The sequence below is a fragment of the Haloarcula sp. Atlit-47R genome (genome assembly GCF_003665985.1).
In the GTDB taxonomy this organism is placed as follows: Archaea; Halobacteriota; Halobacteria; order Halobacteriales; family Haloarculaceae; genus Haloarcula; species Haloarcula taiwanensis.
Map to the genome: position 1 here is coordinate 1 of NZ_QPLQ01000008.1, position 56,514 is coordinate 56,514.

Sequence of the window (56,514 nt, forward strand, 5' to 3'; positions counted from 1 at the left end):
CAACCCCGAGGAAGACGGAGACGGAGACGTAGCAATGCAGTCGGGAATTGCTGGGGAAATCGTGAAGGAGGTTGTCGAGAGAGTGGTTGGAGAACTCTCGTCGGCAATTACAGCTGGTATCAGTGGCTTCCTTGATCAACTCAGAACAGACATAATTGGGTATTTTGAGGGGTTCTTTGAGTGGCTTATTGACCCGATGGTAGGCACACCTTCTCCTGAAGGACCGAATTCAGCAGCCCCTGTCGACATTGCATTTGAGTCTGCGAGTAATGCTCCGTGGGACGCGTTAATCTCCAATATATATTTCGATGGGATTGTTGGGTTAGCGCTCGGCATCCAGTTTTCTGTTCTGGCGATGATCGGGCTTAGATACGGGTCGACGAACCCGGTTATCCGGAAGAAGCTTCTACGCCGACTCGGTGTTGCCTTCCTTTCGCTGTTCTTCTGGCTCCCGGTAGCCTCGCTGGGGACGCAGTTCTTCGATGCGATTGGCCGAACACTGTACAAAGGATCACACACCCCCAAGGAGGCAGCCGCACTAATCAGCTCAGCCCAGCAGATTGCGGATCTCAGCCTTGGGATCTTCGTCGTCCTCATCATTGTCGGACTGTACGTCTACCTCAAGGCGGCGTTCATCTTCATCACTCGGTGGCTGCTGGTCTTCCTGTTGACGCTGTCGATGCCGCTGGTTGCGACGTTCTGGGCAGTGGAAGTCTGGCCGCTGAACCGCTTCTCGGGACTGGCGAAACAGGTCGCCGGCGCGTATCCCGGAGTCCTCGCTGCGGGTATCCCGCCTGCAATCTTGATCCGCATGAGCTTCGAGGCGACAAACTGGGGACTGGCTTCTGAGCTGTCGCTGTTCATCAGCCTCGTGACGCTGTACTTGGCAGCGAAGTCCCAGAAGGTCCTCATCCAGCGCAGTAGCCGCGTTGCGATTCAAGTCAGCGAGCAGGCGCTCGCCGGTGGGAAAAAGCCACTCAAGATCGGTGCGGCGGCTGGTGGTGCAGCGGCGACAGCCGGCGCTGGCGCGGTCGGTGGCCCCGGCGCAGCAATGGCGACGGGTGGCACGATTCGAGCTGCCTCAGGCGCTGCAAAAGGGCGTGTCGGCAGTGCTGCCACGGGAGCCCAGATGGTCCACCGCCAGATGGCAGCCAACCCCGCTGGCATGAAGAAGGGTTCTAGCGGCGGCCCCACCGGTTCCGGTGGCGGCAGTAGTCCCACTGGCTCTGGAGGTGGCGGCAACAGTGGCTCCGGCGGCGGTGGGTCAGGCGGCTCCGCTCCACCCTCTGGTGGCGGCAGTGGCGGTGGCTCACCGCCCTCCAGCGGCGGGAGCGGGTCCAGTGGAAGTCCCCTCAACAGCAGGTTCACCAACGGTGGTTCGTCCGGCTCGTCCGGCGACTCTGAGAGTGACGACACCCCGATTAGTGAACGCCAGACGAAGATGGAGCAGCAAACCAAGATGGAGCGCCAGACGCAGATCAACTCTGGCGATACCAGAGTCTACGAGTCTGACTCAGACCCGCCGTTCTCGGATGGGAAACCCAACGAAAACGGGACCGATACCGACTCTGGTGGGTCCGAGTCGTACGACTCGCTCAAGGATGTGTTTGCGACTGATGACGATGTATTAGGGCCGGATGTGTACCGCGACGGCCTGCCGCACAAGGAGGATGACGACTAATGGCTGACTCAGAAGAAGAGTACAATACGAACATCATCCACGAATCCCTCGGAGATTCGACCAACTTCTGGGGCGACTACACACTCGGGGAACTTATCCTGTTCCTCATCCCGCCGTTTGGCTTCCTCGTTGCGATGGGGATGCCGTTCGTGCCGGCGGCGCTGTTCTTCCCCACGTTGGCTCTCACAGCGGTCGTGGAAGTGTTCCTGTATATCCTGCACAAAGTCCGGCCAGATCACTATCGCCTGACTGAGTGGCTGCGGGTCAAACTGTTCTGGCTCGTCAAAAAGAAGCAGTACACTCACGGCCAGGGGAATCAGGATACTCGGCAGGTCACGCGATTAGAGCGGGTCATGCCCCACGGCATTGAGCGCATCGACGGAGCGTACGTCGGCGCGGTCGAGGTCGAGCCCGCCAATATGTCGCTGCAGGACGACGAGAAATGGGAGAAAGCCGTCAAGTCACTCACACGCCTGTCTGAATCCCTGACTGGGCGGGCGAAACTCCACGTCACGACGGCCGAAGTCGACAACGAGTCCCACATTCAGGCACACGTCGACCGACTCGACGACCCCGATGCGAAGAGCCATTCGATCTTCCGGGGCGTCCTCATGGAGTTTGTCAACCGCTACATCGACGACAGCGGCAACGTTGAGACTGAGACTGAGCTTCAGCGCAAGTACTACGTCGTCGTCTGGGTCACTGACGACGACATTCACGACCTCCAGATGAACAGCGACTCCATCGCGGATTACCTGACTGGGATACCGGTCATTGGGCGGCTGTTCACTCGATTCGACAGTGACACGCTCACTGACGCCGAGCGAGAGGAATTCAAGGCCAAGAAGCTCCACGACCGGCTCGAAACCGTCGACAGAGCAGTCAACAATATGTTTCGGTGCCGTAGCCGGTCGGTCAGCCCGCATGAGCTGGCGCACTTGACTGAGGACTACTGGGCCTGTGAAACGCGGTCCGAGCGGGAGTATGAAGAGGCGGCCTCCGTCTCTCCGGTGACGTACTCGGCACGGGAACTCATCAAGCACGGCGAGGGTGCCGCAGCCCATGACGCTGCGGAGGGGATGGACACCGACGACGTCGGTGGGACCGACTACGAGGTCGACGAGACTGACTTCGTCTCCCAACTCTACCGGCCCGGTGAGAACCATCGATCACTGGTCGCGCCGACGGATATCGAATGGGAAGCCGACCACGCCCTCATCGATCAGGAGACGTACACCCGGTGCTTCTGGATCGAGACGTATCCCGAGCATCCGACGAGTGGGATGCTGGAGCAACTGCTATTGGATACGGACCTCGCTGTGGATGTCTCAATCCATATCGACCCATACGACGCTGACACAGCAGTGTCAGTCATGAAAGAGTGGATTTCCTCGCTGAAGATGCTGCAAAACGACAAAGGAGAGCTGGAAGCGGAGGATATCGAACAGGAGGTCAACCAGGCAAAGTACATCCGGCAGATGGTCCGGCGCAACCATACGTCGCTGTTCCGTGTCGGGGCGTTCATCCGGCTGACGGCTGAGACCGAAGAAGACCTCCGGAAGCAAACGAACCGGCTCGAAACGCTCCTGCGAGACTCGCCATCGAACTGCGGGGTCAAGCGAACGACCCGCCGGCAGGAAGCAGGACTGGTGACCGTCTCGCCGATCGGGGCCAACGAACTCGGCCAGAATCGGCTCTCCTCAATGACCGGGGAAGCACTCGGGTCGCTGTTCCCGTTCTCGTCGAACTACCTGCGGATGGAGGACGGCATCGAGTACGGACTGCACGGCCACAACGACTCCTCGCTGCTGATCGACCCGTGGGAACTGGAAACCGGCCACTCGGAGCTTGTAACCGGGATGCCCGGCGGCGGGAAGACCCACGGCACGCAGGCTCGGGCGATGCGAATGCTGAAAAAGCGGTCGGACGTCAAGCAGATCTACATCGACCCGGTCGGGGATATGCACGGCAGCGCGAAGATGCTGGATGCAAAGACGATCACAATCAGCGGCGAGACGCCGCTGAACCCGTGCGAGATGCATCCGACGCCTCAGCATGTCCTCGAACAATCGCCGGATATGCAGCCCGTCTCAGCGAAGAAAGACGAAGTGTACGGGGTCATCGAGAACTTCCTCCAATCTCGGGATGTCGATCTGGAGATGCACAGCGGCCTCATCACGTTCCTGATCGACACGATATTCACTGAATCGGATATCGACCCAGCGGACCCGTCGACGCACACGCCGGAGAACTCGCCGGACCTGAGTGACTTCCTCGAAGTCGTTGACCGCCTCCAAGAAGAACCGGAAATGTTCCCCGGAGCGACAACGGAATCGTCCCAGCAGAAAATCCAGCAGTACGCAAACGAACTCTCGATTGCACTGCATCCGTTCCGACCGGGGAGTACGTTCGGCAACCTCTCGAAAGAGTCGGACTTGCGGCTGATCGACGACAGCAGCAAGGCCGTCTATCTGGACCTCCAACAGGTCGAAGGCTCGGGTAGTGGCCTCGGCAAGCAGTCGTTCATCATGCAACTGCTGTTGTCGACGCTGTACCAGCAGGCGAAAAATATGCAGCAGAAGGTCGAGATCATCATCGACGAAGCTCACTACCTGTTCAACGACGACGCAAATCTGGAGTCGCTGAACCAGATTGCGCGGCACCAGCGCCACGCTGGACTGCGACTGGTGATGCTGTCCCAGACGCTCTCGGAGTTCGAGGACAAGGGCGCAGCCGAGGAAATCGCGGGAATGTGCCCGATCAAGGTGCATCACCGCGAGCCAGAGCTAGGCGACGAGACAGCAACAAGCGCTGGACTGACGGATGAACAGCAGTCCTACATCCAGCACGCCGAAGCCGGCAAGGAGTCGCTGGGTGATGGTCAGGGCTACTCACAAGCGCTGGTTCGCGTCGATGAACACGGTGACTACCCGCTGACAATCAAGACGTCGTGGGAAGAGAAGCAGATCATTGACCTCGACGCTGATGCGGAAGATACGCTCGACGTTGTTGCTCACGAGGCTGACTCCCACGCTGCTGACTTCGAAGAGTTCGTGCGCTCGAAGGCAGTCGAGCAAGAGCTAGCGAATCGTGGATTGTCCCCGGAGAAGGCTGAACACGTCCTCAACGGACTCAGCGAAGACGAGTTGGTGGATGTGGTGTTTGTAGCCCTTGACCAGACACAGCCAGAAGCAGTTGTCGCTGACGGTGGTATCGAGGCAGAGACTGATGCGGAGTTCGGCACTACGGAGTGATTCACATGGATGAAAGTATCACATTCTCGATGAGCGCAGAGAAAAAGAAACAGATTGTAACGCAAGCTGAGAAGAACGACGAAACGGTAACTCAGTTCCTGCTTAAAGCGGCAGAACAGCGTATATCTCGTGAACTGCAGGAGCAACGTGCTAACGAACTAGGGGTTGCAGATGAACTGCAAGACCTTGCTGATAGCGTCACTGGCGAAGTGAGCGCTGCAACGGATATCGACACAGATCAAGAACTGTGCCATACTGTAGCACTGTGGGAGTTGATTTCGAGTAAGTATGATGCTGATACTCGGGCTGCCGCAATGGAGGAAGCGCCAGAGAAACTGCAGGAGCAGGTAGCGAAAGTTGGCGGAGGTGATGACTGATGACAGAGCGAGATGAAGTTCTTCAGATATACACGACCAGTGAAAACAAGGAATGGATCAAAGAGCGGGCTGAAATAGAAGGCAAGACGATCTCGGATATCGGCCACAGTCTCGTTGAAGAGTATATCGACCGCGAAACTGGTGAAACCCAGTTTGAGCGGTACGGGACTGATACGCAACTCGAACTCGTCATGGAGAATATTCGGAGTGATATCACGGCTGAGCTGGACGAGTTCAAATCCGAGACGCTGGAGGAACTGAAGACGGTCCAGAAAGTCCGGACAGCATACACCATCGCTATCTGGAAACTACTGCAGGAGGACCACGATGATGCACACCTCAGATTAGCGATGAAGTTTGCGACCGACCGCATTGGACGGGAGCCAGCTACAGAGGCAACAAACGGGAGTGATACCGACTCAGGAGAGCAGGGTCGTGAGTCCTCGGTGGCGACGAATGCTGGGGGTGACGGTGCATGATACTGCCAACGGATTATCAGCGGAATGGAGCAGGGAATCTCGTTGATTACATCCGGCGCGACCGGGACCAGGACGCCGGCGCGACAGTTGACCTACGGAATCCGGCCGGGCGAGAACTGTCCGACCCAGAGGTGAATCGGTTCGTCGACAAGAGCCGAGAATTCGGATTTCAGCGGCATCTGATCGTCTCGCCAGACCCCACTGGAGAATACTCACCAGAAGGGGTGAATGCCAACACTCGGGAACTTATGAACCGCGAGTTCGCCCGGCAGCCGACAACTGACTACGTATACGGTGTCCACCAGAATACGGAGTTCCCACACGCACACGTCGCGGCAACTGGGGAACCAGCAGAGTTGGAGATGGATCGGGAAGATATCCGGCAGATGCGCGAACAGGCAGCGACCGTATTTGCAGAACCCGCTCGAACACGCGACCCAACGGCTGCCCCTCGCGATGCCCCGGAGAATCCCGGTCGGGTCGTGGATCAAGAAGCACGGGAGCAGTACCACGAAGCAGAGTTGTCGCTAAACCCCGAAGCAGAAAAAGCGCTCAAGCGCGCGACTGAGAAGAGTCAGCAGAAAGACGTCGAACAACCCACGGCTGAGAAGGCGCGCGATGAGCGGCAAACTGAGCCACTCTCAGAACGTGCTGCGGAGAGAGCCGAAGAACAAGCGGCAACTGAGAGCGAGCCCGAAGCTGCGCTTGAACGCGAGCAGGAACCCGAACGCAAAGTTGGGTGGTGGCAGTGAGTTCTAGTTCCTCTGCACCACCAGGACAACGCTCCGGCGAAGTCCCGAATAGCCTCAAGTACGACAACGTCGTCGGGTTCGTCTGGGCCGGGTTCATGCTGTTGTTCCCGCCGATGATCGTCGACAGCGACAAGGTTCTCCCAAAGCGGTTCTGGGCGTGGCGCTACATTTACCTCGGCTTTGGACTCATCAGCGCGGCGTTCTTCTACGACGTGCTTGTCCAGACACCCAGCGCAGCGCTGTTGTTCCCGTTCGCACACGTTCTGGCTGCCATCTCAGTCGGAACACTATTCGCTGACTTCACCGTGCCGGGGCTATCGCTGCCGATGGTCTCGTACTCGACCACGGTGCTCCTGTATGCCATCTCAATCGGTATCGTGTTCTCCGGGGAACTGCTCCGCCGGACCTCGCCGGAAATGCTCGCGATGAACCAGTGGGACCACGACGACGGAGAGTCCGTCGTCCCACTCGAAGAGGTCTCTCACGAACACGAAGAGGCTGAGATGCCGTTCACGCTCGATCAGGATGTCTCTACAGCCGTCGTAGGGGAAACCGGGAGTGGGAAGACGTCGATGATGAAGCTGCTGGCCTACCAGTTCCCGTACTACAGTAACACGGCAGTCATCGCCCACGACACCGGCGAGGACTTTCAAGCGTTCTACGAGGAGCTGGGCTTTGAGGTTCAGCGCATCCGCCACGAAGACAGCGACGTAGTCTGGAATCTGTTCAAGGACGCCGATTCAGAGTCGGACTTCCGAGAGGTCGCCGGCGCGATCTTCGGCGAAGCCGACGGCCACGACCCGTTCCATCGGCCCGCAAAACAGACTTTCGCGGAGATGCTGATGTACCTCCATCTCAGCGCGAAAAAGAACAATCGCCGTCACGCGCTCTGTCATGCCGATATCGTCTCACTACTCAACGAGGGCCACATCGCGCTCAAGAAAGCCCTTGACGAGTTCGACCGGCTGGACTCAGGTCATATCGACCCTGACAAGGGCAAAGGCGCACAGAACGTCTACCAGACTATCAAGGAGAACGTCGATCCCGTCTTCACCGGTGACTTCGGGGACTACGGGGAGTTCTCCCTGCAAGAGTACATCGAGAACCCGGAAGGCCGAGTCCTCATCATTGACTCGAACCCGACAGAACTGGAAACGCTCGGGCCGATGTACCAACTGCTCGCGGACTGGTCGATCCGTTACGCAATGAACGCCTCGAACCCGACGGTCCACATCCTCGACGAGATTGACGCGCTGCCGGCGCTTACTCAGGTGACGAACCTTACCGCCCGAGGCCGGAAACACAAGGCTCGGGCACTGGTCGGCGTCCAGACAATCGGCCAGCTCAAGGACACGTACAGTACAGTCTCTGGGATTGTCGGCAACTGTCCACAGGGAGTTTACTTCGGGCCGGGTGACACTGAATCGACGGACTTCATCCTCGACGAACTCGGCGAGAGTCGACAGTATGATCGCTCCGAGATGGTATCGATGAGTCACCAGGGGCGCGGCGAGAACCCCCGGACGCAGGCTCGGGACACGTACAAAGAGAAGGACAAGACGCCGGTCACGTCTGGCTTGCTTCGAGACTTCCAGCCCGGTGAGTGCGTTGCCGTCTCTCGGACGACGTGGGTTCATGGACAGTCCTACGAACTGGCTGATGTTCGCGATAGCCTCCCGGCACAGGGTGCGGAGTCGCCGGGCAGTTCGGAACCGGAACCCACCGAGGATGATACCGACATCGAGAGTGACAGCTGGTTCTCGTTCACTCGGGCCCGACTTGATGATGTGCTCTATGGGTCACTTGGTGAGGACGACGACGATGAGTCCAGAGAGAGTGGCCCGGATCGTGACGCCGAAGTCGAGCCGACTGCCGACGCGACAGACGGGTTGGGCGACGACGAGTCGACCGACCCACTCGACCAGACAACAGCAAACACTGCCGTCACGTCTCCGGACACAGACTACCCAGATGTATCAGATGAAGAAGGTGAGTACGACGGTGGCAATCACGACCAGCAGTCCGACGACAACAGCGGTGACTTCTCCTCTGACGAGTCACCGAACCCCACCACTGATGAGACGGAAGCCGCTGAGAAAGGAGATGCTGAATCGGCCTCAGAATCAGACGCTACTGAGACTGATGAGCAAGACAAAACAGAGTCAGAAGAGAAGGGGCACGACCCGGCTGGGTTCATGTGACTGCCTCTCTACAGAGTAACGATAGCATCTAAGAAAATCTATACTTTTGCAGATAATCTCTTGATCTCCCTTTGGTTGTTGACTGATAGAGTCCTCTGGCTGTAGCCCCTCAATAGAGCCATTATCAGATATCCAGTAAAGTCTCCCCATCTAACTGATTCTGGGTGAAATCGCCAGACGGAACCGGTTTTGCTCCTATCTGAATCTATTAGCCAAGTGACTAATTCGTACAAAATCGCAATACGTGGCGGGTGTGATTCACCGAATAATTGGTCCTTTAACTTGCCGTGCTTTGCGGGGCGTTCTGAGAGCGATTTTTGCGAGAAATGTATAGCCAATCTAGCAGTGGGGGAGCGGGTCGATAGACCCGACACAAACAGGGGTACGAATCCGTTCAGGCCACCTGCACTCACACCTATTGGAGAACAGATATATCTCACCTCATTCCCCAGAGTCCGACCGGGACTGCACATGGCGGGCCAGCCCCACCGAGCATCATGCGAGTCCACTGTGCCACGCACGTCGCCGGCCACCGACGTCCAGGGCCACGCCGATCACGACCACACTCGAGTTGAGCCAGTGCTGGCAGACCCACGCTCGGCCATCGCTCGCTTCGGCCCCCTCGTAGCGCACAACCCGGCAGCCACTGGCCGGCGACCACACCACTTTGTCCGGAGCTTTGTATACGATTCCCAACAGTTACAGCGTACCTTGTTTTCGCATCTTCGTGATATCGTAATTTAGTGTGGCATTCAGCCGGGGAACTGTCCGATTTCCGGCGGGGATCGCGCCCGCTACTGCAGGCACGATTGGACCGGCGTGAGGCGCGCGACCGCGCCGAGCGCAGCGCCCCGTCGTCCGAGTGAGCGAGAGTGAACGAGGACAGGACAGACGAGCATCGCGAGTCTGTCAGTGGCGTCGCGCGCTGGGACGGGCCACTGGTTCAGGTTTGATCCTCACGGACAGTTCGGTGGTTCATCAACCCTTCAGAAGGGTTCAACAGACAGAACTGAACTGCGTTTGGCAACGCATTTGATAGTTGCAATGTACTATTCATATAATTCGGGATGGCTATACTGGATGATCTCTCGGGATTCGAGTTCGAAGACCTGATGGAAGACGTGTTCCGCAACCTCGGCTACGAGAACGTCCGCCAAGCCAAGCGCACAGCCGATGAGGGACGGGACGTCATCATGGAGGAAGTGATCGACGAGACGCGGCGTGCGATTATCGTCGAATGCAAGCATACGGGAACGGTCGGTCGCCCGGTCGTCCAGAAGTTGCACTCGGCCATCGCGACGTTTGACTTCGACGGCCCCAAGCGGGGGATAGTCGTCACCACTGGCCGATTCACGAGCCCTGCTCAGGAGTACGCAGATCGGCTCCAGCAAAACGACGACCCGTACCCCATCGAGTTGCTCGACGGCGAGGACCTCCGAGAGATCGCTGACGAGATCGGCCTCGACCTCTACAACGGTCGTATCGAGATTCTCTGCGACGAGACCCTGCGCCCGTACGATCCGGCGGCCAACGTCGACGCGCCGGTCCAGGAAGCGTTCCGCGATATCGAGAATATCAAGACCGCTGACCTCCCAGAACCACACTCGCGGGTGACGTTCCGCCCGGTGGTCGAGGTCACCGCGGACACGAACGCAGTCTTCGAGACGTCGGTGGGCGTCATCCACCGGATCAACGACCGCACACAGTTTGTTGTCCACGCCGCACGCGGCCATCCGAAGGTGGCCGACGACGATATCGCGACGCTGGTCGCCGAGAATTTCCACGCGACGATCGACCTCGATACCGAGCAGTTTACCGAGGTATTCGACGACGTCGAGGAGCGCCGATTCGGGCAGACCCAAACGGAGTACAAGGAGTGGGCCGTCGAGCGGCTTCAGAACTACCACACGACGACAGTGACGTACACCGGCGACAACAACGTCACATACAACAAGACGTGTGAGCCGAACCGCTCAGACATCTCCGTCCAGTTGATCGAGCCAGTGTACCTTCCTAAAGTCCGGCACAAAACCGATCTGCAGGAGTACACCTACCCCTACGAGTACTACGCGGCGGGCCCGTCAAGAGTGACCGCCGAGGACGGCATCCATCAGTGCGTCCATTGTGACACGACTGGCGGTGACGAGACGTACACCTACTGCCCGAACTGCGGAGCCATTGCCTGCTCCAGTCACATCAAAACGGAGCGGCTGGAAGGTAAGCCGATCTGTACGGGCTGTGCGGTGACGGAGCGGTTCGCGCTGAAGACGAAGTACTTCTACGACGACCAGAACCTTGAGGCGTTCCGCGAGGAGTACGCCGACATGCCGCTTCACGAGAAGGCGATGGAGAACAAATGGCTGGCCGGGGGTAGCGTGGTCGCGACGCTGCTACTCGTCGTTGGACTACTCGTCATCAGCGGCATTATCTGAGTGGCCACGGTGTTTACCGTGGCAGTCTTCGCAGAACTGGTCAAAAACTGCTGGTTCTCATCGGTACAGTCACCTGCCCGTAGCAAACGCTCATGATTTCTAGTTTCGTAACACTATACAAGATGGGATACGATACAGAACACGTTCGAAACACGGGAGATGCCCCGGGGATGATCACCGGGATTCCGACGTTCACAGAATTGTTCGAGAACCCATCCCTTGCTGCCCTCTATACATCGATTAAACGCTCAGAGAGCACAACAGGCCCCGAACTCGTCGAAGCAATGAATGTCTCGAAAAAGACGGTGTACGACTACCTACATAAACTGGAACAGGCAGGTCTCGTCAGCAAGGTCGCAGAGGATGCTGGTACCGCTGTGTACACTGCTGAAGAATTCGAACTGACCTTAACAGTCCGCGAGGCTGATGTCTCTATCACCCCAGAACTTATCGAAGTGATCGCACACAAAGACGAATACCCAGAAATCGAGCGAGTTCTTGAAGACCACGGTATTGTCACATTCGCGCTAGCACACGATCTTGTGAAGGAGCACAGTGAGGGGGATGTCACAATCCGTCAAATCGCAAGTCTCACCGATCTTTCGCCTGGAATTGCGTATGACCTTGTTGAAGCGCTCTATTTGATTCTTGACCTCGGTGACAGCGAATCGGCTCCGACGACGTGCACACCGGGAGATTTCGATGAGGATGACGACGATCTCCTTGAGGAACTGACAGACAAGTAGACTGAATGACGAGGATATACACGGCGAACATCCTGCTTGATGTCGAACTCCTCACTGAGTTGGACGACTAACTCGGTCCCCTGATAGTGGTAACTCTTAACAACTGCTGTAGCATCAGGAGGGGCATTCCCAAACGGCAGTGACTCAGCACAGCCCGCTACAGACCCGAATACAGCGGTACTGAGCGAGGCGAGGACCCGGCGACGATTCATATCAGATGCTGCAGAACTGTAGTTAAATACTTTCTCCAACTCAAACTTGGAGACATGCCTTCTGTATCCATCACGAATCGCGTAGACGTAGATACACGCCATTGAAGAGGCAGACCGTTGCCACTAGCAATAGACCACCGCTTAATACGCCTCTAAGGCTTCCAGAAACACCGGGATCTGCCACAATTTCAAAGGTGCTTTCAAACACTATCGACTGAACCACCAGAGCTAAGCCGCCTATCGGTATCAGTAGCCGTCGAGGGTGTCTATTTTCGTCAAACCTCATATCGTTGAAATACATGACCGTGGTATGAATACGTTAGTGAAGTTCTATGATTGGTGTATTCACCGTATTGAGCGAACACAACGTCTGCCAATTGTATTTCTCCCTGTAAGAGATGTACGCACTGTATCTCGCACGTCCGATTCAACATTTCCAGAAGCTGTCAGAATCAGCGTATAAGACCCAGAGGTTGTCTGCAGTCCTGAACGACAACTCGCCCTTATCCAGACTCTTGCTATCCAGTCTGCCATCCGATGAACTTCTCAAACCCAGAAGTAAAGGCGAGAAAAACGACAGCGAACACGAACCAACGGAACACATCGAAGGTACCAGTGAACGCAAGCACATTGAAAATGTACGACAATGACGCCCCAACGAATGCAGCGACGTAGAGGTTCCTGCGGATGTTCATGCAGATACTTCTAATGACAGTGTGTTAATTCTTCACCAGCGAGTAGCACGACTCTGTAATTTGGCTGTTGAGTACATCACGAACTCCCTCGGTACTGAATAAGCGCTCTATATTTTGCACGCAAGTCTTGACAAAACTTGGATAGCTAGATTATAAGAAGCGTTCTATGAGACGCTTCTTGATGATCCCTCTAGAATCTGTACTCCAGTAAGGGCCACACGCTGCAGACGGACTAGCGAAAGAGCGGTTCCCGTCCACTTCCCGGCGGCGGGCCGGGATTGCGCCCGCTACCGCAGGCACGATGGACCGCCGCGAGGCGCGCGATAGCGCCGAGCGGAGCGTTCCGTCGGCGTCGCGCGCTGTCGCGACCCACCAGCCACTCAGCCCGGTTTCTCCCGGGCCGGCTGGCCCACGTCCACGCACACACCAGAACATCGGCTCTCTCACAGCCGCCACCAGACTGACCCACGTTGACGCGCTGGTGCGGTGGCGTGCCAGTCCGTGCGCGCGGTTGTCTCGCCGCCGTCCGCTGTGCCGGAGGCGGTGGCGAGGCCGCGTGCGCGAGCACCGTCACACCGCCCGAGGAAGCCCCCGCTCAGTGGGGCCGCCCCCGGTGTCGGGCGTCAGTCTGCGGAGTGGACGATACCGCGATGAGTGGCGGCCCCATGCTCAGTGTCGAACAGGTCCGAACACCCGGACTCGGGACAGCGGGCCTTCCCGAGGGTCACGGCGACCGCGCGGTCAGAATCCCGCTCGTTGGCCCACTGATGGGTGTCTGACTCGGCCTCCCACGACGCCACCGCCGGGCTATTTCCCGAGGAGCCGAACATACTACTCCCGTGTCCAGTGGGCGCGGGACCGTCGCCGCGCTCGATGACGCACATGAGCGTGTCGCTCGTGACAGCCACCGTCTTGATACCGTTGTACTCGTCGGGCTTGCCCCCGGAAATCCGAACTCTGTCGCCCTCGTGGAGCGTGCGGACCATCTCGCCGCCGTGCATGGACTTGCCCCAGACCGTGACCTTCGCGCTCGTACCGTCGTCGTCCTCGATGTAGAGGACTTGGTACTGGTTCCGCGCGTCTGGCTCCGCGATGATGTGCGTTACTTCGCCTTCAACCGTACACTCGTAGCCGTAGGGCGAGACATCCGCGATAGGCGTGGGTACTTGCAGGTCGTTCTGGGCCTCGTCCAAGACGGTAAAGGAAGCCTCATACAGGCTGTTACAGTCGCCCATCTGCCCGGACACAAGGGCCGCGAGTCGGCGGCCTGCTGCCGCTCGTGACAGACTGGTTTTGTCTGCCAGCGTCGCGGCCTGCTGGTTGACTCGCGCCAGCGTGTCGCGGTCCATCCACTGCCGAGGGTCAGCCGGGGAGCGGAACCCGTCAGCCCGTTCGGTTTCCGCGTCGGTGAGCTGGCGAGCTGAGGCTTCGCGGTCGGTACCGTCGACGTGGGCGCGTGCGACCTCGGAGTGTCGGGCCTGCTCGGCTTCGCGGCCGTGGCGTTCCTCCTGCTGTTCCAGCGTTTCGCCAAACCGTCGGTCCGGGCCGACCTCGGTCGAGCGCGTCCAGTCGTATGCCTCCTCCTGCCGGGCGTAGAAGTTGCCACGGCTATCGCTACCTCGATTCATCCTGAAATCGAGTTCGTCGCCGTTCTCCGTCTCTGCGACCGCCTCTAGAAGTTGCTCGGGACCACCCTCGACGTGGGCCGAAAGGGAAACCGTCTGGTTGCTTGCCGATGCTTTCTTACCGCTGGAATTGCTAGCGTACATTGTCTTTCTGACACCACGGAAAGACACTTGTCGGGTGCTCTAACACCCGATTTCTGCGGCGTGAAACTGCCCTGCCAGCGCCGCGTGCGTCGTGTCTTTCCGTACGTAATGGCATGGGTGCCGGCTACTTAAAGGTGACGGACCATTTGAATTGTTTCAAGTGCAATATTCGGGTGTCTGAGTGGTTTCTAAGCGGCGTATTGTATTTCGAGTTTCGGGGGAGAATAGTATATAAAGACCATAGGTGATTGACACCCCAGCGGGCGGCCCCCATCGTGTGCGGTTGCGGTGAGCCAGCATCCCGCGCGGCCAAGCGAGTGCCGGATGGGTGAAAGCCCGGCAGCGCAACGAAGTGAGCAGCCCGGAACACAGGGCACGCAGTGCCCGTCCTCGTTCCGGCGAGGGAGCGCCGGCCGCGAGGGTTCCTCACCTGGATCGCGCGCGACTCCGACGCGTGCGTTCGATTACTGCTGTGTTGTGCCGTAGCAGTCGGGTGGGACTGAAAGGGGCACGCCGCTGGCGCTTGCCGTGGTCGCGTCAGCGGCCCCTATCCGCGTGCGGTTTGCGCGGATATGTCGCTGAGCGACCGCCAGCGGCGTGGGGCTTTCAAGGTGTGCTGGTCCGACACCGAGTTCGTCGTCGCGATGTTGTTTGGAGTAGTGCTGCAGGTCCCAGCAGTCCCGTCGCAGTCAGTAGTGCCGCCGACGTCAGTGTCAGTAGTCCCGTCACCAGCAGTCTCACGGGTACTGCCAGCCGAACCGTCGGCTCCCTCGACACCGTCACGAGTGCCACCCAACTCGCCTCCAGTCCCAGTAATACCAGAACCTCCTGCCCGCCACACACGAGACACACACCACTCGTACACCCTCCGCCGGCCCACAGCCCACGTACCGGCTCTGCCAAGAGCGAGCGTGCCGCCCAGCGGCGGCTGCCCGGCGGTCAGACGACACACCAGCCAACCACCTGTATCTGCTCGGCCGTCAGTCCCACGCCGATACACGCTCGTCTCTCGCGCTCTCAGCCCGCCTGCCAGCCCCACGTTGCTATCCACCAGGTATCCGTCTGCCCCACGCTGCGAGGGGCCGACTGCCAGCGTCAGTGCCAGTCATGTCCCTCTCGCCTTCAATCGCTCACCCCCGACATGGGCATCGATAGTTTCCAAATTGCCCAGGCTGAAGCTGGCTTTTATACCAATACATTCCTAATAGGAATAGTATGCCTACTACGAAAGGAACGACCACAATTGCTCTGGAGTATCCGTTCCCTCAGGACCGGGTCTTTCGATATCAGGCGATGCAGGATGTGCTCGCTCGCTTGATTGAGGAGCCATATGAAGAGTTCACCATCGGCCAACTCGCGGAAATGATTGACGGGAATCAGGCAACGGTCTCAAAGGCAGTCAAACTGCTCAAAGAACTCGGCACAGTTCAGACCCGTAAAGAAGGCCGGAAGCAATACGTGCGTATCCATCGTGACCGACTCACAAAATCTGATCCAGTCCTGTCGATCCCCCAGTCGGAATTTCACAAGCCTGTCCGGGCCTTCGTCGATACTGTTCAGGAAGAGATTGACCATCTCGTCGGCGTCCTGCTTTTCGGTAGCGTGGCACGGGGGACAGCCGACCGCGCAAGTGATATCGATCTTCTTGTCTTCGTCGAAGACGATAGGACACAGGCTCGCCGAACTGTTCAGTCAATCGTAAGCACTCTCCAAGAGACGAAATTTGAGGGGAACCGCTACACCTTCGAAACGTTGGTCGAATCGACCGAAAGCGCGAAACGGATTGGTGACCGGCTCCAACAGCAGTTCGATGAGGGACTGATATTAGTCGGGACAGATCAGTTATCCAATATCCGGGCGGAGGTGTACGCGAATGGAGAATGAATCAGTGCTTAACGCACTGGCAGCCGCTGAGCGTAGTTTCGAGCAGACACCACAGAATGTTGAGGACGGGCTCGATGTCGACGAAGCCGAATTGGTCCAACTTCGCCGAGCATGTCGGCTTCTGGCAGCTGCGTCCCGCCTGCTTGATGGTGGCTACTACACAGTTGTCATCGAGTCGTCGTTCGTTGCGATAGAGCGGACGATCCAGTTCCGACTCATCCACGACGGCGCAATGGACGCTTCTGAAGTCATCAGTAGTCATCGGCGACTGTACCAGCGAGGTGCAGAGATCGGACTCTATGATGACGCGTTTGGGGAACGATTAGCTGAACTATGGAACCAGAACCGAACAAAAACCTACTACCGGCTCGGAATTGCCACTGAATCGCAAGCAAAGGCGATGCACGAACTTGCCACCGATGTTCATCAAGATTTGATCAACGCGAGCCAAGTGCGCCACGAGTGTCTCTGTTAATCGACAGCCAAACGATACACCAGCCGGCCACCCGTCTCTGCCCGGCCGTCAGTCCCACGCTGCAAGGAACCGACTGCCAGCGCGAGTGCAGTCGTGTCCCTCTCGTCGCCAACTGCGCGCGACTCTGACGTGCGCGTCATCTCAACCAGCAATTAACGCTTATTGATTAGTGCAGATACGCATACAACGAATGCCAACAAGAGAGCTACTGACTGGGCTTCTGATCCTCGGTGGAAATATCGGGCCGCTTGAATCGATATTTGAGATCTATCCACCACTTGTGTTGCTGGGAACGTATCTCGCAGCAACGGGTGCGTATCTGATAGCCGCCGATGATCTGGCCAATTTTGCTGGACTCTGGGTCGTGATGACTGTCGTCTATCCGCCAGTTCTCATCTGGCAAATAAATTCTATGGATATAACACGCGAGATTATCTTCGGGTATTCATTTGCAGATAGCGTCGCCGGACTCCCACTAATCTTGATGCTTTTGGTCACGTACATCCTCGTTCAATCGTTACAGGACCGCTTTCGGGAGGTTGCATGATGGTCGTTTCGTGGATTTTGGATTACTTTCCGCCGTGGTTGGCAATAGTTCTGGTAACTACTGGATCTGTACTTATCACATGGGGCCTGCCGTTCGTTGATCCGAAGAGCGACTTCGCTGTCGAGGCTCCGAAGGGTGTTTTTGGGACGCTCATACTCGGTATCGGAACGGGTTTCACGATCTGGGGCGCACGAAAGACAGCCTCATTCGACACCGTCGTTGTTGGGATCATCCTACTCGGTTCGTTTATGCAGGGGGCAGTCGCGGTCAATTTCTATCGAAAAGTCTATGACTTCGTTTCGAATGGCTCGCTCCCATCAAGTGGTGGATTCAGACGAAAGATCATTGCTCACCTGTTGATGCTGTTTCTGTTACTGATCGCACTGTGGACCATCATTTACTTCATAATCTGGGGCAATCTAGACCTGGGAATACAGGATACTGTCCGACTGTACTGGACGATCGCCACGGTTATCATCAGTGTCTTGGGGCTATCCACACGGTTCTGGTTTATGCAGCGTGGATTCCCTCCGCAAATAATGTTTGGTGGGATTTTCCTAATTACTGGAGCAGAAATCTTCAATTTGCAGTTTGAGGTTGAGTTGACTACCTTTGTCTTATCACATATTGTGTATACGCTCGGATTCTGGATAGCAGCGTTTCTTTTCGTCAGTTCAGTCCGCAACTCAAACCGCACCCACAGACGCTAAGTTGTCAGAAGAGGCCAAGCAACCTTTTGAAGCGGCCTGTGATACTGGACGTCGCGTTGATCTCGACAAGACACGAACACAGTAGCAGCTGCTCGCCACACGCGGGGCACTCCTCGTAGTCACACATCTGGTGGTGGAGCTCGCCTTGCTCGACGCCACAGGCAGGACACGACTGGTCGCGCCACCGTTCGAGGTCGACGGTAACGGTCCGTTCGTTTGTCTGGAGGACTTGTAGCTTGTACGTGAGATACTGGCTCCCCCCGCCCCACGGAATCGGGTCGAAAGCCTGCCCGTCGATATGGTAGCGTTTCTGTACACATCCCGACGCCGACTGTGGCCGACGGCAGTCGGGACAACACATCTACCTGTCACCCCGGGGACGGCCCTGAAAGACCTCGCCGCGTTCCTGTGCCTGTCGATGCTGGGCAAGGGCGTCTTGTTGGTCGCCGGCTTCGGTGTCTGGAGACTGTTCGTCGGCGGACTGCTGTTCGGTGCTCATGTTCGGGAAACCCCTCACCCATTGGGGGGGACACAAAATTGCTTCCAGTACCGCCATTAGACCGGCATCACTACAGCGGTTCGACTCACGTAGGAGCAGCGTCGTGTATGCCGCGGAAACCCAAGTTGTCGGCAGCCTCGACAAACACGACCACGTCGCCGACGCAACACGAGCATAGACCACGAAACTCAGATGGGCGCGACGATTGTGCTGTGCTGTCGTATTGGAAGCAACCGCTAGCGGCGTGGAGAGTTCAAGATGGGTTGATCCTTCTACGAGAGGGCAAAGGCGTTCACAAAAGGCGACCGAGCAGCCACTAGTCGCGAACGACGCTGGACACGAAAACGCAGAACGTGGGGCTTCTCACTCGTTTTCGAGCGCTGCGTAGATATCTGCGTGGCGACGTCCATCGAGCTTCCCCATTTCAAGCGCAATCTCGCGGCGTTCGGCGTCGCTTTCGGCCGCCTGATATCGCTCGTACAACTGGCGGACTTCCTCGTCAATCGCCGTCGAGGAATCGGTGCTAGACGCCATTTCTCTATCTATCATTATCCAGTGTATCGGTTTATCAGTTGCGGCGAGCACATGCCCGGAAGTAGATGACTGCAGTGTCTACGTCGACTGTGGTTTCGCCGGTCGCAAACCGGTGTAAGAGCGCTCGAATTTCATCACCGTACTCAAACGTGTATCCGTTCAGCATATAGAAAACGACCACTGTTCGGAGTGCCGTTCGCTTGTTTCCGTCGACGAACGGATGCTCCGAAACGAGTAGTCGCATCAGATGGACCGCCTTTTGATGGATCGTCTCAGGCACCTCCCCGAAGAATCCCTCCGAAACGTACTGTAGTGCGGATGCAATCGCGTCCTCTGACCGGACCCCCGGTTCCGTGATGTCACCTTCTGTCACGACCTGGTCGTGGAGCTCAAGGATGAGCTCGACAGAGGGATACGCGAGATCGTCAGTCACAAGCCCGACTTTTGCATGCTCCTCGTTAACCGTTTCTCAACTGTCGAGGTTGAGTCTCTCTTGTGGGGCCTACCGGCAGTCGGGGCAGCACATCTACCTCTCACCCCGTGGACGCCCCTGAAACACCTCGCCACTCGTCTGTGCCTGTCGGTGTTGGGCACGAATGTCTGGTCGGTCGTCGGCTTCGGTGCTTGGAGACTGTTCGTCGACGGACTGCTGTTCGGTGCTCATGTTCGGGAAACCCCTCACCCTCTCGGGGGACACAAAATACGGGCGAGTACGCGGCCGACGGGGACTCAGGCCTCAGCGACGTCCCAGACAGAGAGATGACCGCTGGAACAGACGCCGGCGTGACGCCCGACAGCCATGCAGGGCCCGTACGCTCCGTCGACACACGCGATGCGCTCGGCGTCGAAGATCGGCGCGTCGCACTCGTCGGTTCTGCAGGTCATATACTGAGACGAGTCACTGGACATCACGCATCGCCCTCCATCGCTTGGTGACGGAGCTCACTTTCGTCTGGTAGATCCCAGCCGTGGTACTCGCGAGCGATGTGGCGGGCTCGCCTAACGTTGCCCACGACGCTGGCTGCTGGAGACTGATGCGCCTCAACGCGCTCTTTCAGATATGCAGGATGGTTGCGTGTGTACGTGCCAAAGCCGAGGCCGTCTGGCCCGCTCTGAGCTCTATGAACACTGAGTCGATATATACAAGAGTCTGTATTTGATATTAAAATGTAACATTTCATGCAGTGATTCATTTATGTCGAAACCTAATGTCAAATCTGTAGCTAAAGACGTCGCGATACTCGCAGTAGGCACATTCATCACCGGCGTTATTCTGGAGTTTCGAAATATCTCAACCCTTGACCTTGGAGTATATACTGTGGGGTGTCTAGTGATTCTTGCGTCCTCTTGGTTGATCTATCCCGGATCCGGTGAGGACCACACACTATACGATGGGCAACGGTTAAAATCGTATATTTTGACTGTTGGTGGAGTGTTTTTACTCACTCTTGCGATCCCTAAAGGGTGACAGCGCGGACACCGACCAGTATCAATAGTGGCTGCAACAGGCCGGTTGGAACCCCCGGAGATGCGCGGAACTACTATGAAATCAGTATCAAAATATATGCCTCGGTTTTAGATATAGCGGCAACATAGGCTGGTACATACCCTGAATTAGTTCAGACATCCTGTTAAGCGCCGTGTTGATAGCGGTCTCTGAACCGTGGTGAAGCTATGCTGGTCTTGAATCCACCACTGTCAGCAGCTCACAAGACGAATCAAATTGCGACCGAACACGAAGATCCCGCTATTCAACACAGCAGATTTCCTCGGCTTCGTCCTTCTAACCCGTGATAACCACCGATTAGATCGCTATTCAACGCAGCAGGTTAATCGGTGATGGGGTCGATTATAATACCGTATACATATGCGAATATCGCTACCCCACCGATGAGATACTGGTGAGCGAATGGATATGCCACTGGCGCTTGATATGTGGGCCACATAGCCCAGATGATGACACCGACTCCAGCGCCAGTAAGTGCGCTCCAGACAGTATATGGAATCTGTTGTTTAGATGGGATTTTGTGCCAGCCGACATCCCATCCCATGAATAGTACTTCGACAATTGCTGCGAAGAGGAAGTGCCAGCTCAGTGCTAAGATAGTTAGTAGGATACCACGGGGTCTGATCCCGTTTGAGACGGCATAGTAACCTCCCTCAGACAGTAGATAGCCAGGCATGATAGGCTCGAACCATGGGAAGTGAACGACTAGACCGATAACCATCATCGAGACTAACGTAGTTCCTGTTGGGACCTCTCTGCCCCCTATGAGTCTTGTGTATGTGTAGGCCAGAGCGAGAGATGGACCAATCAAGACGAAATAGAATTTGAATGATCCATAGTATAGTAGATGGAAGGACTGGGAAGCCATGTAAACCGGCGTGTGCAGTGCTAGTAGAAAGAAGACACCGCCGGGGAGCCACGTCAGGGTCGGTGAGATATTCAGCCATTCGTCAACAGTTGGGATATCTTGGTCCTTATTTGGATATCGACTCACTGCAAGAACACTCATCAGCCCCCCTGACCCAGCGGCTGCAACTAGAGTGGCTGTTGGTACTGAAAGGTCTGTCACTACACTTTGGACAGTAATCGGTGCTGCGACTCCTCCTAGAATAGATAAAAAGACTCGGGGGAGACGGAGAAATCGCCAGAGGACTTTTATTTTCCGAAACGTTCCTGTGATAGCTAGTACCGATGGGATAGTGAACGACAAACGTAGCGATATGTCCGGTTCAATGACTCTTGATGCAGCAGTTGAATCACTCAGCGCGTTGTACTGCCCCCTACTGAGAAACGCAGTAGCGATACAGCCAACTATAACTGCAAAGAGATGGAAAATCCTTGACCGACTAGGAGGTCGTTTTGGAAACGCTTTGACGCCAAGGTAGCCCCCTCCCCTGAAGCCATAAAATGGCTCCCAGCTTGTGAACTCTTCCCAAGCCTGTTGATGTATCTTTGTCCTGTCGTCAACAGTCTTCTCACCAGATTCTGTTTCCGCTTTCGTCTCAGAGCTGGTTTGCTTTCGTTGATGCTGTTCTTTGTCACTCGCAGACTCTTGGTTACCCGTTGAGCTACCTGCTCTGTTAGTACGCCAGTCGTTACTGACTTCCCGATTACGTGTCTGGCCGTGGGTTTCGTTTTGCCAGCTTGACTGGGTGGCTTGCGATTTACTCTCCGTCCTTGACTCCGATCGAGAGTTTGGTGACGAGTTGTGAGCGTCCGTAGCGTTACCGGTGGGGCTGGTTGACTGGGTATTGCCACCCTGAGTTGTGGATGAGTTGGATTGTGATGATTTGGATGTTTCAGCGGCGAGAAGAACCTTGCGTGCTTTTTTCACTTCCAGAAACTTCTTGCGAGCGTTTGGCAGATCTGACGTATCCGGGTGGTATTCTTTTGATTTCTCCCTGAATGCCTTTTGGATATCGTCGTCATCGAGATACCTATTCTGCGGGAGGTCAAGTACGTTACGCGCTGTATTACTGTCCATCGATAGCTATCGGTGAAGAGCGGGAAGGTCAGGATTCGTGCCCCCGAGCGTCTCTTCTTCTCTATTAAATCGAGTTTCGATTTCGGTCGTGTCCGATACATCTGCATCAAGTGAAACGGCAGTGAAAGTGATAATTCCGTCAGAATCGATCTCCATAGTGGCACGCTGGCTGTACTCGTCTAATTCTTTCGGCGGGTACGGGCCAAGAACGAGTTCGCCGATTTCGTCGTTTCCTTCGAGTGTCCCTTCGTCCCCCTGGTAGATTGTGAACCTCGTTTTAGTTTGGTGTGCTCGAACAGGGGTGACGTTGATTTCAGCACGTGCTGGGATTGACTCCCCGCTTTGTATGAGCGGTTGGAAGTAGGTATCGTTCGTTTTTGGCTCCTGAAGCTCAACGCCAAGTGTCCGGGGCAGTGCATCAATAAGGATTGGGTTTGAACCCTCGTTGATAGCGGCTTCCCCTTGGGATACTTCGGTAGATGGAACAATATTTGTGGTAGAAACTGCTGGAACTTCGATGTCATTCAAGATGGCTGCCTGTGTAGCGGCCCCTAACGCAACGATCTGGTCTGGGTTGAGGTCTGTCCGAGGCTCCTGCCCGAAGAACTGCTCGACGGCAGACCTGATGGCGGGTATCCGAGTAGCTCCGCCAACCAAGAGGACGTCGTCGAATTGACTGGGGGTGAGTCCAAGGTCGTTGAGGAATCCGTTCATGATGTCGATTGTTTCTTGAGTTGGGCCGGCAGTGATCTCAGCAAATTCTCCCCGGGTTATGTTCAACTCATAATCAATGGTGTCCCCATTCTGAAGTTCAAGGAAGGGGAGTTGATGAATTGCCGATGTTCGGCTCGATAACTCGTGTTTGACTTCTTTCGCTGCTCCGAATAGTCGCTGATTAACCTTCGGATTATTAAGAGCAGGAGGACTCCCGTATTCGTCTGCAATGGTATCAGCAACCCAATTAACTATGAGACTATCGTAGTCGTCGCCCCCAAGATCAGTCGCTCCGTCGACGCCTAAAGTTTCAATGACACCGTCATCGATCTTCACGGCCGAGCAGTCGAAGGTGCCACCGCCAAGGTCGTAAACGAGGACCCGCTTTCCGGCTGTAGATTGGAGTCCATAGGCGAGACAGGCGGCTGTCGGCTCTGGAAGCACGCGGTCGACATCGATCCCAGCAATTTCCCCGGCTCGTTTGGTAGCGCGGCGCTGTGCATCTGAAAAATATGCTGGGACGGTAATGACGGCGTTAGAGAGGGGTCGATTCAGTTCATTTCCGGCGTCTTCAATGAGTTTCTTGAGGATGAGGCCACTGATTTCTTCGGGATGATATTGATCTGGTCCAAGTGAGAACGTTTCGTCTGTCCCCATGTGGCGCTTGACTGATTTGACCGTCTTCTCAGGATGGTGAATGGCTCGATTATCGGCCTGCCTGCCGGCAAACACACTCTGGGAGTCTTGATCGTAGCTGACGACTGAGGGCGTTTTCTTGTCTCCACGCGCATTTGGGACAACCTCAAATCCGCCGTCGGAGACGGTTGCGACGACACTGTTGGTAGTGCCGAGGTCAATCCCGATTGGAAGATTGGATAGTGTCATTATAACAAGGATGCTACATTAACACTGCATTATCTTGAGTGGTTTTCATGTATATGTCGTATTATCATTTTATACGAAAAATATTTTGCTCTACTTCTTACGTCTGCTATCAATTATAAGATCTAGATTGTAGATCCGGATTTATTACGAGTAGTGTCCGCTATGTCTTATTTTAACGTTTCCATCTTATTTCAGTTAGAAAAACTGGTAGCTGCGATCTATAAATTTATCACTTAGAAATAGTGAGTGTAGTGTTAATAATGGCCGCGCCAAGATTATCATATTAGATATTATCTCGGAACATGGCAAACATTTATTGTAACTACAGTTCTATAAATAGCAAGTATAAAAATGAGTGAGCAAGTCGATCCCGTCTCATTCAGCTATCAAAAGAACACGTTGGAAGCGAAGCCCCAATTCTCTAAAGTTCTTAATTACATAACCGAAGGTGAGCAGTTCAGTCAGACAATAATCCAACTGGGTATACTTACCGAACAGCTGTATACTTTAGAGAAATATATGGTTCTTGAAACAAATAATCGCACGACTACAAACGATGATTTCAGGCTTGAAACGAAGCGGGATGATGAGCTAATAAAAAGAGAAGCAACAAAGATAGAAAGAACAGTATTGGGGGAAGCTCGTCATGTTGAGATCAATATGAGTGAGTATTCTGAGCGCACGTTGCACGCGGTACAGTGGCTCCTATCGAAACTAAGCCAGGATTTTGATGATAGGAGAAAAGAGGCAATTGGAACGTTTTGTGCGGAGACCGGTCTCAACGGAATCTTTGAAGAGCCTGAGCGGAACGAACAATCGCGATCTACAAACAGTGAGCCCCTCCAATCGCATCTCTACAATAATCAAAAGATGCCACACGTAGGGCAGCTATAGATGGCGATGAGGAAGATAGATATCGTCTCACGAGTTCCACAGATCGACTCAATCATATGTTTTTGCGAACCCCACAGTACCGAGTACGGTAATAAAGTCTATGTCACCTGCCCATACAGAGCTAAAGGCGCACTCAAAGATTTGGACTGGAGTGAGACTCACAGACAATGGGATTCCGAAGATGAAATGTGGCAGATTGATCTGAGCGGACTTGCATATGCAGCCGAAACCCTCGCAAAAAAGGGGTACAACTTGGCTGTTACAGAGGATGTAGCAGCAGAAGTCTTGGATGAGCCAGACCCGGAGATTGAATTCGGATAGGTGCTAAGATAAGAGAACGATCGCGGAGTAGCGCCTATTTTCCCACACCACACCTTTTATCGACGGAATTTGCTGAAATCCAGTAGAGTAGCGACTGGCCCACGATATAAACCGGCTCCGGCAAGAGATCCACTTGCATTGATTTGAACTCAACCAGATCTAACCGCTGATTCTCGGATCAATTCACCAGTCAAGAAGGATACTGAGTTTGTGAAGCATTTCACAGCCTGTTAGTCGCTTGGAGGTAATCAAGCGTAACTCACCACACTACCAGTGCTCTCCTGTACTCACTGTAGTCATATCTAGTCTTACTGAAATTCGTACGGTAATGAAATAGCATTTTTTATACGTTTCATGGCAACTTTTTACCGTGTATATATAGACGTATTACTGTGGATTTCATACCGACCGAAGTCGATACAGGGCAGAGAGGTAGTGAGGCTGAGTTGCCGGTCTGGGATGCAATCAAAAGCGCGTTCGGAGCGGACGATCTGGGTATAGCCTACTACAAGTATCCAGTCATCGACAAGAGCGGTGAGGACTATGATCGAGAACCTGATTTTGTGGTTCTGCATCAAGAGCTGGGGCTCATTGTTATCGAGTGTAAAGGCTACCAGATTGACCACATTGATACAATCCAAGGACAGGTATGGAATCTCCAGGGACTAACCCAGTCGAAGGCGAAACCTCATCCACAAGCCCGGGATCAGGCGTTTAAGATTCGGTCGTATTTCGCTCGGGAAAGCGAACTCACTGACAAGATGGGCCGGTGTAAGATTCCAGTGAACGTGTTCATTGCGCTCCCCAACATCTCGCGTGAGGAGTGGACCGAATGCGGGTATGATGAACTCCCGTCGACACCTCGGGTACTCACCTCAGACGACCTTTCGCCCCAGTCACTTCGTGACCAGTTAAACAAGACACCGAAGATGGAGGCACTCTCCAGTGAGGAATTCCGTGCTGCTCGGTCAGTCCTCGGTGGTGGAACCGTCATCGGCAACGAGGGAACTGCTGCACCACCAGATCCAACCACCAAAGGAGAGCTCTATGATACAGTCGAACAGCGCCTCCCGAAGCTTGATCAAAAACAAGAGGAAATCGGGATTCAGATTCCCCCCGGCCCTCAGCGAATCCGGGGTATTGCAGGCTCTGGCAAAACCATTCTGATGGCGATGAAGGCAGCCCGGATGCACGCAAAACATCCAGAGTGGGATATTGCGGTCACGTTTATGACCAAGAGTCTCTATCCCCAGATCCAGAGTCTTATTTCTCGCTTCTACTGGCATTTCGCAGAGGAAGAGCCAAACTGGAACAAATTGCGACTGCTCCACGGCTGGGGTGGCCACACAGTGCTTGATGGGATGTACTATGTTCTTTCACAGAACACGCAAACACACGAATTCCTCAACGTCGGCGACGCTCGTGCTCGGTTTGGCCGATTCGAAAAAACACCAGACTTGCTTGATTCCTGCTGTGGCTCTCTTATCGAATCGGGAGAAGTCCCCACGATGTTCGATGCGGTCTTGATTGACGAGGCACAGGATTTCCTCCCGAATTTCTTCAAAATGTGTCGCGAAGCACTTCGCGAGCCCAAACGACTTGTCTGGGCGTATGATGAGGCCCAGAGCCTGAACTCACTCACGGCACCTCGATCCGAGAATATCTTCGGGACTAACGATGATGGCGAGTTGCTTGTTGATCTGAGCGGGTCATATGAGGGTGGTATCCAGAAGTCCCAGATAATGCGGAAAGCGTACCGCTCACCGCGAGAGGTTCTCATGGCGGCCCACTACTTTGGAATGGGGCTGAAACGAGAGCAGGGTGCCGTGCAAGCGATCACAACAAAGCCCGGCTGGGAAAATCTCGGATACGAGGTCGTTGATGGTGACTTCCGCCGCACAGGCGAAGATATCCGAATTCGTCGCCCTGAAGAGAATTCGCCACATCCGCTGAGCGAACACGAAGAGGCTCGTCCATTCGTCCGCTTCTCCGCTGCTGAGACGAAACGCGAGGAAATAGAACTGATTGCTGAAAGTATCTCACAGGATATTACGGCTCACGGGCTTGACCCAGAGCAGATCATGGTCATTCTCTTGGATCGAGAAACACAGGAGAATGCGGATGAGCCGACGGATCGTCTCGATGAAGCCACGGCTGATGATATCGTCTTCAACCGAGTGTGGGACGGTGAATCGAGCGTGTTCGCGGTCGACGATGAAGTAACCGTTACTCGGATCAACCGTGCGAAAGGGAACGAAGCGGCAATGGTCTATATTTCTGGGTTAGAGCATGTTGACAATGTCTCTAGTGGGCAATCACTGGTCCGGCGACGCAATCAGGCCTTTGTCGCGATGACTCGGACTCGTGGGTGGTGTCACGTTACTGGGACTGGTTCGTGCGACGCGTTCGATGAGATGCGATCAGTGCTTGATGGGGTCACGGCAGATGAGCCTGAAATGGTTTTCCCCGCTCCTGATCCACAGTCACTTGAAAACGAAATGGAAGCAGAGCCCGAACCAACGACACTCACTGATTTCATCCCGGAAGAGGAATAGTCCGTCTTGGTCATTTTGGGTTGAGCTCAATTGATGGGAAACTGAGACTGTAGAGGCGGTGCCAAGGAGTGGCGAGGTAGAGTGCCATCACCTGTATGGGTTCTTTGCAATATCCCAGCGTCGCTCAGACATATCTGCTCGCGGGTTCGGATAGCTGCGATACGTTTCGAGATTATCTGGTAGCGCTCCAAGAGTGTCTGGCGCCCTGTGTTGGACGCTGATTGCGTGACCAACCTCAAGTGGGTCCGGACTTTGCCAGTTGTGGCGGCGTGGATATTCCTCGAACAGTGTCTCTACGAGTTAGATGATATCATCTAAAGCATCCACAAGACCCGTCATCTGTGTGTCTTTGACGTGGACTTCGTGTCGAACACCGTATTCAGACTGGCCACCATACTCGCCCTGATAAACCTGCTTCAGGACTTCTCGATACGACGCTTTTGAAGCCCTACCAGTTAGGTTATCTTCAAGACAATACAGCATAAACTCGCTGTACTCCCACTGAAGTGACCCTTGCTCGTATTCTCGGAGGTCTAACAGACACATGAACACAATCTTCGTAATGTAGGCTTTGAACTGTAGCGGAATCTCGGACGTTGACAGAATTTTCTCATGGCACGAGAACAGGATAATCACTGTCATCTCCGGAATATTCCTCTGACCCCTACCTGTACTCATTCGCCCTAATCGAACGTGGTCACCGTACTCCTCTTGCTTGTCTTCGTCATCGGATTCATCGGAATCGTCCTCTCCACCAGCGGCATCATCAACATGCGATTCGCTATTGGAAGGTGTTCCATCCACATCTTCCGGAACAACATCTAGGTGGTAGGGAGGTCCACTGACGTCACTGTCAACGTCCGGTTTGAGGTATTCATCCATCATCTTAATCCAGTCCCGCATGTTACTGATCATCTCATACAAGAGCCGGGAGTAGTCATTCGGCCACTCTGCATCTGGGTCACTATATTCGTTTATTTCGTAATTCCGACATATTTCACGAGTGAACGACTCATAATATGAGAGCCACACATGCCAGTCGATCTTCTGATGAAATGCTTCCGTCACCAACACGTCAAAATATTGAACGCCGAGAAAAACTGGATCACTGAAAATATACTCGTCCGAAATATCTGTGTTCGTTAGGCGCTGATCGTTATACCTATCAATCTCCTCTCTCCGCTGATCTCGAATAATTTCTTTAGTTTTATCGCCGACTGGCTTGTAAACGTCTAATTCGACTGCCCTATTGAAATCAGAGAATAATGCATATAATAGACGATTTTGCTCCTCCAAATCGTACCGATACAACCCGTCTTGATTGGTGTTCTGTTCAAGATCGCGGTACAGCAAACTGTTCTCGACTTTCAGCAATTCCCTTAAATAACGATGTACAACTTTTTTCCTCGGACGCCCGTTCAGCGAGTCGTCACGCAATATTCTTAATCCTAGTTCGGTGGCAACACTTGGGTATTGCTTGGAAAAATCTGAATCAAGCAAGAGAGCATTCGTGTACTCCGATGACCTCTCTGCTGTCTCTTTCAATCTATATCCGATCCGTCCAAGGTAATAATTAACTAAACGCTTCTTCTCACGAGCTAGTTTCCTCCATCCTTCAACCGGTTCGTAGTCTTCTCTATGTGCCCGTTTGAACGACGCTGCCAGATTCTCTGGGTTTTCTGGAGCAGGAGGATGATTTACTAATGGCCGATATTTGTCTTCTATGAGGTTTGTAAGTGTAGAGTAGTTTTCTTGGCTTTGCAAATTACGGAGTATCTCTAACAGATTCTCTTCGTTCTGAATACGGACATTGGACTTGAGGAAAACAACCGAAAAAAGAGCGACAATTCCGACGACTGCACCCAGCTGAGTGTATTCAACGAGTAGCGGAGTAATTGTGATACTCCCCATCAAATATGACACCTCAATAGACTTTTGTTCAATACTCTGGAGATACACTGAGACTGCATAGGAGAGGAGAATCAGGAGAATCAAACTCGCAATAAACAGCAGACGCCCTTTGGTCCATAGATTATAGCGAACTCTCAGCTGTTTGTACCGTGGAAGTACAGGATAAACAGCGGCAACAGCGGCGAGGAGCGTGAAAACTAATATTTCAGCCATTATTCGTATGAGGACTATCTGGTGTTTAAACGTAACCCACGCCTCCCGACTGGATCCACGAACTCGCCGACCACGCTGTCTGAGGACTGCTAGAAACCGCTTATCTCAGCAACACGCTCCTACCCCGGAAGTCCAAGGGGGGTTTAGATACCAGTCGCTCGTCAGCTATGAATACACACTCGCGCCGTCGTGGGACCTGCCTCTAACAGGCCCGGCGCGGGGTCGCGGTCAGTCAGCGGCTAAGTCCAGAAACCACCGCAACCCATGCAAAGTACGCACGCAACTCAGCAAAAAGGTAGAGGTATAGCTACCCAGCTTAGGCCGTCGCCACGACGTGCTGGTGCTCGTTCTGGGCGGGCGTCGGTTGGAGCGTCAGCCCGGCCAGCGCGAGCTCCCGGAGAACTTCCGGCGGGACGCCCTCGGCCTCACGAAGTACGGCGTCGAGCGTCCAAGCATCGTACTCGGAGCGCACCGGTGGCGTCGTCCCGACCACGGCGGTCGGGGCCGTCTCTCGTAGCGCTCGGGCGGCCCGCCGAACGCGCTGGCGGTTCTCGACCGTACAGCGAACGCTCTTGCTCATGCGTTCAGCCCCCGAGCGAGATCGTCGACGATGGAGCCGCCGACGTACGGGCCGACGGCCCAGCCGCGTTCGTCCTGCGTGTACTCGCACCAGCCTGCGAGTGTTTCATACGGCGTCTCGGCAAGTGCGACTTTCTCGGCGTGGTCTTCGCTGACGACGACGGCCACAGCGAACTCATAGCTATCCCAGTAGTGTGCCGCGCCTTCGCCGTCGACGCCCAAGAAGAGCGGGCGGCCTTGCGTGAGCAGTTCGCGAGCGATACGTTCCTGTGGATGTGCGTCAGTCGTGCCGACAGATTTACTAGTCGGCGAGGCAGACTTACTCATGCTTTTGGTGGGAACCGACGCGCCTGCCGTGTTGTGACCACGGTGGGCAACTCGTGTTCTCGAAGGCACGAAATCGCCCAGCGGCGCGTCTGTTCCTACTCAATAGTCACGGCTTCCGGCCACTTAGTGATTTCGTCTATAAGTGAGAAAAGTATGTCGTTAGCTATCGTTGACTTCTCTACGGCCGTCCATCGTAATCATGTAATAAGCCCTCCTACCGGCCTCATCCTTGGGTATTGGTTCTATATCTCCATCATCGAGCGCGGCCTTATTGACGCGCGCGACCAAGCCCTTCTCTTCGAGTTCAGAGAGAATCGTCTGCACAGTTCGGTAGCTGAAGTGAATCCCCATCTCAGTCTTCATACCACGGAAGATTGCCTTCGGTGGCAGCGCTATTCCGTGATCTGCCATAAATTCAAGAACAGCCTCACGGCGCTCTTCCGGTGGCATACATCCACTATCGGCCGACATTCTCTTATTTACGCCGATAGGGACTTCTTTTCCCTCAGTAGTGTTCTTGATCATTTGTTGGTGCTTATTCGCACTAATAGACGCAAAGCACTAAGTGTTTCTGGTGATACATCACTGGATATGCACGACTTACCGGGGAGTGATAGATTCCTAAAGTCGAGCCACCGGGGTTAGGGCCCCGCTGACCCGGTGTCGTGTGGAACGACAATGAATACGAACAGACCCAGCGCACAAAACGATACCGCACAGGACGGCCACAAGCGTCGCCTCCAAGCCGCGAAACACCTGCTGACGAACGCCGACACTAACGCCGCCGTCATCGAGTACTGCCAGAGCGTCCTCGATCCGCCGGGCTACGAGCGCAGTCACACCCAAGCACGCCTCGACGCCTGCGCAGCGCGACTTGCACTGGCCCAGACCGGACACACCACTAGACGAACACGCGAAGCCAGACAGGTGCTCCTCGCCGTCAGCGGAGGCCCACAATGAGTACGCACCACTTGCGCCGCCCGGCCTATCTCCATGGCCACCCGCAGCCGGTCGCCCAGCCACTCGAAGCCTCCACGGCCTCGGCCACGACTGTACCACTGCCACCAGCGGAGCGCGACCGGTGAACCCAGTGCCACGCCGGTCCGGGCGACGGCAGCACACACGCACTGCTAGTCGCCGGCGCGGTGCCACGACACAAATCCACTAGACGGAGCGGGGTTGCCACGAGCCAACCGCCGCGTCTAGAGAGCGCCAGCTACGTCACCGGTAGCCCGTGCTGTGGTCAGCACTGCTCGGTTCGATTCCGAGCACGGGTCCTGTGGTCACAATGCCACGACAAACAAACTCCAGCGACGACGACGACACAGCCACCGACCAAGCCCTCGCCGACCACCTCGACATGGATATCGAACAGGATGAGACGGATACCGACGAACTCCAAGCGCTCGTCAACGACCTCGACGGCGACGTGTCACCCCTCGTTTCGAGTGTTCTTGAGACGCTGGTCGCGACTATCGGTGACCTCCACGAACGCGTCACCGAACTAGAGGCCGACCTCGAACAGACCCACGAGGTTGCCACCACGGCAGTCGGTGACGCCGCCACGAACGACCAGCGCCTCGACGACCTCGAAGCTCAGCAGGAGACCACCCGCGAGGTTGCCAAGAGTGCCATCGCCAAAGCCCAGCAACTCGAAGCCAACACCGACCAGCAGGAAGACGCCGAGCAGCTCCCCGAAGGAATCGAACCCAGTAGCTCCCCGCTGGATTTCTTCGCGAACTGCCGCCAATCGAAGGTCAAGACGATGTTTGTCGAGCGCTCGAACCGCCAGAACACCTACCGGGCTATCAGCATCGCCAAGCGCTGGCCGGAATTTGCCACGAAGCGAACCGACGGCAGCGGCGTCTTCATGACGAAAGCTGACCTGCAGACAGCCCTGACCGCGGAACTCGGGAAGGAACCCCATCGCCAGACAATCAAGCGCGTCTGGGAGACACTGGTCGACATCGGCGGCGACGACGTCGTCGAGAAAACCCGACAGGTCGGCCGGGACCAGACCCAAACCGACATTCTCGCGATGGATATGAAGACTGCCGAAGGGTTACTCGAAAAACGCTACATCGGCCTCGATCTCCTAGAGAATAGCGACCACAAAGCTGCCACAGGTGGCGTCACACCCGTTGTGGTGGAATCATCGCCCTAACCCTGTGACACACACCGGATAGGACACGAACCGACACTGAACCAACGCTGCTGGACGCGGTGGTACGTGCCCTGCCGCCGTCGACGCCGCTGTTTGCTAGCTGCAGGAACCGGGAGCGACCCCCTGTTGTCAGGAGTGTAGTGAGTGATCGTAACACGAACAGAGCGACCACAGCGATTCCAGTGGTCACAACGGGTGTGACAGATCCATCTTGGTACTGGTCTGGATCGCCTGCCTGTTCGGATATGGCTGATAGGCCTTCTCTGGACCGCCTCTCACCCGGCGGGGGCTCACAAAATACGGGCGAGTTCTCTTGCTGTCAGACTAGGCTTGCTCTATTGTCTCGACCCACTCGGGAGCGCAATCGTGTGTGCCGCCGTAGATCGAGTTGTCGGGATACTGGTCGTCGTCAGCCTCGACAGAGACGATCACGTTGCCGCCGGAACGCGAAATTTCTGTAACGGTTCCGACGACTGCATCGAGTGGGCCGTCTCCGTCGGTCCAGTCGGTTCGGACGTGGTCGCCGCGGTCGAAGTCATACTCCTCGAAGGAAGGCGCTGTGGTACTCATGATCTCCTCCGGCTCCGAGGGAGACACAAAATGGCTCGGATACCAGCCAGAGTGCTGATACTGCTTGCCGAGAGAAGAAGAGCTGATGACCGAATTGCGGGTCCGGAAACCCGATGGCTGGACGACCGTCTCGTTTCCCGACGAAGTTGCGACGATCTCGGTTGTCGGTGGGAAGGTCGACGGCCAGCTGTGCCTGACCCTCACCGGCGAACGGGAGGACAGTCCTCGCATCGTCGAAACCGGCATTCTCGACGTCGACAAAAGTGACGAGAACTTGTTGGAGAATACAGTGCCCCGGACCGAGGACGGGACGAGTATCGCTTTGGACTGGCTACTGCCGGAGTAGCAGCCGTTGTGCATACGGTTTCTTTATTCATCAGAGGGTGTGAAACGGCTGTTTGGTAAGCGTGCAGACGGACTGCCAGCGGTCCTACCAATTTTACTCGATTTTCTGAGCGCCGTGCGAGATGTAGGGTGCAGAATATTTTTTTCGAAGCTGGCAGTAGATTGTCACTCAGTCTCAAACCCTGGATTCTTTCAAAATCTTATGAGGGTGTAAGTTCATCTGCGTTGAAGACGTTAACCAACTGGTCGATGATGGTTGGATCGATGTCGGTCAGGTTGGCCACTTGGCCCTCAATGTAGGGTGGACTGCTGAGATCGTTCAGGGTGTCGAACAGGACTAATATATCGAGGTAGTCGTCGATGTCGTCGTATTCGAGGCCGGTTTCTCCCCGGATTACTATTGGTTCGGCGTCAGGATCTTCGGGGATGGCAAGTCCGAGGCGGCCTAAAATATAGTTCTGGAATGTGTCTTTGTCGACTTTGGAGTCTTCGTTTTTGATCACGAGCATTGTGAGGTCGCCAGTGTCCTCTTTCACTGGTTGTATCTGGCTCTCTACCTTGTTGAGAATCTGCTTTTGTAGATGGGATTTCTTGGGCCAATAGTCGGTGTCTTGGGGGTTCGTCCTCAGACTGTATCGTCGTGCGACTTGGTAGGAGGTCTGTGGGCGAGGTATTGTGATTTCACCCCAGATAGTCTTTGAAGACGTGTTGATGTGTACATCTGGTTGTTTGCCGTTGGGGGCCTGTTTCTCGATGTCAACGTTGGGGGTTCTAAACTCTCTGCGGAGTGCGCTGATGACTTCTATTTCGGCTATCGTGCTCTCGTATTCTGGTCTTCCTAGGACTTTCTTTCTTAAAGTGCCTAAGGGGTCGTTGCTTTGGCCGTTTGCGGCTATTAGTTCGAGACAGTGATTGTAGTAGGTGAGTTTCTGTACTGTTTTCGGGTTCTCATTTGGGTCCTGTTCTTGCCTGAGCAGGTTTGTTAGTGGGTGCTGATTGTGGTCTCGGAGGGTAGGGATGCCTGGCTTGTTGTGGGTGAGTAGATGTTCGAGGTTCGGATAGCGGGAGAGGTTCTGCTTGACCTCGTTGTAATTAATAGTGTTCTTGCTGTCCCATTCGAGGTCGTCGAGTAGTAGAGATATTTTGAGCAGGCGATCGTGTTTGTGACGGCCCTGGTATGCGTCGGTGGAATCTAGGTCTTCGTTTTTTGCTATGTCTTCGAGTTCAGTTTGGACGACCTGTAGCTCTGTGTCAAAGTCGCCCTTAGAAGCCCGGTCTTCGAGGTAGTATTCGATTGTCCGTTTGAGGGATCGGATGAAAAAGTAGCTGTAGGTGTTGTACCAGTCCGGCATCTGACTGGCCATTTCGTTTTCCTGTCCTCTGTAGAGGTGTGGGATGAGAGGGGCTAGGTAGTGTGCTTTCTTGAGGTCTTGGCCCTGTATTTTCTGTCTGGTGAACTGGTTGACTGCGTTGATATCGTGGGTTCCGATAGCCTCAAGTCCCCGTCCAAGATCGGAGCTGGCCAGTATATTAGTCTCTTCTGAGATCAGGTAGGCGGTTTCCAGGGATTTTGCGTGTTCCTGCTGGACGCAGTCCTCAAAGATGTCGGATACATGATGGAGGCCTCCAGGTGGTAAATATCCGATGTTTTGGATTAAATTCTGTATCTTGTCCAGCTTTTGGCTACAACTGAGGCTGTTGTCCTGCTGGATTTGAAGGATATCGCAAGCCATTGATTATCCTGATGATTATTACTAATCTGTGAAAGTGTTTAGCGAGTGGTTCCCTGATTTACTTCTGTTCCGTCCTAATCGTCATAGCCTTCTAAGCGAACGTCCGGTAATCTAGTGCCGCTTCAGTCGTAAATCGCTAGATTCCCACGATACAGCGTCTCTCGATTAATTCTAGCAGTTCAGACTTGACGCGGCACTAGATTTGCGGCTATGGTTTCTAGAGTTCTGCGATGGATCGACCCCAGCCGCTGTTAATTTGGGGGAGAACGTGTCCGGCAATTCGTCTTTAGATAATACTCATAGTAATACTGTTAGACCGTGATTTTCGGTCGAATTTTGCCTTCAAACCACAATAGAACGTCGAAAAACACCGATTTTAGCGTTGGTCATCGTAGGATTTGACAAGGAACAGCGCTTCGACCGACGGAATTGCTCTTCCTAATCTCTGTAGTTATAATTATAATTCTGAAAATTACTACTGGTGTTAGCTAAAGACGAATGCGTGTCCGGCTCTCCCCCACAGAAACGGACGGGGAGCCAGTCTATTCAGTTGAGATGGACTTGCCCAGTAGCAGGTATTATCCTAGCAAAACCAGTAGAACAATCGCTACTAGAGAAGAAAGTAGAAAAGCAGTTCCCCAGCCAAATCGACGCGCTTCTTTATGTAGAAGATCCATATTATCATCGGACCACTTGAAATAAACTGCTGACATTATTCGTTTATATTCAGTTGAATCATAACCACTCTCTAAAGCAGAGTGTAAATTGGCAGATGAGGGGCCAGCAACTTGACCGCTAAGTTCATAGTATCCAAGAATGTAGCTTGTGACAGCTATTGAAAGGAATATGAACGGAAGAGCTGCGAAATAGGGATTAGACTCTACCCCGATATTATCACCTCCGAAGCGATACAGCGCAAGGTACAACGAGCCTAATAGAAGAGCAACTTTTACCATTTCAATTGCCTGTTGCCGCCGGGTACTGGCTTCATCATATCCTCTAGAGAAAGTGTCCTCACCTTGTTTTAAGCTAATTTCCCAAAACTCATCGTCAACACTTTCTGCATCACCAATCGCCTCACCGATCTGGTCAAGGCTGACAGATTTCTTCTGCTCTGGATGCTCTTTTGGGTCCATATGGTAGTTAGTTTAGTAGTAAAAATAAATCCGGCTGAATATATTTGAATATATATTATTTTGAGTCGCAACACTCTCAAGCTCACCGAATCACTACCACACTCTGTGAGTCAATGATCGCTCAGAAGACCAGATAAATTACATCTGGCCGAACAATGAGGACGGCGCCAGCTATGTAAAACACAATTGATTTTAATTCTAAATGATTCCATCCAGTGGTTTCATTCACAGCAACCATCCCCAGCAGCAGTAATCCGCCGACGATTTGCGCAGGATGAAGTTGAGGAAGTATTGATACCCAGATGCTCTTGATTTGTGGGGTAAATAGAGAGACACCAATCAGGCTTCCAAGAAGTATTATAACTGCCTCATGCTTTCCCCGGAAGCTGCCCCCAGATAGGAAGTAGCCATCCCCTGCTTCGTAGACGCTTAGACCGATTATCGCCATAGTCAATCCAGTGAAAATGCTGGGCAACTGGTTTGAGATGTATTCGAATAGTCCCAATTGCATTAGAGCCACCTTCCGTAGGCGATTACCATAATAAGCAGAGCGAAAGCACCTATAACCCCAAAAACGTTCATCGTTCGGATGGTATTTCCGAATATTACGTATCCTGAAGCTAGCATCCCCTTCTGAAGGGCCATTGCACCACCTATTGCAACGCACAACAAGAGAATGTAACTGGGAAGTCCACTTGGATCAACTGACATTCAAATACATCTGACTCATTGTTTGCATATAAATCGTACACCCGGGTTAATTCGTCTGCTTCTGGTATGTGCTCAATATAGAGGGAAATCTCCGACTTTCACCCGAGAACCGGACACATCCTTTCGGCTGCTCAGCTATACTGACCGTCGATCAAGAACCGAATAGTGACTGTGAACAGTTCTATGACACGCTGTGTCTTCACAGCACCCGTTACGCTTTGCCGACACGACAGCTACCGCTCCCACGGGAAGAAGCCATTCCGCTCGCGATAGGCACTGACCTGGTCCTGAAACTCTTGTTCTTGGAAGTCTGGCTCGTCGCCGTGGATATCCTCCGGTGAGACGCCGTCGGGAAGATGCTCATAGCCCGTGACGTCCGCCGTGTTATCTTCCTGTTCGGGCTCGTGTCGGTGGTGCCCACACTCCCTGCAGGTCCAGATCAGCCGGTCAAGATGTGGGTGGCACTCGAAGCCGTCCAGCCCGTGTGATTCGTGTCCCGTCACGGCGCCACACTGCCGACAGTGGAACCCGATACCGATTATCTCCGGTTCGGCTCTTGCCTGATGGCGCTGCACGACACCGGGAACAAGCCAGTACGTGCCGTCGTCCTCCCGGAACTCATCCGTGAGCTGCTGGAACTCCGAGCGGTCGGTGACCGGCGACCCGTCCTCGAGATAGATCCGTGGCTGGACGTCGTCTCCATCCCAGTTGGTCTGCTCGTCGGCTGTCTCCAAGAGTGCCTGTCCGGGTTCCTCGTCGACCGTGGTTTCGGTCGGCAGGTCGGGCCAGCCCTTCGTGAGAGTGGCGGCTGGCTCGGTCCCGAACGCTGCTCGACACTTCACGGTTCCATGGGAGACATCCTCGCCGCTCGCGATGCTGTCGGAAACGGAGAAGGCCGCAGCGCCGAGGGCTCGTGCATGGAAGTCAGTGTTCGCTTCGACGAGCGCGAGTACTACCCGCCCGAACGTCCACTCCCCAAGTGGGCTGCTATCCTGATCGTCGGACGAAGTCTCTGAGATACCGGTTTGAGCGCAGAACGGACACTGGCGTTCACCACGAGGAATGTCCTGTCCGCAGGTCGAACAGGTGCGAGCATCATCCTCTGTACGGTCGGGATACTTGGTGGAGTCGAGGACTCGTTCCCGTCCGTTCCCCCTCGTTTCAGGGTCGGAACTCGTTGCGCCGAGGATATCAGCGGGATCGTACTCAGGATTTCGGTCAGTCACACGCTTGGTTGCGTTCGTCATCGTATTTAAACTCCGGCCCCGAGGGAAGCACAAACCGACAGAGAGCGAGAGTCTTGCCTGATACAGTGAAACAGTTGTCGACCTGATGATGTTGTCACTAGTTGCCGTGCAAGATGTAGAGTATGAAGACAGCAACGACACATTTGCACTGGTGGTTCCGACGATGAAACCGTGGCCCGATTGTTTTAAGAATCGGGTCCCTTCCTGACACATAATGTCCCTGACTGACTCTCTGCTGGGCACCAGCCCCGTCCGCCGTGCCGCCTACGCTGTGGGGCTGATTGCGCTGTTCGGTATCGTGTTCGGTTTCACTTGGTCGCAGGCCATCATCGTCGCAGCTGTCGTGCTCGTGGGCGAATCCGCCGAACTCGCGCGTCCGTTGCCCGGACTGGATGAACGCCATTTCCGACTCGTACTCGGTCTCGTTGCCGTAGCTGCCGGTGGGGTCGCCTATTGGGCGCAAGGAGACGCGACAGTCGCCGCGGTCGGAGTCGGCGGCGGTGGCTGGCTTCTGCTGGACGCACTCTATAGCCTCCGGGAAGGCATTCTGTCGGGCGACGACGGGATGGCTGAAGCCGATTCCAGCGAAGTGTTTCTGTCGATGCAGGTCGGCCACCTCGTCGCCGAGGAACTGAAGGACGGTCCGAAGACGGTCCCGGAACTCGCTGATGCCTGTGATATGACCGAGTCACGTGTCCGCGAGGCACTGGACTACCACGAGCAGGCGGACACCGCCTACAGGGACGGCGGTCAGTGGCACCTCGACGAGTCGAAAATCGGGGCGTGGGCGTTCGTCAGGGACAACACCCGGCGCGCTCTGGCCCGGTTTTTTCGTCCGTTCCGGCTATTCGTACCGTCGTGACTACTTCTCATCAGTTCCCTCGACTGTGCGGGCTGCGGTGTGACTTCCGTTGCGGGATACGCGCCTTCTATTCAGCAGTCTCTCAACGGACTCCTGCCATTTCTGTCATAAACGCGGTGACCGACTCAGAGGGTACAGTCAGCACGACGATGGCAGCCATACTATTCCTAATCTGCTGAATTAGCCCGGCTATCCGAGGTGTGGTTTGAGTATACAAAAACAATATTACGATTGGAAATTGCAGAAACTGTTGAAACGTGCTCCGAATATTGGCAAAAATCCACCATTACCGACTCCCAATTCTTGGTGTATGCGGGGCAATAATGACTATCGTACTCTCTAACCCGGGCAGTAGTCCGGCCACTGTAGGCCCACTCAGTGTAGATATTTTCTGGGTTTCTCTGGCTGTGTGTGGAACACTGATACTATCTGTTCCCGTTCTTGGTGAGTATGATCCAGGGGAATATGGATTAGAACCCTAGAAACGCAAGAAGTAGCACTTCTGTGCCGCTGATTCGGATTCTCTATAATCCAGAGCGGGGTTGGTGTAAGACTCGCGCTGTGCATCTTGCACAGCCCGATCTACCAATCTCGAGACAGATACCAGTGTTTTGCTGTCTTCGGTAAGAGCCGAGAGCGATATAGGACGAGTTGGCTACTCGCCGTCCGTGTCGTCCGTCACTTCTGCGATGAACGTGTCCGTGGCCCTGTCCAAGTCATACTGGTTGATGAGTTCGAGGGCAGCCAGCGCTGCGCCTGTGTCTACTAGGCCTGCGGCGAGCAACCGTTTGAGACGAAGAGTGCCTTTGTGGGCACGGTCGGAATCTGAACCGCGCATCTGGGAAAATTCCATGAGGAGTCGTCGCCAAGCAGTCGCCGAGCCGGTCACCGTGAGATTCCAGTCCGGGGCTTCATACCTAGAGGACGACTGCCGGCGGTAGTGGCCTTCAAGTCTGTCGAGCAAGTCGTCGATGATCGTGCCCTTCTCAACGGTCCGTCCGTGTATGGCGTAGTCTGGGTCGACGAGATTGCGCCACTCGTCGTAGGAGTCGATATCGTACTCGACAGCTAGCTCGACCTCGACTGTTTCGAGACAATCGGCCTTCCCGGGTTCATTGACTCGTCGAAGTCGATCTGCGGTCCCTTCGGCGCGGACTGTGAGGTCTGGGAACTGCGCTTCGCTAGATGCTGGGTGCTTTTCTCCGGTCTGCTTGCCGTTGGTGGTCTTCGATGCCATGGGTACTGTCGGGACGCTCTCACTGGACCGCCCCGCACCTGACTGGGGGCCAAAAAACAGAATTTTGGTGAGAACAGCTGGCGTAGCTGGGCACGTAGCGAGTTCTGGTTACGTCTCACGAAATGAGCGCAACCCCAAGGAATTCGCCTCGCCGGAGAAAGAGACTGTAATTCAGGTTTCAAGTGTGAGGACGATATCTGCGTCCCACAGGAGAGTGTACTGGCTATAGTGCCCTTTCCCTTCTCCAGTCCCTCGTCGACTCCCTGCAATCTCTAAGAAGCAGAGTTCGTTGAGTAGCTGTCGGGTCCGTTCTGTTGAAAGCGGATCTGCCCCACTCTGCTCACAAATATTGAGATACATCTCGCGTATTCGCATCGTCCGGAACCATTCTCGGTCTGGGTGGTTCTGACTGAGGTTCGCTAGCGCGACTAGAACATGCTTGCTATGGGGCGGAAGCCCAGAAATCAATTCAAGCAACCGGTCAGACTCTGCTGAGGCGCGTGCATCCGAAAGGTGTGACTCTTTTACTCGCTCAGCGTTCTCCTTGTTTGCTTGGTCACCAGCATACCGGAGGAGGCGCATAGCCTTTCGTGCGTCTCCATGTTCCTTAGCGCTCAGTGCCGCAGCACGAGGAATGACCCCCTCGTCAAGGACGCCGTCAACGAAGGCATCGGTCCGATTTTGAAGGATCTCTCGAATTTGCTCCGCATCATAAGGTTCAAAAATAAACTCGTTATGACCGAACGAACTCTTTGTCCGTTCGCTCATTTTGTCCCGATAGTTGATTTTGTTTGATACCGCTATCACTCCAATTGGAACGTCAACACTCCCGTCTTCCCCGGCTCTTGACAAGGCCATCAGAAGATCGTCGTTATTGAGTTTGTCAACTTCGTCTAAGACAATGATTGCAGCGTCATAAAATTCGTTCAGGACCGACCACACCCGTTCAAAATACTCGTTCTCTGAAATCCCGCGTGCCGGAAACTTTACACCGCTTTCTGGTGGGTTGATTGCACGACCGTATTTGCTCAGAGCGTCAGAGTTACCCTTTGCCTGCTGACAATTAATATATCCTGTAGCAAGCTTCACATCCCGGTTTTCAGCTTCTTCCCGAGCAATCTTGGAGACGTGCTTTGCGACGAGTGACTTCCCACATCCGGTTTTCCCGTAGATGATGATCGAATTCGGCGGCTTCCCGACGACAATTGGCCCAATCTCCTCAGCAACTTTCTCTATCTGTTCATCCCGCCCGACGATTCGTTTTTCACTGGGTACATAGTCAATTTGAAGGATCTCACGTTGCTCAAAGATTCTTCCTCCGCTCTTATCGACACTATCAAATACGCTATGGAGTGTCTCTGACCCGTCCTCGCTATCCATTATTAGAGTTAGACAGCAGTCAGCGAAATAAAACTTAGGTACCTGATTATGAGTAAGATGCACCGAAAACTGAGTGAAAAGACAGATATCAGGATTTCCGTCTTACACAAAACTTAGCTGACCCACACCAGATTTTGAGTAAGAGGGAGGGAGACACACACCTAGTTTGGAGTAAGAAAGACAGGTAGGTCGGGGCGGAGAGAAGCAACATAGAGGGTTGTGGCGACACGTTTGTTGTCTCTACACGGACTACACTACTACTTACTAGAACAACTAGACTAGAGGAACACACCTAGTTTGGAGTAAAGACCTCACTCCAGATCAAGTTATCTCGTCTTCTACGACACTAATCGTATAATCCTTACTCAAAATCTGGTGTGTGTGTTTGAGCCTGAGTTTTTGTTGCTGACAGTTCAAACCGATAGAACAGCTACACCTAGTGTCTCCCTCCGCGAACTCACGAAGTGTGTTTGCTCACTTGAGGCGACAACAAACTACTACAAGCAGACAGCTGATGAGCGCTTATTCGGTCGCTGAAGACGTGTGATAGGACGCCCCGGAGTCAAACGAGGTCAGCTCCTCGATGCGGTCTTCGAGTTCCGCAATCTCGTCTTGGAGTTGCTGAACTTCGTCATCGTCAGCATCGCTGGCGACAAGGCGATCTTTCAGTCCCTGAAGACGGGTCTCTTTGGTCTCCTCGTCAACATCGGCTTTGCGGACGTACTCGGTACTCTCGATATCGTACAGATCTGTCTCAGACAGCTCGGTCACCTCAAGAGCATCGTCCACCTTGTCTCGATCAACACTCGTCACGCGCTCGCGGTCAATCCCAGCGGCTTCCAGTGCGTTCAGCACAGTCTCCTCGTCTTTGAGCGAGCGTTGACGGCGTGCAGTTCGCTGGACGGAGCCAAACTGCCCGCTGACTGGTTGGTCGTGATGGAGCCGACTCAGGATGACGTCAGCGACCTCTTTCCGAAGGTCGTTGGCACTGCGCTGGACATCCGACAGCATTGTGTACAGGTCCACGAGCGTATCCGTCTCGGTATCGCCAAACATGTCGACGTCGTGGCGCTCAAGCGCATCAGTCAACAGGAGTGCGTCGCTGTACACTTGCAGATCCGGCTCAGTCCGCTCGGTCTCTTTATCTTCATCGCCGGTCGTAGCGATCTGTGTCGTGGTTTCGAGGTCGCTCTGTCGGATGATGCCGGCGTCTTCATCAATCTCTATTCGTGGATGGAGCGACCAGACCGTAGCGAAGGGTTCGGCGTCGGGTGGCAATCGGTCAAGAGCGAACTCCTGATTTGGTTCGTCATGCACCCGCCGAAACAGCGTTTCGAACTGTTCGCGCTGGAGTGGTCGTGTCTCATCCTTTTCGACGTAGTCGACGATGATTCGGTGTTCCTGTGTCTCACTGATCCGGAATGGCGTATGTGAGAGCGGTGTCACCAGCACTGCATCAGATGGGAGTTCATCAGCCTCCTCCAACAGCGTATGCCAGTTGACACTGAACGACATATTCGATCCAGTACTGCCACCATCAAATGACTACTGCTCACGCGTGCAGACACACCACCATTTCCGGTGAAAAACCACCAGACAGCAGTAGTGTTTACACTCGAAACACGGTGTGGTGAACCTGGGATGTGACCATGCTCAGCGCAGGAATGGCCCTACACTTCGAGTGCCTCCATCGGCTCAACCTCGAAGGTCAGCAGATGCGACCGGAGTTGGGCGTAGGCCCCGTCACCGTCAGTCGTGACACAGTACCGATTTGGCCTTGCCTGACGAGGATTGCCGTCGTTCTCTTGCCACGCCGCCAGCGTGAACTCAAGCGCCTCCAACTCGCTGTCAGCGTCTTCAAAGACGGCCGCGACCGACGGCGTCCCATGGTTGTCAGCGACGTAGGCAACCTCAACAGCGTCGTGGTTGGCGTCAAGTCTCGTCCACCCATCGAGCGCTTCCGGCGGGTCCTCGGCGAACTGCTCGATTTCGCGCTGAGTCAGTTCGGCTTCTGCGGCGTCGCGCCACGCTTGCTTGATGTCCTCGGCTTGGGACCGCTCGATCTCCTGAAGGACGTCGCTGTCGATACAGTCGGCGGCCCACGCAAGCACGGTCTTGGCCTTCTTGTACCTCTCCTCGGGTTCGCCGTCCAGCTGTCCGAAGTTCATCTCTTGGGGAGACATCAAGAGAACTGACGACCGCCAGTAGCCGGGGTCAGCGTCGCATTCCTCGTCGGCATTGGGAGCCCACGACTCCATCGAGGTACGGACTTCCTCGTGGTGTCCGAAGCCGGTTCGGACGCCGCCGGCACGCAGGATTCGCTCCGCGAGGTCGATAGTTCGCTCGCGCTCGTCAGCGGGCGCTTCATCGGGGCGGTCAACGTCGGCGTAGAATGGCAAGCCGACTTTGCTGATGATCGTCTGTTTGTAGTTTGGGATAAGCAGTGGTTCATCGACGAAGATCGGGTCAAACGGTGGTTCGGTTGTCGGCAACATACTGGAAAGCCTCCAGCCATGGAGGCGACACAAAATCGCCCTGCGGCAGAGTCCGATCTAGAGGTACTGGTCAGCGGTGTCGCCGTGGTTCGCTTCCAGGGCTCCCCAGTCCGCCATCGCGTCGTACTCTGGTCGAACCTCGCCGTCCGAGAGCATATCGTCGACGAAGGCTTGGACTTGTTCATCGACGGGCGCGCCCTGCAGGTCGCGCTCACGAGCGACAAACTGGATACCACAGATTGTGCGTCCGTCTGCTGCAAGTTGCCAGAGCAGGAGCTTTCGGTTCTGGTAGGTTGCGAGTTCGGTCAGCAATGCGTCGTCTGGTGGGTTGGACATTATGTGGAACCTCCGACTGTGAGGGCTGCACAAAACGAACATTGTGAGTAAGGCAAAGAGGCGATACAGCGCTTCAGGAGGCTTCCCAAGGCGTGTTCGGATGAGTGCGAATAAATAAGATTATGACTCTCGGACGTGGCGTTTGGTTTGACAGGATGTACGATGTGAATAGTTTTAAACGTGACATGTTAGTCGTGATCGCAGGCATGGATAATCCGATGGGGACAGAACTCACCGCCGAACTGCAGGAATACTATGCTGAGGAGATCACAGTCGGACGCGTGTATCCGCAACTGGACGAAATGGCTGAGAAAGGACTTATCAAGAAAATGGATAAGAACGGACGAGGAAATGAGTATCGACTGACAAGGCGTGGCGTGCGAGACCTCCAAGGCCATCGAGAGTGGGAAAATCAGTATCTGGCTCCGATTGACGAGCTTTCTGTGTAGTGATCTTGAAAGAATGTAGATCGGAATTTTCCAGAGAATTGGTTACGTGGCCGAGGTTAGTGATAATTTTCAAGAAGCGGTTACACGACTTCAACCCTGAGCCCCAAGCCATAGGCTAAAACTATAGGTTTTTGCTATAGGGTTTAGGTATAGGACAATTCCATTGGCTACAGCTGTACTAACAGGGACTAGATGGTGGTCGTCCGGCGATCTTCAACGGCTTGCTTGAGGTCATCCATGACATCGTCAGTACCCTCTTGAAGCCCTACACGGACGGCTAGTCGAATAATAGCGCTTCGGCTTTCGTCTGTGAGGCCCGACTCTCCGTCGTACGCCTCACGTAATTGATTAAATATATCGTCCATTCGATCATCCTCCTCAAGTGCCTGAAGGACAGCTGCAAGTGTCGGGTCATATGCAGTAACTGTCTCAGAGAGGTCCCCAGCTTCGGCTGAGTCAAGCGCGTCAACAAGGACATCAACGAAAGAGGCCTGATTTTGGGGATCATCGCGATCTAAGCGGTTTCCGGTTGATTCCTCTTCTCGCAGCTCATCTAATCTCTCATCAATATCGTTATCTGTCATTGGCTCTCTCCAAGTCGGTAGTACAGTTCTTCAGCGTTTGCAAGGAATGCATCACGCGCATCTTTGCCAGTCTTTAGAAGGCTATCTTCATTGAGATCAAACAACGTTTGACCCGCTTCAGTGACGGTCCGAATTTGCTGTGAGTCAACGACAAATTCTGGAGCCACGAGATCCGCGAACTCTTTCTCGAAGCGTTCCAGGAGGTCAGCATGGAGCGTAGTCCGCCTGTCAAACAGATTCGGAATGAGCATTCTTAGTCGTACGTCTTGCCCGTAGTTCGAGCGGATCTGTTCAAGATCATCTTCAAGAGAGCGCGCTTGCTTAAGCTCGAAACTACCCATACTGACTGGTGTCACAACGTTCTGAGCGGCCCAAAGGCCATTATAAGTGATATTGTTAGCGAGTCCTGGCATATCCAGTAGAACTACATCCCATCGGTTGACTGGCTCCACAAACTCGTCTAAGAATGTTTGGAGTCGATTATACCGTTCGTCAACGTTGTCAATGTTGCCTAGGTCTGCATCCAGTCCATCGAGATCTGGGTGCGCCGGAATAAGATCAATACCGGCGTTAGTCTGGTAGACCAGTCGGTCAACTGCCTCCTCGTCTCCGACCATGTCTGCCACGTCGCTCCACCGACTTCCCATCGTTGTCGCAACATTTGGGAAGTCGTCCTCATTCTCAATGTCAGTCTGGACCTCTTCAAGAATGCCAAGTGCATCAGCGCAGTCTCCCTGCTTCCCGGCTAAGTCAACTACAAGCACACTATAACCGAGCTCATTGAGTGCAGCGCCCAGATGAACCGCACTTGTTGTTTTTCCAGTACCTCCCTTATCAAGGTATAGTGCTGCACGGCGTGTCTCAGCCATTACTACCACCCTGTAACTGTACCATATAGGTATACCCTATAGGTTCATGCTATATAAATTATAGTCAGACATGGAATTATGTTCGACTCATCGTAACCGCTGAGACCCCTGAATTCCCACGAACTAGCCGGCCTATCTTAGAGTCCTAAAATTATGTTGTTTCTTAGAGGTCAGAATTTGAGCGCAGAAGTTGAGACTGGCCGTCTCAATGCATACGGTTTTGAGATCATTTTCTCCCCAAATTTTCCCAGATACACCGCGAACTGTCTACACACTTTGAGGATCCGGGTTAACGACACGGGTATCCGCTAGCTCCGTGAAGTATCTAGTCCATGTTCTTGCGAGCCGATGCCCCGACTGGACATGGTGGGACCACTCATGAGCAACTCAGAACAGCGGATGACGACCGAGACAGCACTAAAGCTGCTGACCAACCAGCAGCGACAACAGATCCTCCGCCGGGTGGCTGACACACCCGACGGGACGACTGTCGACCAACTCACACAGCACCTGGAAGGGGAGGATTCACTGCAACCCGATGGCAACGGTTCTGTAGAACATCGAGGTATCGAGCTTCACCACGTTCACCTGCCGAAGTTACAGGACGCGAACGTGATCGAGTACGACACCAGCCAGGGAACTGTGCATCGAGGTCGAGAGTTCCAAAATGTTCTCAGACTGCTTGAGGCCATCGACGATCACCAAGAAGAGACATCGTCGTCTATCTCCTGATCGTTATTTGATTGAGCAACAGTCGCATGGTCGTGGTCCGGTGGCGTGTTTTGATGGGCCACAGTTCCTATCCGTCGTTTTCCTCTCTGAGGTCTCCATCGACGTGGACTTCTATGCTTCCGTTCTCGCTCACCGAGACGGCGGTGTCGGCGTACCTGAAGGAGACTGTTACTGATGATGACTGTCCGTTGAGTAGTGTGTCGAGTGCATCTGCATCGAGAGTTCCCTGCAGCGGTGGGAGTTCCGTCGTGGGCCGGTCAGTGGCTGCAGCAACTGCTTCGACGACCATCACACTGGGCCGGCCCGACTGCTGCCAGTTGTGACGAACTGTCGGGGGTCTCGCATCTGTGCTGTCGGTCTGGTCGGATATCTCCGAATCATCGACTCTGTTCGTGTCGTCACCCATTAGCGATCACCAGTTATTGTGGAAGAAGCGACAGCGGGAGCAACCACCATTGCTTCTGGCCCCGTATATTGAACCCGGGCCTGTATAGCATTGTTGTGAGTATCTGAGTGACTATTCATCTTGCGAGTCGCGATTGTTGTCGAGTTGCCAAGTGAACAGCGCTTTCAGGACTACGACAAGGCTATTCGTCTGACCCGCGCCCCAGATAGCGGTTTCGTCACGAGGTTCGGGTGGGTGTTCACCGTTGCCGTCGACGAGCACACTCACGAGCGTTTTATTTTGGTCCACCATTAGGAGGCGACCAGCAGGCGTATCCGACCAGTCCCACAGCGATTCGAACAGTTGCGCGTAAGGAACATCCTGTTCGAGCCGGGCTTCGACGGACTGGGACATTTCTGCGAGCCGAATCGAGACCCCACGGTCGCTGACGGTCGAGAGGCATTCAGCGATTTCGTCGGTCAGCAGCTCCTCGGCAGTCATATACACGACCTCATCATCCGCGGCCGAGATGAAATCCACCACGCGTTCGCTCACGGTATCCCGGCCGGTTACCGTCCAGACACCCTGCTGTTCAGTGCTGCGATCTGCCGATGCAAGCTGGTCGAGTGCGTCTGTCAGGACCGTCACACGGTGGTCGTACTCCTGTTCGAAGTGACGGCCGGCCGTCTCTGTCGAAATGGCCCAATATCGCTGGGGGCTCGACTGTTTCACGTCAACGAGACCGCGGTCATGAAGCTCGTCAGCCGCGTCGTAGACGCGTGTTCGGGGGACATCGGCAACTTCACTCACGTCTTGGGCGGTTCCCTCGCCGAGGCTGACGAGGGCGACGAATGTCCGGGCAGCGTAGGTACTGAGGCCGAGCGCTTTGAGCTGTTTGACGGCCGTGGATCGTGCTTGGTCGGATGGATCGCCGGACATTGATTCGTGACCAGTCTCGTGAAAACCACCGTGTATGGTGGTTTCTGACGTGTAGCGACAGAGAGGTTGGGACCAAATCTGTGCCTACACGTCACTCTACCCTCCGTGCTACCCGCACAAAGAAGTATTGTGATTAAGTGAGTGAATAGCTGAATAGCACCGAATTTAAAGCGCTCAGACCACTCACAATCGAAGTAATCCTGTGATAATTTGGGTGACATTGGCGCATCTCGGTGCGACGTACTAAACACTCGGGGCACGAACCATACGGTAGCAGTCGAGGTTGGGACCAATGGAAGATGTTTCAAATCAAGACCAAGCGATCGAATTGCTCCAACAACTCGGGCTCAAAGAGTACGAAGCCAAGTCGTTCGTTGCGCTCGCACGCCGCCAGCGCGGGACGGCCAAGGACATCAGCGAGACCTCTGAAGTTCCCCGGACGCGCGTCTACGACGCGATTCGCGTATTGGAATCGAAGGGGCTGGTAGAAACCCAGCACTCGAACCCACAGATATTTCGAGCAGTCTCCATCGACGAGGCTGTCAACACCCTCCAGTCGGAGTACGCCGAGCGCACCGAGTCACTCCGAAGTGCCCTGAGTGGGCTCGAGCCGACCGATAAGGGAGACTCGACAGAGGCCACCCACGAGGTGTGGTCCATCTCCGGCGACCAAGGCATTACGAGTCGGACGCAGCAGTTGATCGAGGGGTCGACAGAGGAGTTGATCCTTGTGGTCGGCCACGAGAGTGTTTTCACCGACCAGCTGGCCGAACAGCTGCAGGCGGCTCAGGAACGCGATGTGAACGTCATCATTGGGACAGTCGATGAAGACCTCCAGGCCACAATTCAGGATGCCCTGCCTAGTGTCGAAGTGTTCGTCTCAGGATTGGACTGGCTGAGCCGGTCACCGCTTCCAGATGACGATACGGAAATCAGTCGGCTGTTGCTGGCCGACCGTGAGGCGATTTTGGTGAGTTCGTTCACCGAAACGAGAGCAGACGGCCGTGAGCACGAACAAGGAATCTTTGGCCGCGGATTCGACAACGGGCTGGTCGCGATCACTCGGCGGCTGATGGCGACGGGATTGCTGTCTGTGAACGATCCCGAAGCTGAGGAGGCCTGAGTCCCCACGGGAGCGTCAGAGAGAACGTCATACCATTGGCCGAGAACAGCAGACGTGTCTCCGATGGCACCGACTGCCGTCTCTCGGCGCGATGTCTTCCGTTCGATAGCGACAACAGAGTATCTCGACTGGCCGGCCTACGACTCGACGCCACTGTACGACCGGAGTTCACTGCCGGCGCTCACTGAGGATTTCCGGACCGTCTCGGGAATCTGGTTTGAGCACGACGCCCACGACTCGGTTGAGGGGTTCGTCTGTCAGTATCCACTGTCCTATGTGGAGTTCAATTCTCACGACCAGTACTGCGGTCCGACTCGATACGAGATGTCACAGCTCTTCAGGGCGTTCCTGGTGAAGGAGATACACGCCTGGGACCACGAAACCGCGCTCGTCGAGTATCTCCGGCAACACTCAGAAACCCGTCGCTCGCTCGGGTTCAATTCCGTTCCCGACCAGTCGACACTCTGGCGCAGTTGGAACAAGCGCTTCAGTGCCGACCTCCGTGAGACAGTCGAGAGAACGGCTCGGACGCTCCTCATCAACGCACAGAACGCCGGTATTGCGGTGCCTCGTGACCCAGAACGAAAGCTCCAGTATCATAATGACGAGTCTGGGCCGACCGATCCGGACGACCAGACTGTTTTGGAAGAAGCAGCGAAGATCAGCGATCACGTCAGCCGTGTTGTCTTCCCGTCATTCTCGCTGGACCGTGGTGATGGCTGTGAAATCCATGAGAACGCGTACTGGGACTTACAAACGTATCTCGGACTTCGCGAGCGGCTGGCTGCGAACGAAGGGGCTCGCAGTTTCGTCTACGAATCGACTCGGGATCGGACGCCGCTGGGGCACGCCCATCGGGAGCAGATTCGGGACCTCTCGATTGAACAGGTTCGAGCGATGTACCGGCAGGCCATCACTCGGCTCCTGAACGAAGTTGCCGAGACAGAGCAGTTCGTTCGAGCCGGAATCGTCGCAATCGACATTACCGAAGCTACCCCCTTCACAGGCGATAGAACGGGTCACGAGGACGAGATCATCGGAACGAAGGAGAAGACTGACGAGTACGCCTATCAGTGGGCGACGGTCCAGTTAGTCGGCAACGCCGTTCCGCTCGTGCTTGATGCACGACCGGTTCGACGAGGAGATTCACGAAAGGAAATCGTCGAGGACTTGCTGGATTCGGCTGAAGAGTTGGTCCACGTCGATAACGTACTGATGGACCGGGAGTTCGACAGTCAGCACGTCTTGGAGATGATCAGCCAGCGTGGACTCTCCTACGTCGTTCCCAAGCGGATGCAGACCAGCGAGAAAGCCCAGGCCAAGCGGTTACTCCAGCGGGGCCAAGACCGGTATGAAACCGACCGCAAGCTTCATCTGGGCAAGAACGAGTGGCACGAGACGACGCTGATCTACCGCCGGAAAGAAGACTCCGAGCACGACGATTACCGGCAGTATTCAGTGTTCATGACGAATCGGGGGAGTGGGCACCTCACTGAGTACGGCTACCGCTGGGAGATAGAGAGCGGGTACAAATCGATCAAGCGGTTCATGGCTGCGACGACCTCGAAGAATTTTGGGCTTCGCTTCTTTTACTTCTCGTTTGCGTGTCTGCTGTACTCTATCTGGCGAGCAGTGGATTTGCTGGTACAGGTCGAGTTGACCGGTGAGTATGAACATTCGCCGATCGTAACGGCCGACAACACGCTTACGCTGTTGAAGAAGGAAACCGGCATCGGATAGCGAGGATCTCTAACCGTGGTAGCGCGACGTCTGAGTGGCTACACTACCCGCGGTCTCGGAAACACTCCGGATGAGTTGACTATCCAACTATAACGTCCGGCCAGAAAGCGATCTGAATCAGTTTCTGCGCATCGATTCGGCCGAAACCACGCATCACAGCCCCGCTAATCCCGCTGTAGTCTCATCTTCACTTTGAGCGAGATTGATATAGCTACATACACTTTACCAAACACAGAAGTACCGAATTTCTACTACCAGAGTGCCTGAAACGCCGATATTCGGGTTCGCAGATTAGGTTTGTATTATGCCAGTAAGCACCACCAGTTTTAGGCGGGCCGCCGCTGTACGGGAAGCATGGATCGTCTTCCGCCTGCATACGACGCTACTCCCGGGGATGATGCCCTCGAAGCAGCCATCGAGAAACGACTGGTCGATATCGACTCCGGGCGCTACCGAACAAACGTCGCCAGCGTGCTACGGAAGTTCGCAGCTTGGTCCCGGGACCAACATAACATCTCCAGTCCCGAAGACATCGACGATGATCTCTGTCGACAGTATGCTCGCGACCTCGCCCGGGCCGACGATCGGGACGATATCTCACCAGAGACTGCCCGTCGCTACTTCGCCTACGTCCGCTCATTTCTCACATGGGCTGTCTACGAGGGCCTGATTCCGACGAACCCGGCTAAGACCAACCACGCCGAAGGTCCGCTCCCGACCGATGAGACCGAAACAGACCAGCAGTACTGGACTGCACGGGACCGCGACGCCATCTGTGCGACTGCGACTGCCCGCGTCGACGACGCCGGCGAAAGCGACGACGTCGACCGCACGGCGGCCTACCGCGACCAAGCACTCGTCTTTCTACTCGCGTACTCCGGTGCGCGTAGCGCGGAACTCGTCGCTGTTTCTGATGATGAGGAACGAAACGGCCTGCGGTGGCGGCACGTCGACCTCGAAGCCGGCACAATGCAGGTGTTCGGCAAGAACCGCACCCGAGAATCTGCGCCGATCCTTGACGACGCGCTTCGCCCGCTCCGGCGCTGGAAGCAACTCCGAGAGCCTGACGAGAACGAGGCCGTCTTCCCCAGACTCGACAACGCGGCGAAGGCACTGGACCCAACGCCGTCGATCACGACGCAGTCGGCTCGGGATATCCTCGCCAAACTCTGCGAGTGGTCCGACTACGAGTTCGAGGAGCCACTGAAGCCACACGGTGCCCGCCGTGGGCTCGGACGAGAAATCTATCGCGAGAACCCACAGCTGGCACAGGACGTACTCCGGCACAAATCCATCGAGACGACCCACGAAGGGTACGCACAGGAGGCCGCAAAGCGGACACGCGATGAAGCGAACGAGATTATCTCAGACACAGAACGGCTGTTATAGATACAGCAACTCTATTTATCGCTGCAACAGCCAGTACAGGTGGTCCATGTACGCCGAGATTCGTACGGACAGGGAGACTGCAAAAACGTTACCCGCCACACAAACACAGCTTCCTCATATGCCCTCCAGAGACCCTCCGAGTCAGTGGACAGACCCAGAATACGTATCAACTGTTGTCGGGGTGCTTGCTACTGGCGCTTTGATATTCTACAGTTCGCTCACGCAGTCCGGTCCGACTGTCGATGAGATCGCATTCGTGATTCTCACAATTACTGTTCCTACTACCGTCGCTTATGAACTCGCTCGTCGCTTCGGGTGAGGGATACACAGGCCACAGCGTAGCCATTTCACACTCTCTGAAAAAGCCCCATACCCACAGTAATTGATAGTGGCTGTGATGAACTCATATACTTGCTTACATGTCCATCACTCAACCAATGTTTCTGCAGCATAACTATCATTACTTAGCCACGACTGGACCATTCATGGGGGCAATTGTTCAGCGTGGCCAACGCGGAAATTCCGGGGCAATGTCCACAGTGTGGCTCCATCGACATCCGGGTAGTCAAGGTTGCACCGGTTGATCACGAGCACGGGGACGAGTGGCGTACCCGTGCCGAGTGTACCCACTGTGGCGAGTATACTGAATGGTTCTAACATCGCAGCGGTGAGGGTGATACTCTGGGCCTGCGTTGATACCGCACGCAGGTACCGTGACGGGCCCCTATTGTAATACTCAGTCAACCGTCGGTATGGACGCTAGTACGTTACTATCAACGGCTACGATTGTTGTTTTGGCTTCTGGATCTTCTCAAAACCTGCTACGTTGGGGCTAACCAACACCAGCGTACAATCCACTCTGAATGTTGGTTAGTCACTTCTCGAAGCCTCTCAGACTGAAGAACGCGAGTCTGGGAGTTCGGAACTACTCTGGTGCAACGACGTCTTCACACGTCGGACACTCGGCCCAGATACCCTCCGTACCATCGTCTTTCTCGTATTCAACCAGCAGCCACGGAGTTGTGATACGCTCGTCACAGTTTGGACAGCGACCGAGACGCTGCGTGTCATCAGGCATGGAAAGGGGATGGAAGGAGCGTGTGACAGTGTTCCTGCCACGCAAAAATTGCCCACCCTCGGATATAAGCGTTTAGCCACTGCCTCGCGCTAATTAACAGAACCGTGTGTTCCGCCGTCACGGTCACACCTACCCAACCGCTGGGCAGTATAATGGAGAGTCCTACTCGCCGTCTTCCTCGCCTGCCTCGTCCTCCTCGGGCTGAACATCCCGAAGCCGACCACCAATTTCCTGCTCGTACTCTTCCAAGAGCTTGTAGAACTCCGCAATCGTCTCCTCGGCAGTCTCACCCTTCGACTTGATCGTCATACTGTCTTCGTCTCGCGTCCCGGTTCCTCGTTTCATCCGGGCCTCCATACTGCACCCAAAGTCCGTTCGTTCGACCTTTTCAACTGAGTCTGGAGCCGCATCCGGCTCTGTGTCTGGTTCACTTGACATGGGTCTTCTCGGGGACGCTCTCACTGGAACGCCCCGCACCCGACTGGGGCTCACAAAACAGCCGTCAATCGCTGCCCTCGAACGCACCCAGACTTGCCTGTTCACTTTGGACAGACACCGTAGCCGGTGGTGTTCGACCTTCCGAGTCCGTATCTGCCCCCTGCGCTGGACTGGACCGGTTCTCCGCCTCAACCGTATTCTCGAAGTCGTCGGTCACCCACTCGTGAAGCTCCTCGACCTCCTCGTCGTCGAGTTCTTGAACACTCCCACCCAGCGAAGAGTACGAGGTCTGCCACGCTCGCTGAAACTCGACAGTCAGTGAGTCGCCCTGAATAACGTAGGCGTCCAGATTCAGGAAACAGCAGTTCAGCGCCGTCATTCGGGCACACAGCGGGTCCTTATCTTGCCCAACAAACAGCGCGTCTGGCTGCTTTCGACCGGCGACCAGCAGTGTTCGACCGCTCCCACAGGCTGGGTCACAAACCGTCTGCCGGTCCTCGGTATCACTCTCGTCGCCAACGCCGGCGATCTCGGCCATCGTCTCGCAAACAGAGTGCGGTGTAAAGTGCTGGCCGAACGCATCGCTGGACATTCCGTATTCCTCGTAGACAGCACCCAGAACGTCGGCGTCGGTAGCCGCCATCCGTTCTTGCAGCTGGCCGAACGCCTTGGCGAAGAGGTCGACCGAGCGCTGTCCGTCTGGATAGTCCATGTCGCCGCGCTCGCGATAGTTGTCGACGATCTCCAGATACGGATCGTCTCGGTCCTGCAGTGCGAACAGCATGAGGTTGACCCAGTCTCGGAAGACTGTGTGGGCGCTGTGCCTGCGCTGGCGAATTTGCTCAAGCGTTGCAACAATCTCGTCGACGTCGATCTGTGGCGAAGCCATACTCTCTCAGCCACCAGAGAGTCACAAAATCTGGCCTGCCGACAGTCGTGAATCTGGTCAGTTGTAGTACTTATTCTCCCAGTCGCACCGGGCTTGAAGCTCTCGACGCCCACGATTGGTGATTATGTAGCCATTCGTCCGTCCGTCTTTCTTCTCTTTCTCGACGAGACCTTTGTCGATGAGCGTATCCAGATTTGGATAAAGTCGGCCGTAATGAATCTTCTTCTCGTAATATTCTTCAATTTCGTCTTTGATTGCGACACCAGCGGGTTTGGATTTCCCAGCAACTACGAACAATAAGTCTCGTTGAAATGCTGTCAGGTCGTGCATATTCGCGGTTACAATATTACATATATGAGCATATTGGTATGAGAGCGCCGTTTTCACTCCACGTCGTACAGGTCCTCAACCCCCCGTCGGTAGTAGTCCTGACTGGAGTCTGGAACTGGATCAGCCTCCTCCAGATGCTTCGCGATGATGCTGGTGAACTGCTTGGGCGGCTTCCAACTATCCTCAATTTCGCGGGCCTCCAACTGTTTCATGACC

At 54.8% G+C, this 56,514-nt stretch carries 58 protein-coding genes (1 of these 58 only partly in view); 25 read left to right on the top strand and 33 right to left on the bottom strand.

What is annotated here, in order from left to right; genetic code table 11:
- Window positions 1-34: 34 nt before the first annotated feature.
- From DVK00_RS19240 to DVK00_RS19275, 8 genes are all read left to right on the top strand, one after another.
- On the top strand, window positions 35-1,681 hold the full coding sequence (locus DVK00_RS19240; RefSeq protein WP_121578420.1) for a hypothetical protein: 1,647 nt from the start codon (window positions 35-37) through the stop codon (window positions 1,679-1,681).
- Window positions 1,681-4,935 (top strand): VirB4 family type IV secretion system protein, encoded by a 3,255-nt coding sequence (locus tag DVK00_RS19245; RefSeq protein WP_121578347.1) that lies wholly within the window; start codon window positions 1,681-1,683, stop codon window positions 4,933-4,935. The genes DVK00_RS19240 and DVK00_RS19245 overlap by 1 nt, the downstream gene beginning before the upstream one ends.
- A gap of 5 nt (window positions 4,936-4,940) precedes the next feature.
- The gene (locus DVK00_RS19250; protein ID WP_050007953.1) at window positions 4,941-5,312 is read left to right on the top strand and encodes a hypothetical protein; all 372 of its coding nucleotides are present in this window, start codon (window positions 4,941-4,943) and stop codon (window positions 5,310-5,312) included.
- Complete coding sequence (locus DVK00_RS19255) at window positions 5,312-5,791, top strand: hypothetical protein (RefSeq protein ID WP_121578348.1); 480 nt, start codon at window positions 5,312-5,314, stop codon at window positions 5,789-5,791. Before DVK00_RS19250 ends, DVK00_RS19255 begins: the two co-directional genes overlap by 1 nt.
- The gene (locus DVK00_RS19260) at window positions 5,788-6,543 is read left to right on the top strand and encodes a relaxase (RefSeq protein ID WP_121578349.1); all 756 of its coding nucleotides are present in this window, start codon (window positions 5,788-5,790) and stop codon (window positions 6,541-6,543) included. The genes DVK00_RS19255 and DVK00_RS19260 overlap by 4 nt, the downstream gene beginning before the upstream one ends.
- Window positions 6,540-8,744, top strand: a complete 2,205-nt coding sequence (locus tag DVK00_RS19265; protein ID WP_121513777.1) for a type IV secretory system conjugative DNA transfer family protein — start codon at window positions 6,540-6,542, stop codon at window positions 8,742-8,744. Before DVK00_RS19260 ends, DVK00_RS19265 begins: the two co-directional genes overlap by 4 nt.
- Window positions 8,745-9,811: 1,067 nt before the next feature.
- The gene (locus tag DVK00_RS19270) at window positions 9,812-11,176 is read left to right on the top strand and encodes a restriction endonuclease (RefSeq protein ID WP_121578350.1); all 1,365 of its coding nucleotides are present in this window, start codon (window positions 9,812-9,814) and stop codon (window positions 11,174-11,176) included.
- Between the two features lie 122 nt (window positions 11,177-11,298).
- On the top strand, window positions 11,299-11,922 hold the full coding sequence (locus DVK00_RS19275; protein ID WP_233560847.1) for a helix-turn-helix domain-containing protein: 624 nt from the start codon (window positions 11,299-11,301) through the stop codon (window positions 11,920-11,922).
- A gap of 1,530 nt (window positions 11,923-13,452) precedes the next feature.
- Here the strand turns inward: DVK00_RS19275 and DVK00_RS19285 are convergent.
- Entirely contained in the window at window positions 13,453-14,598 is a 1,146-nt protein-coding gene (locus DVK00_RS19285; RefSeq protein WP_121513780.1) for an SOSS complex subunit B family protein, read from the bottom strand.
- A 1,215-nt stretch (window positions 14,599-15,813) separates the two neighbouring features.
- Between DVK00_RS19285 and DVK00_RS19290 the strand changes: the two genes are divergently transcribed.
- From DVK00_RS19290 to DVK00_RS19305, 4 genes are all read left to right on the top strand, one after another.
- On the top strand, window positions 15,814-16,482 hold the full coding sequence (locus DVK00_RS19290; RefSeq protein WP_199722367.1) for a nucleotidyltransferase domain-containing protein: 669 nt from the start codon (window positions 15,814-15,816) through the stop codon (window positions 16,480-16,482).
- Window positions 16,472-16,957 carry a hypothetical protein gene (locus DVK00_RS19295; protein WP_004592300.1) on the top strand — a complete coding sequence of 162 codons (486 nt, stop codon included), beginning with the start codon at window positions 16,472-16,474 and terminating at the stop codon, window positions 16,955-16,957. Before DVK00_RS19290 ends, DVK00_RS19295 begins: the two co-directional genes overlap by 11 nt.
- 190 nt (window positions 16,958-17,147) lie before the next feature.
- Window positions 17,148-17,504, top strand: a complete 357-nt coding sequence (locus tag DVK00_RS19300) for a hypothetical protein (RefSeq protein ID WP_004592299.1) — start codon at window positions 17,148-17,150, stop codon at window positions 17,502-17,504.
- On the top strand, window positions 17,501-18,214 hold the full coding sequence (locus DVK00_RS19305) for a hypothetical protein (protein ID WP_147435177.1): 714 nt from the start codon (window positions 17,501-17,503) through the stop codon (window positions 18,212-18,214). The genes DVK00_RS19300 and DVK00_RS19305 overlap by 4 nt, the downstream gene beginning before the upstream one ends.
- A 4-nt stretch (window positions 18,215-18,218) precedes the next feature.
- Here the strand turns inward: DVK00_RS19305 and DVK00_RS19310 are convergent, their stop codons facing one another.
- The 8 genes from DVK00_RS19310 to DVK00_RS19335 all read right to left on the bottom strand — a co-directional run bounded on the left by DVK00_RS19310 (window position 18,219) and on the right by DVK00_RS19335 (window position 24,337).
- Window positions 18,219-18,575, bottom strand: coding sequence for a hypothetical protein (locus tag DVK00_RS19310; RefSeq protein WP_121513683.1), 357 nt, complete (start codon window positions 18,573-18,575; stop codon window positions 18,219-18,221).
- Window positions 18,576-18,713: a hypothetical protein gene (locus DVK00_RS21870; protein WP_199722368.1), complete on the bottom strand. Its 138-nt coding sequence runs from the start codon at window positions 18,711-18,713 to the stop codon at window positions 18,576-18,578.
- Between the two features lie 363 nt (window positions 18,714-19,076).
- Window positions 19,077-19,262: a hypothetical protein gene (locus DVK00_RS21255; RefSeq protein WP_137440597.1), complete on the bottom strand. Its 186-nt coding sequence runs from the start codon at window positions 19,260-19,262 to the stop codon at window positions 19,077-19,079.
- Between the two features lie 19 nt (window positions 19,263-19,281).
- Window positions 19,282-19,680: a type II toxin-antitoxin system death-on-curing family toxin gene (locus DVK00_RS19315; RefSeq protein WP_004592294.1), complete on the bottom strand. Its 399-nt coding sequence runs from the start codon at window positions 19,678-19,680 to the stop codon at window positions 19,282-19,284.
- Between the two features lie 93 nt (window positions 19,681-19,773).
- On the bottom strand, window positions 19,774-19,911 hold the full coding sequence (locus DVK00_RS21875; RefSeq protein WP_004966779.1) for a hypothetical protein: 138 nt from the start codon (window positions 19,909-19,911) through the stop codon (window positions 19,774-19,776).
- Between the two features lie 65 nt (window positions 19,912-19,976).
- Window positions 19,977-20,132, bottom strand: a complete 156-nt coding sequence (locus DVK00_RS21880) for a hypothetical protein (protein WP_170097440.1) — start codon at window positions 20,130-20,132, stop codon at window positions 19,977-19,979.
- A 944-nt stretch (window positions 20,133-21,076) separates the two neighbouring features.
- Entirely contained in the window at window positions 21,077-22,738 is a 1,662-nt protein-coding gene (locus tag DVK00_RS19330; RefSeq protein WP_121578352.1) for a DnaJ domain-containing protein, read from the bottom strand.
- A 6-nt stretch (window positions 22,739-22,744) separates the two neighbouring features.
- A complete protein-coding gene (locus tag DVK00_RS19335; protein ID WP_014030747.1) occupies window positions 22,745-24,337 on the bottom strand; it encodes an Hsp70 family protein in 1,593 nt (530 codons plus the stop codon).
- Window positions 24,338-24,688: 351 nt separating this feature from the next.
- Here DVK00_RS19335 and DVK00_RS19340 point away from each other — a divergent pair, with 351 nt between their 5' ends.
- From DVK00_RS19340 to DVK00_RS19350, 3 genes are all read left to right on the top strand, one after another.
- Window positions 24,689-25,231, top strand: a complete 543-nt coding sequence (locus DVK00_RS19340; protein ID WP_121578353.1) for a hypothetical protein — start codon at window positions 24,689-24,691, stop codon at window positions 25,229-25,231.
- Complete coding sequence (locus DVK00_RS19345) at window positions 25,232-25,552, top strand: hypothetical protein (protein ID WP_023842955.1); 321 nt, start codon at window positions 25,232-25,234, stop codon at window positions 25,550-25,552. It abuts the gene before it with no gap.
- A 392-nt stretch (window positions 25,553-25,944) separates the two neighbouring features.
- Entirely contained in the window at window positions 25,945-28,107 is a 2,163-nt protein-coding gene (locus tag DVK00_RS19350) for a nuclease-related domain-containing DEAD/DEAH box helicase (RefSeq protein ID WP_121578354.1), read from the top strand.
- A gap of 300 nt (window positions 28,108-28,407) precedes the next feature.
- Here the strand turns inward: DVK00_RS19350 and DVK00_RS19355 are convergent, their stop codons facing one another.
- The 4 genes from DVK00_RS19355 to DVK00_RS19370 all read right to left on the bottom strand — a co-directional run bounded on the left by DVK00_RS19355 (window position 28,408) and on the right by DVK00_RS19370 (window position 31,587).
- Window positions 28,408-30,231: a hypothetical protein gene (locus DVK00_RS19355; RefSeq protein ID WP_121578355.1), complete on the bottom strand. Its 1,824-nt coding sequence runs from the start codon at window positions 30,229-30,231 to the stop codon at window positions 28,408-28,410.
- Between the two features lie 316 nt (window positions 30,232-30,547).
- Entirely contained in the window at window positions 30,548-30,811 is a 264-nt protein-coding gene (locus DVK00_RS19360) for a hypothetical protein (protein ID WP_014030753.1), read from the bottom strand.
- Window positions 30,808-31,137: a hypothetical protein gene (locus tag DVK00_RS19365; protein ID WP_014030754.1), complete on the bottom strand. Its 330-nt coding sequence runs from the start codon at window positions 31,135-31,137 to the stop codon at window positions 30,808-30,810. The genes DVK00_RS19360 and DVK00_RS19365 overlap by 4 nt, the downstream gene beginning before the upstream one ends.
- Window positions 31,138-31,296: 159 nt before the next feature.
- A complete protein-coding gene (locus DVK00_RS19370; protein ID WP_147435932.1) occupies window positions 31,297-31,587 on the bottom strand; it encodes a hypothetical protein in 291 nt (96 codons plus the stop codon).
- A gap of 228 nt (window positions 31,588-31,815) precedes the next feature.
- On the opposite strand from DVK00_RS19370, the gene DVK00_RS19375 reads away from it, so the two are divergent.
- From DVK00_RS19375 to DVK00_RS19380, 3 genes are all read left to right on the top strand, one after another.
- Window positions 31,816-32,097: a hypothetical protein gene (locus DVK00_RS19375; RefSeq protein WP_121578357.1), complete on the top strand. Its 282-nt coding sequence runs from the start codon at window positions 31,816-31,818 to the stop codon at window positions 32,095-32,097.
- Entirely contained in the window at window positions 32,094-32,222 is a 129-nt protein-coding gene (locus tag DVK00_RS22345; protein WP_255410837.1) for a hypothetical protein, read from the top strand. The genes DVK00_RS19375 and DVK00_RS22345 overlap by 4 nt, the downstream gene beginning before the upstream one ends.
- A 203-nt stretch (window positions 32,223-32,425) precedes the next feature.
- Window positions 32,426-33,301, top strand: coding sequence for a hypothetical protein (locus DVK00_RS19380; protein ID WP_121578358.1), 876 nt, complete (start codon window positions 32,426-32,428; stop codon window positions 33,299-33,301).
- Between the two features lie 324 nt (window positions 33,302-33,625).
- Here the strand turns inward: DVK00_RS19380 and DVK00_RS19385 are convergent, their stop codons facing one another.
- Window positions 33,626-33,871: a hypothetical protein gene (locus DVK00_RS19385; RefSeq protein ID WP_058992299.1), complete on the bottom strand. Its 246-nt coding sequence runs from the start codon at window positions 33,869-33,871 to the stop codon at window positions 33,626-33,628.
- Between the two features lie 85 nt (window positions 33,872-33,956).
- On the opposite strand from DVK00_RS19385, the gene DVK00_RS19390 reads away from it, so the two are divergent.
- Complete coding sequence (locus tag DVK00_RS19390; protein ID WP_058992160.1) at window positions 33,957-34,217, top strand: hypothetical protein; 261 nt, start codon at window positions 33,957-33,959, stop codon at window positions 34,215-34,217.
- Window positions 34,218-34,416: 199 nt separating this feature from the next.
- Here the strand turns inward: DVK00_RS19390 and DVK00_RS19395 are convergent, their stop codons facing one another.
- From DVK00_RS19395 to DVK00_RS19405, 5 genes are all read right to left on the bottom strand, one after another.
- Complete coding sequence (locus tag DVK00_RS19395; RefSeq protein WP_058992302.1) at window positions 34,417-35,949, bottom strand: hypothetical protein; 1,533 nt, start codon at window positions 35,947-35,949, stop codon at window positions 34,417-34,419.
- A 578-nt stretch (window positions 35,950-36,527) separates the two neighbouring features.
- Complete coding sequence (locus DVK00_RS21260; RefSeq protein ID WP_058992165.1) at window positions 36,528-37,085, bottom strand: hypothetical protein; 558 nt, start codon at window positions 37,083-37,085, stop codon at window positions 36,528-36,530.
- Window positions 37,086-37,206: 121 nt separating this feature from the next.
- The gene (locus DVK00_RS19400; RefSeq protein ID WP_147435934.1) at window positions 37,207-37,533 is read right to left on the bottom strand and encodes a hypothetical protein; all 327 of its coding nucleotides are present in this window, start codon (window positions 37,531-37,533) and stop codon (window positions 37,207-37,209) included.
- Between the two features lie 62 nt (window positions 37,534-37,595).
- Window positions 37,596-37,796: a hypothetical protein gene (locus tag DVK00_RS21265; protein ID WP_058992169.1), complete on the bottom strand. Its 201-nt coding sequence runs from the start codon at window positions 37,794-37,796 to the stop codon at window positions 37,596-37,598.
- 233 nt (window positions 37,797-38,029) lie between these two features.
- The gene (locus DVK00_RS19405; RefSeq protein WP_121578359.1) at window positions 38,030-39,043 is read right to left on the bottom strand and encodes a hypothetical protein; all 1,014 of its coding nucleotides are present in this window, start codon (window positions 39,041-39,043) and stop codon (window positions 38,030-38,032) included.
- A gap of 214 nt (window positions 39,044-39,257) precedes the next feature.
- Here DVK00_RS19405 and DVK00_RS19410 point away from each other — a divergent pair, with 214 nt between their 5' ends.
- Window positions 39,258-39,905 (top strand): hypothetical protein, encoded by a 648-nt coding sequence (locus DVK00_RS19410; protein WP_121538023.1) that lies wholly within the window; start codon window positions 39,258-39,260, stop codon window positions 39,903-39,905.
- Window positions 39,906-40,560: 655 nt separating this feature from the next.
- On the opposite strand, the gene DVK00_RS19415 is transcribed toward DVK00_RS19410, so the two are convergent.
- The 5 genes from DVK00_RS19415 to DVK00_RS19435 all read right to left on the bottom strand — a co-directional run bounded on the left by DVK00_RS19415 (window position 40,561) and on the right by DVK00_RS19435 (window position 45,353).
- Entirely contained in the window at window positions 40,561-41,142 is a 582-nt protein-coding gene (locus tag DVK00_RS19415) for a hypothetical protein (protein ID WP_121578360.1), read from the bottom strand.
- 171 nt (window positions 41,143-41,313) lie between these two features.
- Window positions 41,314-42,522, bottom strand: a complete 1,209-nt coding sequence (locus DVK00_RS19420; protein ID WP_121538027.1) for an orc1/cdc6 family replication initiation protein — start codon at window positions 42,520-42,522, stop codon at window positions 41,314-41,316.
- A 522-nt stretch (window positions 42,523-43,044) separates the two neighbouring features.
- Window positions 43,045-44,037 carry a hypothetical protein gene (locus DVK00_RS19425; protein WP_121578361.1) on the bottom strand — a complete coding sequence of 331 codons (993 nt, stop codon included), beginning with the start codon at window positions 44,035-44,037 and terminating at the stop codon, window positions 43,045-43,047.
- 155 nt (window positions 44,038-44,192) lie between these two features.
- Window positions 44,193-45,017: a hypothetical protein gene (locus DVK00_RS19430; protein ID WP_121578362.1), complete on the bottom strand. Its 825-nt coding sequence runs from the start codon at window positions 45,015-45,017 to the stop codon at window positions 44,193-44,195.
- A gap of 57 nt (window positions 45,018-45,074) precedes the next feature.
- A complete protein-coding gene (locus DVK00_RS19435; RefSeq protein ID WP_121578363.1) occupies window positions 45,075-45,353 on the bottom strand; it encodes a hypothetical protein in 279 nt (92 codons plus the stop codon).
- A 122-nt stretch (window positions 45,354-45,475) separates the two neighbouring features.
- Here DVK00_RS19435 and DVK00_RS19440 point away from each other — a divergent pair, with 122 nt between their 5' ends.
- Window positions 45,476-45,802, top strand: a complete 327-nt coding sequence (locus tag DVK00_RS19440; protein ID WP_121578364.1) for a PadR family transcriptional regulator — start codon at window positions 45,476-45,478, stop codon at window positions 45,800-45,802.
- 188 nt (window positions 45,803-45,990) lie between these two features.
- Here DVK00_RS19440 and DVK00_RS19445 read toward each other — a convergent pair whose 3' ends face one another.
- Both DVK00_RS19445 and DVK00_RS19450 read right to left on the bottom strand, forming a co-directional pair.
- Complete coding sequence (locus DVK00_RS19445; protein WP_080510005.1) at window positions 45,991-46,386, bottom strand: hypothetical protein; 396 nt, start codon at window positions 46,384-46,386, stop codon at window positions 45,991-45,993.
- Entirely contained in the window at window positions 46,383-47,255 is an 873-nt protein-coding gene (locus tag DVK00_RS19450) for a ParA family protein (protein ID WP_121578365.1), read from the bottom strand. The genes DVK00_RS19445 and DVK00_RS19450 overlap by 4 nt, the downstream gene beginning before the upstream one ends.
- 378 nt (window positions 47,256-47,633) lie before the next feature.
- Here DVK00_RS19450 and DVK00_RS19455 point away from each other — a divergent pair, with 378 nt between their 5' ends.
- On the top strand, window positions 47,634-47,987 hold the full coding sequence (locus DVK00_RS19455) for a hypothetical protein (protein WP_233560848.1): 354 nt from the start codon (window positions 47,634-47,636) through the stop codon (window positions 47,985-47,987).
- Window positions 47,988-48,054: 67 nt separating this feature from the next.
- Here DVK00_RS19455 and DVK00_RS19460 read toward each other — a convergent pair whose 3' ends face one another.
- Together DVK00_RS19460 and DVK00_RS19465 are read right to left on the bottom strand one after the other, a co-directional pair.
- Window positions 48,055-48,393, bottom strand: a complete 339-nt coding sequence (locus DVK00_RS19460; RefSeq protein ID WP_121578367.1) for a HalOD1 output domain-containing protein — start codon at window positions 48,391-48,393, stop codon at window positions 48,055-48,057.
- A 111-nt stretch (window positions 48,394-48,504) separates the two neighbouring features.
- Window positions 48,505-49,311, bottom strand: a complete 807-nt coding sequence (locus DVK00_RS19465) for a TrmB family transcriptional regulator (RefSeq protein WP_121578368.1) — start codon at window positions 49,309-49,311, stop codon at window positions 48,505-48,507.
- A gap of 292 nt (window positions 49,312-49,603) precedes the next feature.
- On the opposite strand from DVK00_RS19465, the gene DVK00_RS19470 reads away from it, so the two are divergent.
- The 3 genes from DVK00_RS19470 (at window position 49,604) to DVK00_RS19480 (ending at window position 53,563) form a co-directional block, all read left to right on the top strand.
- Window positions 49,604-50,434: a TrmB family transcriptional regulator gene (locus DVK00_RS19470; protein WP_199722499.1), complete on the top strand. Its 831-nt coding sequence runs from the start codon at window positions 49,604-49,606 to the stop codon at window positions 50,432-50,434.
- 63 nt (window positions 50,435-50,497) lie between these two features.
- Window positions 50,498-52,174: a transposase gene (locus tag DVK00_RS19475; protein ID WP_121578369.1), complete on the top strand. Its 1,677-nt coding sequence runs from the start codon at window positions 50,498-50,500 to the stop codon at window positions 52,172-52,174.
- Between the two features lie 354 nt (window positions 52,175-52,528).
- Window positions 52,529-53,563: a site-specific integrase gene (locus DVK00_RS19480; protein ID WP_121578370.1), complete on the top strand. Its 1,035-nt coding sequence runs from the start codon at window positions 52,529-52,531 to the stop codon at window positions 53,561-53,563.
- A 925-nt stretch (window positions 53,564-54,488) separates the two neighbouring features.
- Here the strand turns inward: DVK00_RS19480 and DVK00_RS21885 are convergent.
- The 5 genes from DVK00_RS21885 to DVK00_RS22405 form a co-directional block, all read right to left on the bottom strand.
- A complete protein-coding gene (locus DVK00_RS21885; protein WP_199722500.1) occupies window positions 54,489-54,641 on the bottom strand; it encodes a hypothetical protein in 153 nt (50 codons plus the stop codon).
- Between the two features lie 162 nt (window positions 54,642-54,803).
- A complete protein-coding gene (locus DVK00_RS19490) occupies window positions 54,804-55,079 on the bottom strand; it encodes a hypothetical protein (RefSeq protein ID WP_121578371.1) in 276 nt (91 codons plus the stop codon).
- 64 nt (window positions 55,080-55,143) lie between these two features.
- Window positions 55,144-55,968 carry an N-6 DNA methylase gene (locus tag DVK00_RS19495; protein ID WP_121578372.1) on the bottom strand — a complete coding sequence of 275 codons (825 nt, stop codon included), beginning with the start codon at window positions 55,966-55,968 and terminating at the stop codon, window positions 55,144-55,146.
- 57 nt (window positions 55,969-56,025) lie between these two features.
- Window positions 56,026-56,298, bottom strand: coding sequence for a PadR family transcriptional regulator (locus tag DVK00_RS19500; RefSeq protein ID WP_007188981.1), 273 nt, complete (start codon window positions 56,296-56,298; stop codon window positions 56,026-56,028).
- A 53-nt stretch (window positions 56,299-56,351) separates the two neighbouring features.
- Window positions 56,352-56,514, bottom strand: the final stretch of a protein-coding gene (locus tag DVK00_RS22405) for a hypothetical protein (RefSeq protein ID WP_121578373.1). The gene runs 278 nt beyond the window's last position; the window shows 163 of its 441 coding nt (coding positions 279-441); its start codon lies off the right edge, out of view; its stop codon occupies window positions 56,352-56,354.

Coding starts and splice junctions, on each gene's coding strand:
- DVK00_RS19300 (WP_004592299.1), top strand. CDS start 17,148: ATGCCAACAAGAGAGCTACTGACTGGGCTTCTGATCCTCGGTGGAAAT.
- DVK00_RS19270 (WP_121578350.1), top strand. CDS start 9,812: ATGGCTATACTGGATGATCTCTCGGGATTCGAGTTCGAAGACCTGATG.
- DVK00_RS19260 (WP_121578349.1), top strand. CDS start 5,788: ATGATACTGCCAACGGATTATCAGCGGAATGGAGCAGGGAATCTCGTT.
- DVK00_RS22345 (WP_255410837.1), top strand. CDS start 32,094: ATGAGTACGCACCACTTGCGCCGCCCGGCCTATCTCCATGGCCACCCG.
- DVK00_RS19335 (WP_014030747.1), bottom strand. CDS start 24,337: ATGACACTATCCAATCTTCCAATCGGGATTGACCTCGGCACTACCAAC.
- DVK00_RS21265 (WP_058992169.1), bottom strand. CDS start 37,796: ATGTCAGTTGATCCAAGTGGACTTCCCAGTTACATTCTCTTGTTGTGC.
- DVK00_RS19310 (WP_121513683.1), bottom strand. CDS start 18,575: ATGTGTTGTCCCGACTGCCGTCGGCCACAGTCGGCGTCGGGATGTGTA.
- DVK00_RS19370 (WP_147435932.1), bottom strand. CDS start 31,587: ATGCCACCGGAAGAGCGCCGTGAGGCTGTTCTTGAATTTATGGCAGAT.
- DVK00_RS19440 (WP_121578364.1), top strand. CDS start 45,476: ATGACTCTCGGACGTGGCGTTTGGTTTGACAGGATGTACGATGTGAAT.
- DVK00_RS19295 (WP_004592300.1), top strand. CDS start 16,472: ATGGAGAATGAATCAGTGCTTAACGCACTGGCAGCCGCTGAGCGTAGT.
- DVK00_RS21880 (WP_170097440.1), bottom strand. CDS start 20,132: ATGACCTGCAGAACCGACGAGTGCGACGCGCCGATCTTCGACGCCGAG.
- DVK00_RS19355 (WP_121578355.1), bottom strand. CDS start 30,231: ATGGCTGAAATATTAGTTTTCACGCTCCTCGCCGCTGTTGCCGCTGTT.
- DVK00_RS19480 (WP_121578370.1), top strand. CDS start 52,529: ATGGATCGTCTTCCGCCTGCATACGACGCTACTCCCGGGGATGATGCC.
- DVK00_RS19390 (WP_058992160.1), top strand. CDS start 33,957: ATGACCGAATTGCGGGTCCGGAAACCCGATGGCTGGACGACCGTCTCG.
- DVK00_RS19455 (WP_233560848.1), top strand. CDS start 47,634: ATGAGCAACTCAGAACAGCGGATGACGACCGAGACAGCACTAAAGCTG.
- DVK00_RS19385 (WP_058992299.1), bottom strand. CDS start 33,871: ATGAGTACCACAGCGCCTTCCTTCGAGGAGTATGACTTCGACCGCGGC.
- DVK00_RS19500 (WP_007188981.1), bottom strand. CDS start 56,298: ATGCACGACCTGACAGCATTTCAACGAGACTTATTGTTCGTAGTTGCT.
- DVK00_RS19240 (WP_121578420.1), top strand. CDS start 35: ATGCAGTCGGGAATTGCTGGGGAAATCGTGAAGGAGGTTGTCGAGAGA.
- DVK00_RS21870 (WP_199722368.1), bottom strand. CDS start 18,713: ATGAGCACCGAACAGCAGTCCGCCGACGAACAGTCTCCAGACACCGAA.
- DVK00_RS19255 (WP_121578348.1), top strand. CDS start 5,312: ATGACAGAGCGAGATGAAGTTCTTCAGATATACACGACCAGTGAAAAC.
- DVK00_RS19460 (WP_121578367.1), bottom strand. CDS start 48,393: ATGGGTGACGACACGAACAGAGTCGATGATTCGGAGATATCCGACCAG.
- DVK00_RS21260 (WP_058992165.1), bottom strand. CDS start 37,085: ATGGACCCAAAAGAGCATCCAGAGCAGAAGAAATCTGTCAGCCTTGAC.
- DVK00_RS19365 (WP_014030754.1), bottom strand. CDS start 31,137: ATGAGTAAGTCTGCCTCGCCGACTAGTAAATCTGTCGGCACGACTGAC.
- DVK00_RS19410 (WP_121538023.1), top strand. CDS start 39,258: ATGTCCCTGACTGACTCTCTGCTGGGCACCAGCCCCGTCCGCCGTGCC.
- DVK00_RS19395 (WP_058992302.1), bottom strand. CDS start 35,949: ATGGCTTGCGATATCCTTCAAATCCAGCAGGACAACAGCCTCAGTTGT.
- DVK00_RS21885 (WP_199722500.1), bottom strand. CDS start 54,641: ATGCCTGATGACACGCAGCGTCTCGGTCGCTGTCCAAACTGTGACGAG.
- DVK00_RS19495 (WP_121578372.1), bottom strand. CDS start 55,968: ATGGCTTCGCCACAGATCGACGTCGACGAGATTGTTGCAACGCTTGAG.
- DVK00_RS19465 (WP_121578368.1), bottom strand. CDS start 49,311: ATGTCCGGCGATCCATCCGACCAAGCACGATCCACGGCCGTCAAACAG.
- DVK00_RS19425 (WP_121578361.1), bottom strand. CDS start 44,037: ATGTCGTTCAGTGTCAACTGGCATACGCTGTTGGAGGAGGCTGATGAA.
- DVK00_RS19405 (WP_121578359.1), bottom strand. CDS start 39,043: ATGACGAACGCAACCAAGCGTGTGACTGACCGAAATCCTGAGTACGAT.
- DVK00_RS19330 (WP_121578352.1), bottom strand. CDS start 22,738: ATGGACAGTAATACAGCGCGTAACGTACTTGACCTCCCGCAGAATAGG.
- DVK00_RS21875 (WP_004966779.1), bottom strand. CDS start 19,911: ATGAGCACCGAACAGCAGTCCGTCGACGAACAGTCTCCAAGCACCGAA.
- DVK00_RS19245 (WP_121578347.1), top strand. CDS start 1,681: ATGGCTGACTCAGAAGAAGAGTACAATACGAACATCATCCACGAATCC.
- DVK00_RS19420 (WP_121538027.1), bottom strand. CDS start 42,522: ATGGATAGCGAGGACGGGTCAGAGACACTCCATAGCGTATTTGATAGT.
- DVK00_RS19450 (WP_121578365.1), bottom strand. CDS start 47,255: ATGGCTGAGACACGCCGTGCAGCACTATACCTTGATAAGGGAGGTACT.
- DVK00_RS19470 (WP_199722499.1), top strand. CDS start 49,604: ATGGAAGATGTTTCAAATCAAGACCAAGCGATCGAATTGCTCCAACAA.
- DVK00_RS19345 (WP_023842955.1), top strand. CDS start 25,232: ATGGCGATGAGGAAGATAGATATCGTCTCACGAGTTCCACAGATCGAC.
- DVK00_RS19415 (WP_121578360.1), bottom strand. CDS start 41,142: ATGGCATCGAAGACCACCAACGGCAAGCAGACCGGAGAAAAGCACCCA.
- DVK00_RS19400 (WP_147435934.1), bottom strand. CDS start 37,533: ATGGCGATAATCGGTCTAAGCGTCTACGAAGCAGGGGATGGCTACTTC.
- DVK00_RS19305 (WP_147435177.1), top strand. CDS start 17,501: ATGATGGTCGTTTCGTGGATTTTGGATTACTTTCCGCCGTGGTTGGCA.
- DVK00_RS19380 (WP_121578358.1), top strand. CDS start 32,426: ATGCCACGACAAACAAACTCCAGCGACGACGACGACACAGCCACCGAC.
- DVK00_RS19435 (WP_121578363.1), bottom strand. CDS start 45,353: ATGTCCAACCCACCAGACGACGCATTGCTGACCGAACTCGCAACCTAC.
- DVK00_RS19430 (WP_121578362.1), bottom strand. CDS start 45,017: ATGTTGCCGACAACCGAACCACCGTTTGACCCGATCTTCGTCGATGAA.
- DVK00_RS19290 (WP_199722367.1), top strand. CDS start 15,814: ATGCCTACTACGAAAGGAACGACCACAATTGCTCTGGAGTATCCGTTC.
- DVK00_RS19250 (WP_050007953.1), top strand. CDS start 4,941: ATGGATGAAAGTATCACATTCTCGATGAGCGCAGAGAAAAAGAAACAG.
- DVK00_RS19340 (WP_121578353.1), top strand. CDS start 24,689: ATGAGTGAGCAAGTCGATCCCGTCTCATTCAGCTATCAAAAGAACACG.
- DVK00_RS21255 (WP_137440597.1), bottom strand. CDS start 19,262: ATGATAGATAGAGAAATGGCGTCTAGCACCGATTCCTCGACGGCGATT.
- DVK00_RS19490 (WP_121578371.1), bottom strand. CDS start 55,079: ATGTCAAGTGAACCAGACACAGAGCCGGATGCGGCTCCAGACTCAGTT.
- DVK00_RS19475 (WP_121578369.1), top strand. CDS start 50,498: ATGGCACCGACTGCCGTCTCTCGGCGCGATGTCTTCCGTTCGATAGCG.
- DVK00_RS19275 (WP_233560847.1), top strand. CDS start 11,299: ATGGGATACGATACAGAACACGTTCGAAACACGGGAGATGCCCCGGGG.
- DVK00_RS19375 (WP_121578357.1), top strand. CDS start 31,816: ATGAATACGAACAGACCCAGCGCACAAAACGATACCGCACAGGACGGC.
- DVK00_RS19285 (WP_121513780.1), bottom strand. CDS start 14,598: ATGTACGCTAGCAATTCCAGCGGTAAGAAAGCATCGGCAAGCAACCAG.
- DVK00_RS19445 (WP_080510005.1), bottom strand. CDS start 46,386: ATGACAGATAACGATATTGATGAGAGATTAGATGAGCTGCGAGAAGAG.
- DVK00_RS19360 (WP_014030753.1), bottom strand. CDS start 30,811: ATGAGCAAGAGCGTTCGCTGTACGGTCGAGAACCGCCAGCGCGTTCGG.